This window comes from Arsenicibacter sp. R0_47 (assembly GCF_057652235.1).
In genome coordinates this window covers 292,632-350,302 of sequence record NZ_JBYFCJ010000002.1, presented here as the reverse complement: position 1 = coordinate 350,302, position 57,671 = coordinate 292,632, and the positions used below count along the sequence as shown (strand labels likewise).

49 protein-coding genes (1 of these 49 only partly in view) are annotated in these 57,671 nt (G+C 53.0%); 27 read left to right on the top strand and 22 right to left on the bottom strand.

Features of this window, described 5'->3' with window-relative positions; translation table 11 throughout:
* The 6 genes from uvrA to AC23NW_RS04800 form a co-directional block, all read left to right on the top strand.
* Positions 1–178, top strand: partial view of an excinuclease ABC subunit UvrA gene (gene uvrA / locus AC23NW_RS04825; RefSeq protein ID WP_487448045.1) — the 3' end only. The gene continues 2,759 nt to the left of window position 1, outside the view; the window shows 178 of its 2,937 coding nt (coding positions 2,760–2,937); the start codon falls outside the window, past its left edge; its stop codon occupies positions 176–178.
* Positions 179–272: 94 nt separating this feature from the next.
* Positions 273–1,769: an NHL repeat-containing protein gene (locus AC23NW_RS04820; protein ID WP_487448044.1), complete on the top strand. Its 1,497-nt coding sequence runs from the start codon at positions 273–275 to the stop codon at positions 1,767–1,769.
* 151 nt (positions 1,770–1,920) lie between these two features.
* Positions 1,921–2,901 (top strand): pyruvate dehydrogenase complex E1 component subunit beta, encoded by a 981-nt coding sequence (locus AC23NW_RS04815; protein ID WP_487448043.1) that lies wholly within the window; start codon positions 1,921–1,923, stop codon positions 2,899–2,901.
* A 237-nt stretch (positions 2,902–3,138) separates the two neighbouring features.
* Positions 3,139–3,477 carry a hypothetical protein gene (locus AC23NW_RS04810; protein WP_487448042.1) on the top strand — a complete coding sequence of 113 codons (339 nt, stop codon included), beginning with the start codon at positions 3,139–3,141 and terminating at the stop codon, positions 3,475–3,477.
* A 308-nt stretch (positions 3,478–3,785) separates the two neighbouring features.
* A complete protein-coding gene (locus tag AC23NW_RS04805; protein WP_293835813.1) occupies positions 3,786–4,121 on the top strand; it encodes a PadR family transcriptional regulator in 336 nt (111 codons plus the stop codon).
* Complete coding sequence (locus AC23NW_RS04800) at positions 4,118–6,748, top strand: ABC transporter permease (RefSeq protein ID WP_487448041.1); 2,631 nt, start codon at positions 4,118–4,120, stop codon at positions 6,746–6,748. Before AC23NW_RS04805 ends, AC23NW_RS04800 begins: the two co-directional genes overlap by 4 nt.
* A 207-nt stretch (positions 6,749–6,955) precedes the next feature.
* On the opposite strand, the gene AC23NW_RS04795 is transcribed toward AC23NW_RS04800, so the two are convergent.
* From AC23NW_RS04795 to AC23NW_RS04785, 3 genes are read right to left on the bottom strand one after another with little or no spacing between them, the layout of a single operon-like run.
* On the bottom strand, positions 6,956–8,386 hold the full coding sequence (locus AC23NW_RS04795) for a hypothetical protein (protein WP_487448040.1): 1,431 nt from the start codon (positions 8,384–8,386) through the stop codon (positions 6,956–6,958).
* Between the two features lie 46 nt (positions 8,387–8,432).
* Positions 8,433–9,179: a LytR/AlgR family response regulator transcription factor gene (locus AC23NW_RS04790; RefSeq protein ID WP_487448039.1), complete on the bottom strand. Its 747-nt coding sequence runs from the start codon at positions 9,177–9,179 to the stop codon at positions 8,433–8,435.
* A complete protein-coding gene (locus AC23NW_RS04785) occupies positions 9,176–10,807 on the bottom strand; it encodes a sensor histidine kinase (protein ID WP_487448038.1) in 1,632 nt (543 codons plus the stop codon). Before AC23NW_RS04785 ends, AC23NW_RS04790 begins: the two co-directional genes overlap by 4 nt.
* A 211-nt stretch (positions 10,808–11,018) precedes the next feature.
* On the opposite strand from AC23NW_RS04785, the gene AC23NW_RS04780 reads away from it, so the two are divergent.
* Positions 11,019–12,206, top strand: coding sequence for a hypothetical protein (locus tag AC23NW_RS04780; RefSeq protein WP_487448037.1), 1,188 nt, complete (start codon positions 11,019–11,021; stop codon positions 12,204–12,206).
* An 8-nt stretch (positions 12,207–12,214) separates the two neighbouring features.
* Here the strand turns inward: AC23NW_RS04780 and AC23NW_RS04775 are convergent, their stop codons facing one another.
* Positions 12,215–13,012, bottom strand: coding sequence for a sulfite exporter TauE/SafE family protein (locus tag AC23NW_RS04775; RefSeq protein WP_293835798.1), 798 nt, complete (start codon positions 13,010–13,012; stop codon positions 12,215–12,217).
* 65 nt (positions 13,013–13,077) lie between these two features.
* Between AC23NW_RS04775 and AC23NW_RS04770 the strand changes: the two genes are divergently transcribed.
* The gene (locus tag AC23NW_RS04770; RefSeq protein ID WP_487448338.1) at positions 13,078–13,314 is read left to right on the top strand and encodes a DUF4834 domain-containing protein; all 237 of its coding nucleotides are present in this window, start codon (positions 13,078–13,080) and stop codon (positions 13,312–13,314) included.
* Here AC23NW_RS04770 and AC23NW_RS04765 read toward each other — a convergent pair whose 3' ends face one another.
* The 3 genes from AC23NW_RS04765 to purN all read right to left on the bottom strand — a co-directional run bounded on the left by AC23NW_RS04765 (position 13,315) and on the right by purN (position 15,753).
* Positions 13,315–13,695, bottom strand: coding sequence for a hypothetical protein (locus tag AC23NW_RS04765; protein ID WP_071505634.1), 381 nt, complete (start codon positions 13,693–13,695; stop codon positions 13,315–13,317). It lies immediately after the preceding gene.
* Between the two features lie 64 nt (positions 13,696–13,759).
* Positions 13,760–14,902, bottom strand: a complete 1,143-nt coding sequence (locus AC23NW_RS04760; protein ID WP_487448036.1) for an RNA-guided endonuclease InsQ/TnpB family protein — start codon at positions 14,900–14,902, stop codon at positions 13,760–13,762.
* 287 nt (positions 14,903–15,189) lie between these two features.
* Entirely contained in the window at positions 15,190–15,753 is a 564-nt protein-coding gene (gene purN / locus AC23NW_RS04755; RefSeq protein WP_487448035.1) for a phosphoribosylglycinamide formyltransferase, read from the bottom strand.
* 60 nt (positions 15,754–15,813) lie between these two features.
* On the opposite strand from purN, the gene AC23NW_RS04750 reads away from it, so the two are divergent.
* From AC23NW_RS04750 to AC23NW_RS04740, 3 genes are all read left to right on the top strand, one after another.
* Positions 15,814–16,440 carry an ATP-binding cassette domain-containing protein gene (locus tag AC23NW_RS04750; protein WP_487448034.1) on the top strand — a complete coding sequence of 209 codons (627 nt, stop codon included), beginning with the start codon at positions 15,814–15,816 and terminating at the stop codon, positions 16,438–16,440.
* 1 nt (position 16,441) lies between these two features.
* Entirely contained in the window at positions 16,442–17,152 is a 711-nt protein-coding gene (locus tag AC23NW_RS04745; protein WP_487448033.1) for a peptidylprolyl isomerase, read from the top strand.
* A 70-nt stretch (positions 17,153–17,222) separates the two neighbouring features.
* Positions 17,223–18,131: an SDR family oxidoreductase gene (locus tag AC23NW_RS04740; RefSeq protein ID WP_487448032.1), complete on the top strand. Its 909-nt coding sequence runs from the start codon at positions 17,223–17,225 to the stop codon at positions 18,129–18,131.
* Positions 18,132–18,183: 52 nt separating this feature from the next.
* On the opposite strand, the gene AC23NW_RS04735 is transcribed toward AC23NW_RS04740, so the two are convergent.
* From AC23NW_RS04735 to AC23NW_RS04720, 4 genes are all read right to left on the bottom strand, one after another.
* Positions 18,184–18,969 (bottom strand): polyprenol monophosphomannose synthase, encoded by a 786-nt coding sequence (locus AC23NW_RS04735; protein WP_293835783.1) that lies wholly within the window; start codon positions 18,967–18,969, stop codon positions 18,184–18,186.
* A gap of 89 nt (positions 18,970–19,058) precedes the next feature.
* Positions 19,059–20,105: a methyltransferase gene (locus AC23NW_RS04730; RefSeq protein ID WP_487448030.1), complete on the bottom strand. Its 1,047-nt coding sequence runs from the start codon at positions 20,103–20,105 to the stop codon at positions 19,059–19,061.
* Between the two features lie 141 nt (positions 20,106–20,246).
* Positions 20,247–21,788, bottom strand: a complete 1,542-nt coding sequence (locus AC23NW_RS04725) for a YifB family Mg chelatase-like AAA ATPase (RefSeq protein WP_487448028.1) — start codon at positions 21,786–21,788, stop codon at positions 20,247–20,249.
* 205 nt (positions 21,789–21,993) lie between these two features.
* Positions 21,994–23,502: a M20/M25/M40 family metallo-hydrolase gene (locus tag AC23NW_RS04720; RefSeq protein WP_487448027.1), complete on the bottom strand. Its 1,509-nt coding sequence runs from the start codon at positions 23,500–23,502 to the stop codon at positions 21,994–21,996.
* Between the two features lie 205 nt (positions 23,503–23,707).
* Between AC23NW_RS04720 and AC23NW_RS04715 the strand changes: the two genes are divergently transcribed.
* Positions 23,708–24,316, top strand: a complete 609-nt coding sequence (locus tag AC23NW_RS04715) for an inorganic pyrophosphatase (protein WP_293835774.1) — start codon at positions 23,708–23,710, stop codon at positions 24,314–24,316.
* On the opposite strand, the gene AC23NW_RS04710 is transcribed toward AC23NW_RS04715, so the two are convergent.
* Positions 24,273–25,004: a hypothetical protein gene (locus AC23NW_RS04710; protein WP_293835771.1), complete on the bottom strand. Its 732-nt coding sequence runs from the start codon at positions 25,002–25,004 to the stop codon at positions 24,273–24,275. The two genes, AC23NW_RS04715 and AC23NW_RS04710, sit on opposite strands and share 44 nt — an antisense overlap.
* 215 nt (positions 25,005–25,219) lie before the next feature.
* On the opposite strand from AC23NW_RS04710, the gene sppA reads away from it, so the two are divergent.
* The 4 genes from sppA (at position 25,220) to AC23NW_RS04690 (ending at position 32,711) form a co-directional block, all read left to right on the top strand.
* Complete coding sequence (gene sppA / locus AC23NW_RS04705) at positions 25,220–26,986, top strand: signal peptide peptidase SppA (RefSeq protein WP_487448025.1); 1,767 nt, start codon at positions 25,220–25,222, stop codon at positions 26,984–26,986.
* A 72-nt stretch (positions 26,987–27,058) separates the two neighbouring features.
* A complete protein-coding gene (locus AC23NW_RS04700; protein ID WP_487448023.1) occupies positions 27,059–28,264 on the top strand; it encodes a helix-turn-helix domain-containing protein in 1,206 nt (401 codons plus the stop codon).
* Positions 28,265–28,381: 117 nt separating this feature from the next.
* Positions 28,382–29,575: an acyltransferase family protein gene (locus AC23NW_RS04695; protein ID WP_487448021.1), complete on the top strand. Its 1,194-nt coding sequence runs from the start codon at positions 28,382–28,384 to the stop codon at positions 29,573–29,575.
* Between the two features lie 91 nt (positions 29,576–29,666).
* Positions 29,667–32,711 carry a S9 family peptidase gene (locus AC23NW_RS04690; RefSeq protein WP_487448020.1) on the top strand — a complete coding sequence of 1,015 codons (3,045 nt, stop codon included), beginning with the start codon at positions 29,667–29,669 and terminating at the stop codon, positions 32,709–32,711.
* A gap of 47 nt (positions 32,712–32,758) precedes the next feature.
* Here AC23NW_RS04690 and AC23NW_RS04685 read toward each other — a convergent pair whose 3' ends face one another.
* Both AC23NW_RS04685 and AC23NW_RS04680 read right to left on the bottom strand, forming a co-directional pair.
* A complete protein-coding gene (locus AC23NW_RS04685) occupies positions 32,759–33,106 on the bottom strand; it encodes a cupin domain-containing protein (RefSeq protein ID WP_487448019.1) in 348 nt (115 codons plus the stop codon).
* Entirely contained in the window at positions 33,103–34,011 is a 909-nt protein-coding gene (locus tag AC23NW_RS04680; RefSeq protein WP_487448017.1) for a carbon-nitrogen hydrolase family protein, read from the bottom strand. Before AC23NW_RS04680 ends, AC23NW_RS04685 begins: the two co-directional genes overlap by 4 nt.
* A 290-nt stretch (positions 34,012–34,301) precedes the next feature.
* Here AC23NW_RS04680 and AC23NW_RS04675 point away from each other — a divergent pair, with 290 nt between their 5' ends.
* Both AC23NW_RS04675 and AC23NW_RS04670 read left to right on the top strand, forming a co-directional pair.
* Positions 34,302–34,949, top strand: a complete 648-nt coding sequence (locus AC23NW_RS04675; RefSeq protein ID WP_487448015.1) for a FadR/GntR family transcriptional regulator — start codon at positions 34,302–34,304, stop codon at positions 34,947–34,949.
* 226 nt (positions 34,950–35,175) lie between these two features.
* Positions 35,176–36,867 (top strand): exo-alpha-sialidase, encoded by a 1,692-nt coding sequence (locus AC23NW_RS04670; RefSeq protein ID WP_487448014.1) that lies wholly within the window; start codon positions 35,176–35,178, stop codon positions 36,865–36,867.
* 56 nt (positions 36,868–36,923) lie between these two features.
* Here the strand turns inward: AC23NW_RS04670 and AC23NW_RS04665 are convergent, their stop codons facing one another.
* Genes AC23NW_RS04665 through AC23NW_RS04640 form a run of 6 tightly spaced genes read right to left on the bottom strand, consistent with a single transcriptional unit; the run spans position 36,924 to position 46,331 of the window.
* Entirely contained in the window at positions 36,924–38,039 is a 1,116-nt protein-coding gene (locus AC23NW_RS04665; protein ID WP_487448012.1) for a sialidase family protein, read from the bottom strand.
* 31 nt (positions 38,040–38,070) lie between these two features.
* Entirely contained in the window at positions 38,071–39,306 is a 1,236-nt protein-coding gene (locus AC23NW_RS04660) for an MFS transporter (protein WP_487448011.1), read from the bottom strand.
* A gap of 20 nt (positions 39,307–39,326) precedes the next feature.
* On the bottom strand, positions 39,327–40,430 hold the full coding sequence (locus AC23NW_RS04655; RefSeq protein ID WP_487448010.1) for a Kelch repeat-containing protein: 1,104 nt from the start codon (positions 40,428–40,430) through the stop codon (positions 39,327–39,329).
* Positions 40,411–41,364, bottom strand: a complete 954-nt coding sequence (locus AC23NW_RS04650; protein WP_293840427.1) for a dihydrodipicolinate synthase family protein — start codon at positions 41,362–41,364, stop codon at positions 40,411–40,413. The genes AC23NW_RS04655 and AC23NW_RS04650 overlap by 20 nt, the downstream gene beginning before the upstream one ends.
* A gap of 1 nt (position 41,365) precedes the next feature.
* Positions 41,366–42,844, bottom strand: a complete 1,479-nt coding sequence (locus tag AC23NW_RS04645) for a RagB/SusD family nutrient uptake outer membrane protein (protein WP_487448009.1) — start codon at positions 42,842–42,844, stop codon at positions 41,366–41,368.
* A 25-nt stretch (positions 42,845–42,869) separates the two neighbouring features.
* Entirely contained in the window at positions 42,870–46,331 is a 3,462-nt protein-coding gene (locus tag AC23NW_RS04640) for a SusC/RagA family TonB-linked outer membrane protein (RefSeq protein ID WP_487448007.1), read from the bottom strand.
* Positions 46,332–46,696: 365 nt separating this feature from the next.
* Here AC23NW_RS04640 and AC23NW_RS04635 point away from each other — a divergent pair, with 365 nt between their 5' ends.
* Positions 46,697–47,551, top strand: a complete 855-nt coding sequence (locus AC23NW_RS04635; RefSeq protein WP_293842073.1) for a lytic transglycosylase domain-containing protein — start codon at positions 46,697–46,699, stop codon at positions 47,549–47,551.
* A 53-nt stretch (positions 47,552–47,604) separates the two neighbouring features.
* Here the strand turns inward: AC23NW_RS04635 and AC23NW_RS04630 are convergent, their stop codons facing one another.
* Positions 47,605–48,828, bottom strand: a complete 1,224-nt coding sequence (locus AC23NW_RS04630; protein WP_487448006.1) for a TlpA family protein disulfide reductase — start codon at positions 48,826–48,828, stop codon at positions 47,605–47,607.
* 127 nt (positions 48,829–48,955) lie between these two features.
* On the opposite strand from AC23NW_RS04630, the gene AC23NW_RS04625 reads away from it, so the two are divergent.
* The 3 genes from AC23NW_RS04625 (at position 48,956) to AC23NW_RS04615 (ending at position 50,443) form a co-directional block, all read left to right on the top strand.
* Positions 48,956–49,381: a heavy-metal-associated domain-containing protein gene (locus AC23NW_RS04625; protein WP_293842079.1), complete on the top strand. Its 426-nt coding sequence runs from the start codon at positions 48,956–48,958 to the stop codon at positions 49,379–49,381.
* A 115-nt stretch (positions 49,382–49,496) separates the two neighbouring features.
* Entirely contained in the window at positions 49,497–49,982 is a 486-nt protein-coding gene (locus tag AC23NW_RS04620) for a group I truncated hemoglobin (protein WP_487448004.1), read from the top strand.
* A gap of 134 nt (positions 49,983–50,116) precedes the next feature.
* Positions 50,117–50,443, top strand: a complete 327-nt coding sequence (locus AC23NW_RS04615) for a hypothetical protein (protein WP_487448003.1) — start codon at positions 50,117–50,119, stop codon at positions 50,441–50,443.
* Positions 50,444–50,502: 59 nt separating this feature from the next.
* Here the strand turns inward: AC23NW_RS04615 and AC23NW_RS04610 are convergent, their stop codons facing one another.
* The gene (locus AC23NW_RS04610; protein WP_293842088.1) at positions 50,503–50,910 is read right to left on the bottom strand and encodes a DUF1573 domain-containing protein; all 408 of its coding nucleotides are present in this window, start codon (positions 50,908–50,910) and stop codon (positions 50,503–50,505) included.
* 253 nt (positions 50,911–51,163) lie between these two features.
* On the opposite strand from AC23NW_RS04610, the gene AC23NW_RS04605 reads away from it, so the two are divergent.
* From AC23NW_RS04605 to bioB, 5 genes are all read left to right on the top strand, one after another.
* Positions 51,164–52,474: a sensor histidine kinase gene (locus AC23NW_RS04605; RefSeq protein ID WP_487448001.1), complete on the top strand. Its 1,311-nt coding sequence runs from the start codon at positions 51,164–51,166 to the stop codon at positions 52,472–52,474.
* A 215-nt stretch (positions 52,475–52,689) separates the two neighbouring features.
* Complete coding sequence (locus tag AC23NW_RS04600) at positions 52,690–53,397, top strand: response regulator transcription factor (RefSeq protein ID WP_293842094.1); 708 nt, start codon at positions 52,690–52,692, stop codon at positions 53,395–53,397.
* A 201-nt stretch (positions 53,398–53,598) separates the two neighbouring features.
* Complete coding sequence (locus AC23NW_RS04595) at positions 53,599–54,879, top strand: WD40 repeat domain-containing protein (protein ID WP_487448000.1); 1,281 nt, start codon at positions 53,599–53,601, stop codon at positions 54,877–54,879.
* A gap of 82 nt (positions 54,880–54,961) precedes the next feature.
* Complete coding sequence (locus AC23NW_RS04590; protein WP_487447999.1) at positions 54,962–56,458, top strand: gluconokinase; 1,497 nt, start codon at positions 54,962–54,964, stop codon at positions 56,456–56,458.
* Between the two features lie 88 nt (positions 56,459–56,546).
* Positions 56,547–57,545 carry a biotin synthase BioB gene (bioB, locus tag AC23NW_RS04585; RefSeq protein WP_293842103.1) on the top strand — a complete coding sequence of 333 codons (999 nt, stop codon included), beginning with the start codon at positions 56,547–56,549 and terminating at the stop codon, positions 57,543–57,545.
* The last annotated feature ends 126 nt before the right edge of the window (positions 57,546–57,671 follow it).

Below are 57,671 nucleotides of genomic sequence, written 5' to 3'. Positions count from 1 at the left end.
GGTCATCATCATTGAACACAATACCGAGATCATCAAAAGCGCGGATTACATCATCGATCTCGGCCCCGAAGGCGGCGATGCGGGCGGGTACGTGACCTTTACCGGCACACCCGAACAAATGACCGGCCTACCCGAAGGCGAGAATTTCACCGCCGACTTCTTACGCGGAAAGCTTTAACATTTAATAATGGATAATGTGTAATGGATAATGTGCGTTAACCGCCATTGTCCATTATTCATTGCTCATTTTCCATTGTCCATTATTCATTCCTATGAAGCACATTTTCACCCTTGTACTAACCTTACTTTGCCTGTCGGCCTGTAAAAAGGAACCGGCAGAACCCGCCGAACCGGCGTCTACCTCGAAAGGGCTGGTCGTTGGTCTCAGCAGCCCCGGTCAGACAGCCGGTCAGGCGGTAGCCACCGACGGCAGCGATAACTTTATCGTTGCCAGCGTGTTTGGCGGCGCACTGGCCGGTCATAATCTGACAGCTACCGGCACCGCTGATACTCATCTGGCCAAATACGATAAAAACGGTGTCCTGCTCTGGGAACGCACTGCCGGCGGGGCCGGTGTCAGCACGACACCGATGGGCGTCGAAACCGATGCACAGGGTAACATCTATGTGCTGGGTTACTTTGGCGGTACCGGCAGCAACCTGACAGCTATGTTTGGCAGTAAGAGCGTAACTGCCAAAAGCAGCAACGATGCCTTTCTGGCAAAATATGACCCGACCGGTGCTGTTCAGTGGGTGCTGAGTCTGGGAAACACAACCGGCGCTACCGACGAACGGGCCTGCGACCTCACTATCGACGGAGCGGGCAACCTCTACCTGACCGGTGCCTTCTCCGGCACGGTCAATTTTAACCCGCTGGGCCAGACCGCCCGGACGCTGATGGTATCCGAAACAACGTCAGCCATTTTTCTGGCCCGCTACGATACCAACGGCCAAAATCAGCTTGTGACCTATATCAACGCCGGACTGACCAGTGTACCGAACGAAGCGTTTTCGGCTGTCGATATGGACATTTACGGCAATGTGATCTGGTCGGGCAATTTCCGCGGCATGGCCCAGCTATCGTACGTAACGCTCAACAGCGCCGGCAATACAGACGTATTCGTAGGCTGTTTCCGGACGTGGGATCTGGGCATTAACTGGATCCAGCGGTTTGGCGGCAGCGATCAGGAGCTGGTAGCGCCGGGCGGTATGCGCGTCAATGCCAGAAGTATTGTACTGACGGGACAATATGCCGGTACATCGCAGATCGGCAATACCCAGCTGATGAGCCAGAGCGCCGGAAATATTTTTGTAACGGCTTATTCGCCGGACGGCCCGCATCAGTGGGCAGTCGGTTTGCCGGGCAGTACAGGTATCAGCAGCGGTACGCGCGTTGGCTTTGATCAGAGCGATAATGTGTACGTGGCCGGTTATTTCCGCGGCACGGTCAATTTCAATCCTAAGGCAAGCGCCCCGCTGGTTGCGAAAGGGACGGCAGACGCCGGCGATGCGTTTCTGGCGAAGCTGGGCTACGATGGTGCCTATGTCTGGGCCCGGAGCTTCGGTGTTGCCCAAACCGGTGCCGCCAACCTGACCCGCAGCAGCGGCCTGGCCACCGACCGGTCGGGTAACGCCGTTCTTACCGGCAGTTTTTACGGAAAAAGCGTCGATTTTGATCCGTCGGATCTGGCAGCCTACCTGTCGAGCGCCGGTCAGGACGATGCATTTACCGGAAAATACACCTCCGAAGGAGCGCTCTGGACCAAATAATGCCGGTCGGAATGGTTTTGTTCGGTACCTGTTTGAAAAGGCATTTGATGAATACCCCTGTTTTACCTAATTTTGGCCGATTTTTCAGCCATCGCTTATTCCGCGATCCGTCATACGAATAAGTAGATAAAGCCAGCATAAAGCACATAGCATGAGAGAGATACAATTCCGTGAGGCCCTGCGTGAGGGTATGTCGGAGGAGATGCGCCTGGATCCGAAAGTTTTCCTGATGGGCGAAGAAGTTGCCGAATATAACGGTGCTTACAAAGTTAGTCAGGGTATGTTAGACGAATTCGGGCCTGAGCGTGTCATTGATACCCCGATTGCCGAATTAGGTTTTGGTGGTATTGGTGTAGGCGCGGCCATGAACGGCTTACGCCCTATTGTTGAGTTCATGACGTTCAACTTCTCGCTGGTGGCCATCGACCAGATCATCAACAGCGCTGCCAAAATGATGTCGATGTCGGGCGGCCAGTATTCCGTACCGATCGTATTCCGCGGACCAACAGGTAATGCCGGTATGCTGTCGTCGCAGCACTCACAAAACTTTGAGAACTGGTATGCCAATACGCCGGGTCTGAAAGTGGTGGTGCCGTCGAACCCATACAACGCGAAAGGTCTGCTTAAGTCAGCGATCCGGGACAATGACCCCGTCATTTTCATGGAGTCAGAGCTGATGTACGGCGATAAAGGTCCGGTTCCGGAAGAAGAATACCTGATTCCGATCGGTCAGGCGCAGGTTGTCCGTGAGGGCTCTGACGTCACGCTGGTATCTTTCGGCAAAATGATGAAAGTTGCCAATCAGGCAGCTGACGAACTGGCGAAAAACGGGGTATCGGCCGAAGTGATCGACCTGTTGTCGGTTCGTCCGATCGACTATGCCACGATTCTGAAGTCGGTAAAGAAAACAAACCGGTGTGTAATTGTTGAAGAAGCATGGCCACTGGCGGCTATTTCTGCGGAACTGACTTACAATATCCAGCGCAATGCCTTTGATTATCTGGATGCGCCGGTGATCCGGGTGAACAGCCTTGACCTGCCGCTGCCGTATGCACCGACGCTGATCGAGGTAATTCTGCCAAATGTGAAGAAAACGTTACAGGCCGTTGATGCCGTGATGTACAAAAAATAAGCGTCTTTAAACGCTGAATGAAAGGTTGGGACCATACGGTTTCAACCTTTTTTTATACCCTCTACCCGGACCGGCCAAAAAACACAAAGCCCGCTTTGCGAAAGGCAAAACGGGCTTTGTTGCTGTGTATGATGTTAAAACGCCGGAGTTCATCAAAAAGTTTACGGCCTGAAAAATAGTCTGATTATTTTTCTATTTATTCGCATTATGCATAATTATGCATAAAAGGTAACACGTATGCGCATCAAAACCACCACAAAGGTCATTTATGAGATTACGATTCAGCACATCGGGTCGTTGAATACTATCCGTCAGCGTGAACCGGTGACCATCTTTTTCTCCAATCTCCGGAAGGCCGTGGATGCTATTACTACAGAGCTGACCCTGAATAACTGGCCGCTGAAAATAAACTATACTGCGGTATACCGTGGCGTCAAACAGCGCAGTTTCTATACCTGTGATTTCGATATTGCCGGCACTAAGGTTTTCCGCATCCGGATTGTTCCCCGCGTGCTTAATCCAGCTTTGCCACGGCTGGGGATTGATGAAAACCCCGTTCCGGTAAACCAGAGTTAAGGCATACCTTTTTGGGAGCTTAAACCGCCTGACTGCACATAGTCCTGAAAAACAGAAAGCCCGTTCTGCTGGCAGCAAAACGGGCTTTATTATTGTGTATGATAGGTAAACGCCGGAAACAGGCAAATAGTTTATGTACTGAAAAATAGCCTGATAATTTTTCACATTATTACCTTCTATGCATAATTATGCACAAAAGGTAACACAAGCGCCTGCTGGTGCAGTTTGTTTTAATTTTACATACAAATACAGAATTTATAGTTATAATACATACATTTACTGAAAATATAGCAACTATATAATGATCTATGAAAGGAACCAACCTAGGAGAGTTTGAAGAATTAGTGTTACTCACCATTGCAGCCCTGGGGCAGGAAGCCTACAGCGTAGCGATTTGTGATGAGCTGGAGCGGTACACCGGCCGTGCGGCAAAACTGGGTGTTGTGCATGCTGTCCTGAACAGGCTTGAAGAAAAAAGTCTCGCAAAAAGTTACCTTGGTGAAGCCAGTGCAACACGGGGTGGTAAACGGAAGCGGTTCTATGAAGTCAGTCAGGCCGGTAAGGCGGCGCTGGTCCGGTCAAGGGAAATACGCGATAACATCTGGCAGACTATATCGGGCCTTAACCTGGAGGGTCTCTCATGAAAAATGCCCGGCAAGACGAAACACCCCCGCAGTGGGCTGTCAACTTTCTGAGATGGTACTGCCGCCCCCGCCTCGCCGAGGATTTAGAAGGCGACCTCTACGAATATTTTCAACGCAATGTCACCGAAAAAGGCTTACGGCGTGCCCGATGGATCTATGCCATCGATGTACTTAAGTTTTTGCGGCCATACACCATCCGCCCTGTTCAGCTCCTCACATTTCTTTCCCATTTTATCATGCTCAGCAGTTATCTGAAATCGTCAAGACGCAATCTGGTGCGTAATAAACTGTTTTCGTTCATCAACATTGCCGGTCTGGCCGTCGGCCTGTCGGTTGGCCTGCTGGTGATTGCCATCCTGACTGACCTGCTGGCCTACGATCAGTTTCATGAGAAAAAGGACCGTATTTACCGGATTATAACCCATCACCAGGGCTACGGCAATCCGGAAATGAAACTGGCCTCGACATCGGTAAAGGCTGGCCGGCAAATCAGGGCGGATATTCCGGGTGTCGAAGAGGTCACCGTCCTGCGGAGCGGGTTCGGTGGTGATGCGCAGATCGGGGAGAAAAAAATTCCGGTTGAAGGCAAATGGGCGGATAATTCCTTTTTCAGGGTCTTTTCCTTTCCGCTCGTAGCCGGCGACCCGAAAACAGCCCTTAACGAACCGTATTCGCTGGTGCTCACCGAACAAACGGCGCATAAGCTCTTTGGCGATGACAACGCGCTGGGCCGGACGATTCGTTTTGACAGCCTCGACTATACCGTAACCGGCATTGCCGGAGACGTTCCCCATCAATCGCACCTGCGCTTCGACGTGCTGGTTTCGTTTACCTCTGCTGACGCTACACTCGGAAAAAAGAATCCGGATTTTTACGGCTGGGATAACATCTGGCAGAATTACGTATACCTGACCCTGCCGCCGGCGAGCACACCCGCTGCCGTTCAGCCTGCCCTCGACAGACTATCTGCCGCAGAAAATAAGGCCCTGCACGATCTGAAACTAACGCTTTCCCTGCAACCACTGAGCAGGATTGCCTTCAGCAAAGGCCTCAATAATAACATTGGCCCAACCGTTGATCCGCTCTGGTTGTGGGGACTGGGCGGGCTGGCGCTCATTGTCATTCTGTCGGCCTGCTTTAACTACACCAATCTGTCGGTTGCGCGATCGCTGCGCCGCTCCCGCGAGGTGAGTGTGCGGAAAGTAATCGGCGCGCGGCGCAGCCACATTATGGGGCAGTTCCTCACCGAATCCGTCATTATTGCCTTAGCCAGCCTGCTGATCGCCTTTGGGTTATACATTTTCCTGCGCAAGGAGTTTTTGTCGCTCGCCCCCGACATTACGGAGATGGTAACACTTACCTTATCCCTTCGGACTATCCTGTATTTTGTCGGCCTTGCTGTTGCAGTCGGCCTCGCCGCCGGATTCCTACCCGCCGTTTTCTTCTCCGGCATCAACGCGCTGACAGCCATGAAGAACGCGCCGGTATTCAAACCGGTCAGGCGCATTGGGCTACGCAAAGTACTGATTATTACCCAATACACCTTTTCGCTGATTTTTATCTCAACGACCATTGTGGGCTATAGCCAGTACAAAAATATTCTGAACTTCGACTTAGGGTTCACGACCGACAATATCATCAACCTGAAACTATACGGGGCCGACCCCGCCGTTCTGAAAAAGGACCTTGCCGTTCTTCCGGAAGTCAAAGGCATTTCACAGTCGATGATGGTGACCAGCCTGGGCAGTTTCTTCGGGTTCACGGTGAAATACCTGCCCGGCGATTCGGCGCTGGTCTGGGAAAACAGGGTAGATGAGCATTACCTCCCGCTCCATGGGCATACCCTGCTGGCCGGAACCAACTTCACCCTTCGTCCGGAGAAAGGGCAGGAAAGTGAAGTCATTGTGAACCAGCAGGTGTTAAAGCGGTTCAACATTGGCGGGCAGAATCCACGCAAGGCAATCGGTCAGTTTGTAACGGTTGACGGCCAAAAACTGGCTATCGTCGGGGTGATGAAGGATTTTAACTATGGTACCCTCGAACAAAAAATTGGTCCGGTGATGTTCCGCTATACCCGAAGTGATCCGAACGGCTTTCTGAATCTGAAAGTAGCTACCGGCGATATAGCCGCTACGCTGGTAAAGCTTGATGAGGTCTGGAAAAAATACGACAAGGTGCACCCGCTCAACGCCCGTTTTTACCATGAGCAGATCGAAGCTGCCTATAGCCGCTATGCAATTCTGATGAAAGTTATCGGGTTTATTGCCATACTGGCCATCTGCATTGCTTCATTGGGACTTTTCGGTATGGTGGTCTTCACCATTGAAACCAGAATGAAGGAAGTCAGCATCCGGAAGGTACTGGGCGCCGGTGAAGCAGGGCTGGTATATCTGCTCTGCAAGAGCTTTCTGGTATTGCTGGTGCTGGCAGCCGCCATTGCATTGCCGGTAACGTATCTGCTGTTTGATAAACTCGTATTGCCGCAATTCGTCTACCACCAGCCTATCGGCCTGGCCGAACTGCTCAGCGGTTCCTTGCTGGTGATGTTCTTTGCGTTGCTGATGATCGGTACACAAACGGCCAAAGCGGCACGGGTTAACCCGACGAATATACTGAAAGGCGAATAAACCGGCCGATCCGGTGTAAACAGACAAAGCCCGCTTTGCTATGGCAAAACGGGCTTTGTTGCTGTGTATGGTAGTAAAACGCCGGAGTTCAGCAAAAAGTTTAGGCTATGAAAAATAGTCTGATTATTTTTCACATTATTCGGCATGTGCATAATTATGCATAAAAGGTAACGTCATTACGGTCATTTCCGCTCCGATAGCCGGTTTTTAATCATCCGATACGGTGACGTTAACGCGGGTATACGGCGGCAGGTTAATGCCACGCCGGCTGCTGACCGGAATATTGGTTTTCCACGGATAATTAAACACCAGCTGGTTTACGGCACCTTTAACCAGCTGCACCCGGAATCGCATCACGCTGCCCTTCCGGCTCCAGGTCAGACCGGCGGTTTCCCGGCCAAGGCGAATGCACTGCTGCGTTGTTTTGCCTTGCTTTTCCGCCACCCGGATAAGTTCGGGAGCCGGTAGCCGGTGCATGGGCTCCGAAAACGTGATGACAACCGTAGCCAGGGTGTCGCTAATGGTTTTATCAGCGAGATTACAGGCGGTGATTGCCGGTTTGCGCAGCTTATGGCTGAGCTTACCAAGTTGTCGGATAAACACCGGATAAATATCGCGGAGGGTCTGACCCAGCTTGCGGTGCCGGTAGAGCGTGACGAGCTTTTGCGTAAACAAGGCGCCTGCCCAAAAACCACGGGTTTCATTCTGTAGGGTCCAGTCGCTACAGACCGTTGCCGATACCGACGGAAAACAGTGCGCGATAAACAGGTCGTATACGGCCCAGGTCATGTACTCGTTAAATGTCGCCAGGCTATCCCGCTCATAACCGCTGCCGGCATCCCACAACCGGTTATCGAAACCAGCCCGCACCAGTGACCGGTACTGCTCCGTCAACGGATTGACAAAGGCATGGTCTAACTCCGTGAATAGCATGTGGGTACCCGACGCGATTTCATCCGGCGTTGCCTCCTGCACCGCTTTGCCCGCCAGCAGGAAGCTGGGTAAGGTGATAAAATCCGTACCGACGCCGGCCACGGTACGGTGGCAGTTCATGCGCCCGACCAGCGGCGACATCACAATGGCATAGGTACCATCAGCCGTTTGTTTTCCCAGCTCGGTTTCCAGAAACTGCCGCATTTCCGGGTAATGCTGGGACGTCAGATACGCCGTTGCCAGCTCCTGATAATAAGGCAGGTGCAACCGGTAAAAATCCCGGAAACCCGATACACGGGCAAAGTCTTCGATCAATGCCAGATGTGCGTTAAACGGGTCAAACCCTTTATTCGTCACCAGCGGAAACTGCCGCACCAGACGGCCGGAACTATCAAACGCAAAGGCATAGGCATCAGTCCGGAAGCTGAGGTAGTTTTCCCACTCCTTCCGTGAATAATTTACCGCCGACAGCAGCGGGTGGTTGCTATAGGCGGCAAAGCGGGCACGAACTTCGCGGTAATAGGCCGACTGCTGCGATACCTCCCACGGATCGGTTTTGCCGTAGTCGGTCAGGGCCAGAATGATATTGGCCAGTTCATAGGTCTCAGACAACCGGACGGGCGAATCCGCAACGGACAGCCCCTGCGCCATCGCACCGGAACCGTTCCAGAAGAGCATAAGGATAACAGCTGATAAGTATCTCATCAGAAAAGGGATTAATGAATGAAGAGGAAACGAAAAGGGAACGGCGTTACAGCCGGAGCGCAGCTTTGACGGCCTCCTTTTTGCCGCGCGAAACGGGTACCTGAGCCCCGTCGGTCATTTGCAGGAAGTCGCCGTATTCTTTCTGCCAGCTCCGGATATAATGCTTATTGACCAGATGAGACTGATGACAGCGGACAAATCCGTGCGGGCTCAGCAGGTCGTCGTACTCATAAATAGGCTTGCTGACCAGCAGGCTTGTCCCGTCGCTTAGCCAGAAGGTCGTGTAGTTATTGGCTGACTCGCACCGGATGATTTCCGTCGTTTTCACAAAGCGGGTTTCCTGCATCGTTGACAAGGCAATCCGCAACTCGTCTTTCCGCGATTGTGCTTCCAGCCACGCCATCAGGTGGCCTACCTGCCGGTTCTGCACCTTTAGCTGACGTTGCTTTGCTGCGCGGTCTACCGCAGCCTGCAATTCACTGATGTTAACGGGTTTAAGCAGGTAATCAACCGCCGAAAACCGCATTGCATGAATGGCATACTGATCGTAGGCAGTTACGAAAATGACCTCAAAATCATAGCTACTCAGGCTGCGCAACAGTGAAAAACCGTCCTGGTCCGGCATCTGAATATCCAGAAAAAGCAGGTCCGGCCGATACGTATACAACGCCGCTTTACCCTCGGCGGCCTGCTGCGCCACAGCACATACCTCTACCTGCGGGCAATACGTTTCCAGTAATGCCCGCAGGTTGTGCAGGTTCGGGAGTTCATCGTCAATCAGTATTGCTTTCATATCAGCCAATGAGTAAACGTCAGTATTGCGTCCGTTCCGGCCGGCCGGTTAACAGCAAACGCCAGCGAGATCGGTTGTTCGGGGTTTAGTTCGTTTAAAAGCCGGATGCGGTTGCGGGTCAGCGACAACCCATACCCGCCGGAACCTGCCTGTTCCGGCATGCCGTTGCCATTATCACTGATGGTAAGCACCAGATTATCCTGCTTTTCAGCAACGCAAATAACAATCCGGCCAGCCTGTCGCAACGAAGCAACGCCATGCTTGACGGCATTTTCCAGCAATGGCTGCCAGAGCATCGGCGGCAGGTTATTGCTGAACGCATCCAGCTGTTCATCAACCTGAATCGTATATTGAAAGCCAAACCGGAGCTGCTCCAGTTTCAGGTACGTTTCCATCATGTGCAGCTCTTTCTCCAGCGGAATACCGTCCTTGCTGCCGTTGGTAAGCGACTCCCGCATAAGCCGGGCGAAATCAGATAAATAGTCATTGGCGCCTTTCAGGTCCTGCCGGTTCACCAGCCCCTGAATCGAGCTGAGTGCATTAAAGACAAAATGTGGATTCAGCTGCGCGTAGAGCGCCTGCATTTCCATCTTCGCTTTTTGCTTCCGGACCGCTTCCAGCCGTGTTTTACCCCGCTGCCGGATCAATAAAATCACAAATATAACCAGTGCCACAAGGGCCAGCGCACTACCGGCCAGCGCCAGCCGGAACCAGATGGTCTGATACCAGGCGGGTTCTACCCCAAACCGGCATTCGGTTATGTGCTGCGGCTGGGCGGTATACCGGATCTGAAGCCGGTAACTGCCCGGCGCGGACTTATTCAGCCAGATAAAGCTGTTATCGTACGCATTATCCCCCCATGGCCTGACAACCTGCCCATCGCGCAGTAACTGGTACTGCACCTGCGTTTTCGCATAAATATCAGCATTCAGCACATAAACGAGGTTATCGTTTGTGGCCGGTAGCCGGAGCTTATCGAGGGAATAGGTCAGGTGACTGGTTCTGGTTTTCGCCCAGGGGTACTGTAATTTCTGCAAAAAAATATCGAGGTCGGGAGAGGCATAGATGCTGGTTACGGCGGGCCGGATTGGCTCCCATGCCACCAGGTTGGTCGCTATAATAACGCCGGTTGCCCGCCTGCGCACATCCACAACCAACATGCTGCCCAGGGACGTTTTGTACCCACCCAGATAAGCCATTGGCGGCAAACCCGACTCGTTGTTAAGTGCGGCACTGGTAAACCGGGTAATGGCCTGCCAGGGAACGACCACGTGCCGCGACGGATAATCCAGCACCCGGAACTGGTACTCAGCGGCATTGCGGAGGTTAACACCGTGCAGAAAAAACTGCGCACGGGCCGTATCAAACGTGGTTCGCGCCACGATATTGACAGGACGGATGCCGGTCATAGCTGAATCCTGCGCAAACGCCGTAAAGCGGTCACTGCTTTCTTTTACGGTCCAGAATGAATTGTTTTCCTTTGGAATGGCAAGGATCAGGGCCACGGTCTCCGGTTTATCCAGCGCGCCTTCCGGAAAACTCTGGGAGTAACGCCCCCACGGTATCTGTGCGGGCAGCATGGCCGGTATGCCTATAAAGTACAGCAGAAGAAAGCGTATCCGGTTCATCGTTTTTGTTTCTGATATCCCAAAGGTCTGCGGTTTTTCCGGATCGTTTAACCGACACTGTGAATCCGGCAGGTATAGGTGTGAATCTGTGGCAAAATAACAGAGCGGCAGGTAGCGACAAATTAACTAAGTCTGCACAATTGTAACTCATATGGCACGTTATGCTACAAAATCAATCATTGATCTATGCCCTTTTTCTACGATTTACCTTATGGTCCGGCTTCTTCTATCCATTTGTCTTCTCGCAGGCTGGCTAGCGGCGTGTAGCAGCGGCCAAACCGCATTCAGGCAGGGCAATTATGACCTTGCGGTTCAGCGGGCGGCATTCCGGCTCCAACAAGCTAAGGGGCCTTTTAAACGCGGGCACCGGCTTGCCCATATCATTATCAGGGAAGCCTTTATGCGGGCCTACAACCAGCATCAGACAGCCATCCGGCAATTATCTGCTGCCCCGCCTGATCCGGCCAACCGGTTCCGGTGGGAGCCTGTTTTTCAGCGGTATACACAACTTCAGTTACTGACCGACAACGCACGCAGTGGCTCGCCCCACCAGTGCGACAGCTGCACGGCCTGGCTGGCTACGTATCCGGCCTCGTATGCTGTGCAGCAGAATGATGTCCGTCAGCTGGCAGCGGCGGACCGCTATCAGGCAGCAGAAGAAGCTTTTATGGACCGCATTCAGAACCGGTTAGCGGCTAAAGAAGCCTACCAGAACTATAAAAAAGCAACCGGCTGGGTACCCGGCTACCGCCAGGCACAGGATAAAGCAGCACAGGCCCTGCCGTTTGCCATCCTGCGGGTAGTGGTCGACCCGATTGGCCCGACCCGTGAGATCGATGCATCGGACAACCGCGAACTGGAACAGCTCATTTTCCGGAACATTGAACGGAATCCCACCCCTTCGACTTTTGTACGGCTATACCTGCCACAGCAAGCGGTGGATACGGATTTTAACGTTCATCAGGTCGTTCAGATGAAGGTAACCGATTATTCGCCGTTTAACGAAACCCTCTCCTCATCGTCGACTAAAATTTACAGCAATCAGACCTACAAGGTCGGCGAGAAAAAGATTAATGACTCCACGAAGGTAGACATTATGGAGAAAGTAAGCGGGACCCTTACGACACACCGGCGCGAAATCAAGGCCGGTCTCGATTTGCGGATGCGCGCCCTCAACACCTTTACGGACAAGGTCGTTTGGGAAGAAACCGTTTGGGAGACCCGCACCTGGGTAACGGAATGGGAAACGTTCAGCGGCGACGACCGGGCCCTCAACGGCAATTCACTCAAGACCGCCGACCTGCATCCACCTTCCCGCTGGCACCTCTACAGCAGCATGCGCGACGAACTCGCCGACGACGTTGCCCGCCGCCTGCGATTGCGGTATGCGAAGGATTAGGGGGGCGTTTACAGCAACTCCCGCAACAGAATATACCCCGCCACTACTAGTACAAACCAGCCGAAGCCACGGCGCAGATGGGCCGGATGAATGAACGGGGCCAGCCAGAGCCCGCCGAAAATCCCGATTACCGACAGTCCGGTAAAGGGCAGCAGGAAGTTATAATTCAAATCCGTATGGTGAATATCGCCCAGGAAGCCGACAAATGAGTTGGCTGCAATGATCAGCACGGAGGTTGCGACGGCGCGGTGTACAGGCAGACCCGCCAGCAAGACCAGCATCGGCACAATCAGGAAACCGCCACCGGCTCCGATGGTGCCCGTCAGCAACCCGACCGCCAGACCGTCGAGCGCCAGTGGTACGTAGCGGGGCCTACCATCGGCGGCTTCACCGGCCTCGGGGCGCTGGTTACGGATCATGGCACGGGCAGCCATGATCATCACAAAGGCGAAAAAAAACAGAATGGCTTCGCTCTTGGGTAACGCATAAGTCCCGAACCGGAACAGCGGATCGGGTAAGGCCGGTACCAGCAAGCGGCGCGTCAGGTATACCGACACAAACGATGGCAGCGCAAACGCCGCCGTTACCCGCAAATCGACCCGGCCGGCACGGATATGGGCCACTGAGCCTACCAGTGAAGTAACCCCAACCACAAAAAGCGAATAGGTAGTGGCCAGAATAGGCGGAATGGAAAACAGATACACAAACACCGGAACTGTTAGAATAGACCCGCCCCCGCCTGCCAGACCAATGACAAGACCAACCACGAGCGCTGCGATATATCCGATAATTTCCTGTGTATTCATGCTGGGCAAAACTAAAGGTTTAAACTAAATTTGTGCCCGGCACGTTTTGGATAAAAGAAGAAGAAATTATGTTAAAATACCTTTTTATCGCCTTTTTGATTATCGTTTTTGTCCCGTCGGTACGGCGGTTCCTGTTCTGGTTGCTGGTTGGCCGGCAATTAGTGAAAGAACAAAAACGGCAGAATGAGCAGTTCCGGCCACGTCGGGATGGCGAAACATACGTGCAGCCGCGCACTGCCGACCAGAAGCCGGGCCAGGGCTTCAAGGGCGGCGAGTACGTTGATTACGAAGAGGTTAAATAATTAATTCTCCTGCCGGTAGCGTACGGCCGTTGCCGTCAGGGTATATCCGTTAACCGTAGCGGTGGTGTAGTAGGTATACTTAATATTCACCAGCGCGGTTGCCCCCAGCTTCTTGGCCTCCATCGACATTTTTGCCAGCAGCAGTTCTTTATCCTGCATGTTATTTCCACGGCTGATCATCCGGCCGCTTTCCATCTGACGGCTGGTTACCAAGGTTTCCTGCGTCATCTCCAGCTTTTGCAGCTCCTCAAATGACCGGTCGGGCCGCTGATTTTCGTAAAAGACATCAACGGGGTAATTAGGCTGCGTCGAAATCGGAATGGCCGGCCGGAAACACCCCGTCAACCCCGCCAGCAACCCTGCAATCAGTATTTTTCTCATCAGTCGTGTAAGAATAGTTATGGACCGTAACTATCCCCCAGCTAAAGCAAGGGGGCTTTAATCCTCACCGTTGGCAGGTGTAAGCACAAACCAACGGGGAATTTTCAGGACGAGTTACAACTACGCCCCCGACTGCGGCAATGTTGCGCGCTCCGTTTATGTCAGCGTCGATACAATAACCACAGTTGCTACAGGTAAAATGTTTAGACGAACGCCGGCCAATATGCAGACAGTTAGAACAGGTTTTGGACGTGTAAGCAGGTGCAATAATTACCACCTGAACACCTGCCAGCTGTGCCTTGTAGCTGATAAAGGTCCTGAGCTGGTAGAACGGCCAGCTGTTGTGTTCGCGTTTCTGAGACTTGCGGAGCCGTTGATTCGTACGGGCACGAATTGTCCCGGCGGGGAACCGCTTCAAGTCCTCCAGATCAATTGCCCTATGTGTGTCTTTAGCCTTATCAACCAGACGCTTACTAATCGTATGGTTGATAAGCTTCGAAGTAGCCTGCTCTTTTTTACTCAGCCGCTTCAACAAACGACGAGTATTTTTAATAGTGGTCTTCTTGGCTTCCTTATGTTTTTTTGCTTGAAGACTGGCACGAATAGCGGACCGCTTTTTACGGTACTTACGAATAACACTTCCTGTAAACCGTTCTCCGTCACTATCGGTAGCCAGATCAACTATACCAAGATCAACACCCAGAATACCTTCCGGCGTTTCGGTGTCTTCATCGGGAATATCACAGGTTGCCAGCAGGAACCACTTGCCTTTTGTGTAGAGCAAATCGCTTTCCCCTTTCTGGTATTGCAGAAGCTGTTCATTATGTGTTCCACCTACACAGGAGATTTTTTGCCGGCCGTCAATCGTCCAGATATTGACAACTTTGCTGTCAGTTCTGTATGTAAGAATACGGCTATCATAGGCAATCGCTCCGGTGTCCCGAAAAGTGCGTTTTGTCTTTTTGTCAAGCCTGTAACTATCGGCCACCTTAGCCAGACAGCGGACAATCATCTGAGAGGAAAGGCGACAGGTTGCTTTGGTGGGATAATATCGCTCTTTGTGAAGGTTGAACTGTTTGAAAACCTTATGCTCAAACGCATAGTCCGACAAGGCATTGCAGACGGCATTGGCTTCGGTAAGAGTAGCCAACAGCGACTGAGCTTGTTGCGGAGTCGGATTGAGTTTGATTTTGGCCGTCAATTTCATGCCCGAAGCTACAAAACAGCTCACTCAAACGAAAACATTAACACAGGAATCGAGTCTACCCGCGCACTGGCCTTTGTCCCCTTCGGGCGACAGCCGCGCGGCGGCCCGGCGCGATTCCTCCCCGCCGTGAACGGACGGGGTTTCTTCGCGGGGTTCTCATGAATCATCAGAGGCCATCTTCCCGGAATCCTGTTGCTCAGAGCTCACGGAGGTATAGCACAAAGAACATAGCGTTACAACATTAACGGGTTTCCGGTTTACCCTCATTATTCATCATCCATTTTACATTATTTTAACAATTCATCGACCACGCGGGGGAAGTGCTCGTGTTCGAGTACCTGTACCTTACGCGCTACATCGTCCGGGGTATCGGTCGGTTCTACCACACAGCTGGCCTGGAAAACCGGAGCCCCTTCGTCGTAGTGATTGTTCACAAAATGAATGGTAATCCCCGACTCGGTTTCACCCGCTGCTACAACAGCTTCATGCACGAAGTGGCCGTACATGCCTTTCCCACCATATTTCGGCAACAACGCCGGATGGATATTGACAATTTTGTCCGGAAATGCCGCTACTAACCCCGCCGGCACGAGCCACATAAATCCAGCCAGTACAATCAGATCAATGTGCTGATCTGACAGGAATTGCGTGATGCGGTCAGTCTGGTAAAAAGTCGTCCGGTCGAAGAGCAGCACCGGAATATGGAGCCGCCGCGCACGGTCGATGACGCCTGCTTTGGGGTTATTGGAAAGGATAAGCGAGATCTCTACGTCTGTGCGACCCGCAAAATAGTCGGCAATCTTTTCGGCATTACTGCCTGAGCCCGAAGCAAAAATGGCAATACGTTTCATAATGGGCGAAATTACGAGTTTTGCGTAACTTTGTCCGAACCGTCGCCCCGACAAATCAACATGCTGACCACTCGTCAACTGACATTTTCGTATTCGCCCGCGAAACGATTTGCATTTCCGGACCTGAATTGCGCCGACCGCGAAGCGTTACTTATCCTGGGTCGTTCAGGAACCGGAAAAACTACGTTTCTGCACTTACTGGCGCTGTTGCTCAAGCCCGAAACCGGATCGGTAACCATCAATACCACTGATCTGACGAAGCTAAGCCCAGCCGAAACCGCCGCGTTCCGGGCGCAGCATGTAGGCATTATTTACCAGAAGCCACACTTTGTCAGTTCCCTGTCGGTCATGGACAATTTGCTGCTGGCCAATTATCTGGCAAAAAAGCCGCAGGATAAAACCCGCGCGCGCCAGCTGGCCGAACAGCTTGGCTTTGCCGAGCACCTGTCGAAACAAACCAGTCAGCTGAGTCTGGGCGAGCAGCAACGGGTCAGCATTGCCCGCGCCATGATGAACCAGCCCAACATGATTCTGGCCGACGAACCCACCTCCAGCCTTGATGACACCAATACGGAGAAGGTGATTGCCCTGCTCCGGCAGCAGTCGGAACAGATCGGAGCCAGTCTGGTGGTGGTAACCCATGACCAGCGTCTGAAAGATGCGTTTGCCAACCGTGTTGAATTGTAATATGAAACAGCTGTTATTTATTTTATGTCTGTTGCCGCTGACGCTGGTGGCCCAGAACAAAAAGAAAAAGGATTATCTGGTTAAATTAACCACTGACTACGGGACCATGCACCTGATCCTGTATGACCAGACGCCGAAACATAAGGAAAACTTCATCAAGCTCGTCGATTCGTCCTTTTACAACGGGTTGCTGTTTCACCGGGTCATTCAGAATTTTATGATTCAGGGGGGCGACCCGAACTCAAAAAATGCAGAACCGGGGCAGGCGCTGGGCAGTGGAGGCAAGAACTACCGCGTACCGGCGGAGTTTGTTCCGGAGCTGTTTCATAAGAAAGGAACACTGGCAGCCGCCCGTGACAACAACCCGGAGAAAGCGTCGAGCAGCTGCCAGTTTTACATTGTACAGGGCCGTGTCTGGGACGAAGCCTCGCTGGCGCAACAGCGGGACCGTATCAAAGGCCTGAACGGCCATCTGCCCACTGAAGAACAGGCCAACGTCTATAAAACGCTGGGTGGAACACCCCATCTCGATGGGAATTACACGGTTTTCGGCGAGGTCATTGATGGCCTTGCGGTAGTAGACAGTATTGCAAAACAGCCCCGCGACAACCGCGACCGTCCACAGAAAGACGTCCGGATGAATATGGAGGGGAAATGGATAAAAAAGAAAAAGATCACGAAACAGTTCGGATATAGCTACGCTAAAAAGTAAGTGTGTGATTTGGCAACTCAACCGGTTAGCCCTTACTTGCACAGTACCTTTCTCATGCGTTACCTGATTTATGGCAAAACGAATCTTAATCACCGGCTCCAATGGATTATTGGGCCAAAAACTGGTTGACCTCCTCGTTAACGAATCAACTGTTGACCTTATCGCTACTGCCCGCGGCGACAACCGGTTACCGTATAGCGAAGGGTACGAATACCGGTCAATGGATATTACGAGCAAGGAACAGGTCCTCGACGTGATTACCTCGGTAAAGCCGGATGTGGTGATCCATACCGCGGCCATGACAAATGTCGACCAGTGCGAGTTTGAAAAAGATGCCTGCTGGCAGCAAAACGTGCTGGCGGTTCACTATATCATTGAGGCCTGTAAGGCCACCGGCGCCTTTCTGTGCCACGTATCCACTGACTTTGTGTTTGACGGCACCGCAGGCCCATACACCGAAACTGACGAACCGAATCCGGTCAGTTTCTACGGCTGGAGCAAGTATGCGGCCGAAAAGGCAGTGATGCACTCAGGCATCAAGTGGGCCATTGCGCGCACCATGCTCGTCTACGGCATAGCCCATGACATGAGCCGGTCAAACATCATTCTCTGGGTGAAAAAGTCGCTGGAAGAAGGTAAAAACATCAAGGTTGTTACTGACCAATGGCGCTCACCGACGCTGGCCGAAGACCTGGCGATGGGCTGTTACCTGATTGCGGACAAAGAAGCGGAAGGTATTTTCAATATTTCGGGTAAAGGCGTATTGACGCCCTACGAAATGGCGATTCAAACCGCCGACTATTTTGGGCTGGACAAATCGCTGATCGCTCAGGCGGATTCATCGACCTTTACGCAACCGGCTCAACGGCCACCGCGTACGGGTTTTACGCTCGATAAATCGAACGCCGTGCTGGGTTATGATCCAAAGACGTTTGCAGAAGGCATCGCCATTCTGGCAGGGCAGATTAACGCGAAGTGAGTCTACAACCTTCCAGGAAGTGTTAAACTTCCTGGAAGGTAACGATAGTTATTTATTCCGCCTCAGCAGACGCCTCAACCACTTTCGGATACGGCTCCTGCGATTTAGGCCGGATATAGTGCCGGAAAAAGCTGCTGATCTTCATCTGTACCACGCCGAAGACCGCTTCCTTGAAAATACGGGTTGACATCTTCGACACGCCTCTGGTCCGGTCGGTGAAAATAATCGGTACTTCAACAATCTGAAAACCATATTTCCAGCAGGTAAATTTCATCTCAATCTGGAAGGCATACCCGACGAAGTGAATCCGGTCCTGCAATAAAACCTCCAGCACCCGCCGGCGGTAACAAACAAAACCAGCCGTCGGATCCATGACCGATAAGCCGGTAATAAACCGCACATACACCCCGGCAAAATACGACATCAACACACGACCCATCGGCCAGTTTACCACGTTGACGCCTTTGATATACCGCGACCCAACGGCCACGTCGGCTTCCTGATCACGGCAGGTATAGTATAACCGTACCAGATCTTCCGGATTGTGCGAAAAATCGGCGTCCATCTCAAAAAAGTACTCGTAGCCATACGGCATTGCCCACCGGAAACCATCCAGATAGGCTGTTCCCAGCCCCAGTTTGCCTTTGCGTTCCAGCAAATGCAGCCGGCCGGAAAACTCAACCTGAAGCCGGCGTACTACCTGAGCCGTACCATCCGGCGATCCATCGTCGACAATCAGCACATCAAATGGCTCCGAAAGACTGAATACTTTCCGGATAATGGCCTCAATATTTTCTATCTCGTTATAGGTCGGAATAACTACCAGGCAATTCTTCACAATCAGGTTCGCGCGCGTTAACGGTGCCGCTAATTTTAGAACAACATTTTTGCAAAGTTCGTACAAATCCGTTGTTAAAAAATCTAAATCTACGGTTTCCTGCCCACAATCATGGCCCGGCCGGGTATGGTCCGGTACCAGATAACCCGGTGTTTTTTCAGGCCGGCGGCTTGCTGCCAGCCATTTATCTCTGCCAGACTGTAGTTACCGGCGGCACTCGTAAGCCCGTAAAACAAATCGGTACTGCTGCCGACCAGCTCCGGTTTAGCACCCGTTTCGGGGCGGATAAATTCATTGATGATGTAGACGCCGCCGGGTTTCAGCGCCGCCGCCACCCGCTGCGCCACCGCCTGATTCTGCTCCGGAGTAAAGTGATGGGCCAGGCTCGACATCAGGATAATGTCGTAGGCCTCCCGGCCAAAATCGTCTGTCAGGGCATTGCCCGGCTTATGACAAACACGGGCGCCCATGTTTGATTTTGCCAGATACGGTGCCGCTTTGTCAATCGCTTCGGGCAGATCGAGAATGGTAGCCGTGAGTTCGGGAAGCCGCTTGCATAAGGCGACGGAATGCTGCCCGTGTGCCCCGCCGATGTCCAGCATGCGTGTGGCCGTTTTAGGTACCGGTGCGCGCCGGCCGAACTCTTTAGCTTCGGTCCCGGTAGCCGAACTCATGGCGTGCTGGTAGTAGCCCCACTCCTCAGAATTCAGTTTGCCATGGTAATCGATTCCTTCACCGGTTTGCAGATAGTTTCCTAACTGATCCAGCCAGGGCCATACCACGCGGTTATTATACAGCATCATACCAACCACCGACTCCGGACTGTCTTTCAGCACCCAGCGCCTGGCCGAATCCGCGAGGGTAAAGCGCTCCTGCCGGAAGGTAAAATAACCCAGTGCGGTAAGTAATCCCATCAACTCCCGGGTCGGTTTAGGGTGTAGCCCACAGGTTGTGGCAATGGCCTCCACCGTCTGATGTCCCTGGTCCACCGCTTCGAACACTCCCCTGTCTGCCGCTTCCAGCACGGCCTTGCTGATGACCGGCATAATCTGGGCGTGTAACAACGGCCACGGCACCATATTGATTTTCAGGGCCAGCCATTCAAGCGGGTTATCGGGTGTAATGCTTAGTTGCATGCGATTTTCAGAGGAACGTTTATAGGTCGTAAGTGCATTCCGGCGGAAATTGTTTGCGCGACCTTCTGTAGAACGGACTGGTATTCCGCTCCACGGCAGGTTCGTCGTTTATTCAGAACGGAATAGTATTCCGTTCTACCGTTACCCTGCCCAGTTCTCGCGGTCCAGGCTCCGGTACTGAATGGCTTCCGCCAGGTGCTCGATCCGGATTTCGTCTGTCCCGGCAAGATCGGCGATGGTACGGGCTACTTTCAGAATGCGGTCATAGGCACGGGCCGATAGTCCGAGCCGCTCCATGGCTGTTTTGAGCAATATCTTTCCGGCCTGATTGATTTCACAGACTTCTTTCACCATCTGCGACGGCATCATGGCGTTGGAATAGATACCGTCATTCCCCTCGAACCGCTTTGTCTGGATTTCCCGCGCGTTAATTACCCGCTCACGGATCGTTTCGGAACTTTCGGCCGGCCGGTTAGCGGTCATCTGGTCAAACGATACAGGCGTAACTTCCACGTGCAGGTCGATCCGGTCGAGCAGCGGTCCGCTGACTTTGTTCAGGTAGCGCTGCACCACGCCGGGGCCACAGACGCATTCTTTTTCGGGATGGTTGTAGTAGCCGCACGGACACGGGTTCATGCTGGCAATCAGCATAAAGTTGGCCGGAAACTCAACGGCCCACTTTGCGCGCGAAATACTTACCTTGCGTTCTTCCAGCGGCTGCCGCATCACTTCCAGCGCCGACCGTTTAAATTCCGGCAGCTCATCCAGAAACAATACCCCGTTATGGGCCAGTGAGATTTCACCGGGCTGCGGAAAGCTACCCCCACCTACCAGCGCCGCATCCGAAATGGTGTGGTGCGGGCTGCGGTAAGGACGTTTTGACAGCAGTTGTGCCTGTTTCCCCAGCTTCCCGGCTACCGAGTGAATCTTGGTTGTTTCCAGCGCCTCTGCCAGCGTCAGCGGCGGCAAAATAGAGGGTAGGCGTTTGGCCAGCATCGTTTTACCGGCACCCGGAGGCCCGATCATAATCACGTTATGTCCGCCGGCAGCGGCAATCTCCATCGCCCGCTTGATGTTCTCCTGACCCTGCACATGCGAAAAATCCGCCTCATAGTCATTCTGACTGTTGAAAAACAGGTCGCGTGTATCCACCACGAGCGGTTCAATGTCTTTTTTGTCTTCAAAAAAGGCGACGGCATCCTGAATGGTCCGTACCGGAATCACATCGAGGTTATTGACAATAGCCGCCTCACCGGCATTTTCGACCGGCAGCACAAAGCCTTTAAACTTCTGCTTACGGGCCTCAATCGCAATCGGCAATACGCCCTTGATCGGACGCAGCTGACCGTCTAGCGAGAGCTCGCCCATAATCACGTAGTCGCTCAGATTGCGCTGAAAGGTAGTCTGTTCTGAGGCTTCCAGCACACCCAGGGCAATCGGCAGGTCATAGGCAGATCCCTCCTTGCGGATGTCGGCCGGAGCCAGGTTAACCACTACTTTTTGCCGGGGCATCCGGTAGCCGGTATATTTCAGCGATGCCTCAACCCGCTGCTCACTTTCCTTCACGGCACTGTCGGGCAGACCTACCATAAAGAAATGAAGGCCCTGCCCTGCCGAGACCTCCACCGTAATAATTGTTGCATTGACGCCGTAAACGGCTGCTCCAAACGTTTTTGCAAACATACAAGCTACTTTTTGTACCATCTCTTGCCGGCAGAGACACATCAGCTTCATCATCTAACGCATCCTTAAACAACCAGAGACCTATATGACCAGAAAGGCGCTCCCTCGAGCGCCTTTTTAAAACAGAATACCTGGTGGTGGCACGAGCGGAAGGCTACACCGTCCAAATCGTGCCACCACCAGTAAAAATCCGGCATCCGGAGTCCTACTCCTTCCACCGCCATTCGTTCGCGATCTGCAACGGCGTACGCAGGCCCTGTGCGATCAGGTAATCACGGGTTTTGGTATCATCCAGCCGTTTAGTCGGGATGTCATCGGCATCCGCCAAGCCATAGAGCACCATAGACGTGTACCGAACGGTATTGGTCATGTGGTCTTTGTTAACCAGATTGATGCGGTCGCAGTTGGCGTGGTAGCAGTCCAATACCTCTTTAGTCAGGCTGCCGCTCATACCAACCACCGGCACCCCTTCAATCATAAACGGCTGATGATCAGAATGCAGCCCCGCCTGATTCGCCGATGTATTGGCAAAAGCCGGGTCGATCTTCTGAATCACGTCGCCGATTGATTTAAAAAACGATACCATTTCTTCGCGGCCAAACGCATTAATTCCGCCCGGATTGTTCGTCATGTCGAGGTTCATCATGTACCGCACCTTATCCATCTGACCGTTGTTTTTCAGGGCCGCAGCCATTGCTTTAGAGCCCAGCAGCCCTTGTTCTTCGCCCATAAACATCACAAACTCAATCGTGCGCTTAGGTTTCAGTTTCAGCGCCTTAAACGTCCGGGCAATGTCCAGTACCGAGAATGAGCCGATCCCGTTGTCGATGGCGCCCGTTGCCAGATCCCACGAATCGAGGTGACCGCCGATGATGATTTTTTCGTTTGGATAATCGCTGCCGGTCAGGGTTGCGACCACGTTACGGGCACGAATTTTCCGGCTCTTATTGGTCATATCGATTACGGCATGCAGCTTATCTTCCTTTTCTTCCTCGATCCATTTCCGGAGTGCAACACCGCTTTCGTAGGAAATACAAACCGCCGGAACCGGAATCAGCTTACCCGTTACAGAAGCCGTACCGGTCAGCAGTACATCGCCCGGCACCAGATTCACCATAATTACGCCGACAGCACCGTGCTGGATGGCCAGGGCCGTTTTCTCGGAACGGTGCAGGTTCCGTGCGCCTTTGGGGCCGGCCAGCCCAATATTTACCAGGGCTATTTTACCCTTGATTTTGTCTTTGACAGCCGCAAAGTCGCCTTCCAGACCATTGCCAACGTCGATGATCTCGCCGCGCACGTGGGCTGATACCGGCGAATGGGCCAGAGAAACCACTTTCAGGTCACGGAAATTATCGCTTTTGTTGGGAACCACGCTCAGTGTGACCGTATCCCGCATCCAGGATTCAACCTCAAACGGTTCGTAACGGACGTCTTTAAAGCCATACGACCGGAGCAACTCATAGGCATAGGTCTCCGCTTTGGTTCCGTTGGGGCTTCCCGTCAGCCGGTGGCCGATCTGCTGCGATGCATCAGCCAGGGTTGTATACGCCTTACCGTTTTTCAGCACCTCTTCGTTGATTTTGCCGAAAACTTTTTCAAGAGACGCCCGGCGGTCGGCAGAGCCGGTGAAGGTAAAGGCAGTAAGCAGGCCTACCGCACTGATTAATAAAACAGTGGTCAACCGCGATTTACGGTAAAAGTACAGGTTCATAGAGTAGTAAAGCGTGAAATTCTCTTAAAAGTACAAAAAAACCATTTTTTCCGCTAAGACATTTTTCGCCTGGAAATTGTTACATACCGTATATACTCCGTTCATACGATAGGTATATCCCGCGATATTGACTAAAAAACGAATTACTCCTATAATTTAAACATTTTCATTTTACTGTCCGGCGACTGTTCGCTTATTTTACAGTATGAAACATTCATTTAAAGCACATCCGTGGCATGGAATCCCTATCGGAGACCAGGCTCCCGCCCTCGTAACAGCATTTATTGAAATCGTTCCCACAGATACGGTTAAGTACGAAATCGATAAAACAACCGGTTATCTGAAAATTGACCGTCCGCAACAGTTTTCAAACATCATTCCTGCCCTTTACGGTTTCATTCCGCAGACATATTGCGGCGATAATATTGCCAGATTTGCCAGTGAACAAGCCGGTTTTACCGTTGAAAAAGGCGACGGTGACCCAATCGATATCTGTGTCCTGACGGAACGCGAAATTACACACGGCAACATCATGCTGCAGGCTATTCCGATCGGTGGTTTCCGGATGATCGACAAAGGCGAAGCCGACGATAAAATCATTGCTGTATTAAAAGGCGATGCGATGTATGGCCAGTACCGCGAGCTGAGCGACATGCCGGAAGCCGTTCTGAAACGCCTTCAGCACTACTTCCTGACGTATAAAAACCTGCCGGGCGAGAAGTCAATGACACAGATCGCTAATGTATATGGACGCGAAGAAGCGCAGGAAGTCATCCGGATGTCGATGGAAGATTACGCGGTTCTTTACGCTTAAACACTTTATCCCGGACCCAGCGAAAGACTTCCGGGTAGATGGTCGTTCCGTATGAATAGTACGTACCATCATAATTCTGCTTAATATCGGTTTGTACGAGGGTGTAGCGGTAGCCGAACTGGCCACTCAGACCAATGTAACGGGTTGCCCGCCACTCAACGTACAGACCGAGTTGAACAGGCAGAAAAATATCTCTCCCCAGCCCGCCGGTGCGCTCGCCGGTCAGTACTTTCTTCCGGAAAATATTTGATACACCCCCTCCGATCTCACTGGGCACTGCTACCAGAAAACGCCGGTTATTCACAATATTATACTGGTACATGAAGCTCCCGAAGTAAATCTGATTACCGGTATACTGCGGTTGCTTGCCGATAATGGCCGTGATTCTGGATTTTTCCAGCAGCTGCCGGTAAGATTCCGGCTGCAGGAAATAGCAGCCGAACGTAATGCGGTGGTGCTTTCCGTAGGCAAAGCCAAGATTACCGCCCCAGATGTTCACCGGCTTATCGGCAATAAAGGAATTGCGGGTATCCAGACTGATGACGAACCGGGGGCGTACCCTGCCGGACGCGCGCAGACTGTCCACCCCTTGCCGGCGGGGTGCCTGAATTTCCACACTCGGAACCTGTGCATAGGCTGTTTCTACGCTGCCCAGACTTATGCATATGATCCAAATCCAATAACGCATCCGGTACTGATTATGACTAACGCTTATTTTGTTACTCTTTTTGCAACAGTGTTCTGCAACACTCTGTTCAGCCCTAACGTAAAAATTACTGGTTTCCTTATTTAACCACTTATCCTTTAAAGCAAACACTTAACACTTTTCTAAGTATACTGTGCCTTTTTACGTTTTATTTTTGTTATTGCTTAAGACTAACTTCTTAGTGTTCTAAATCATACATGCGACAGTTTCTGAAATATGTGCTGGCAACCATCGTCGGCCTTTTCCTTTTTTCATTTGTCGGCTTCCTGCTCCTGATCGGTATCAGCGCGGCCTTCTCTTCATCAGCAGACAAGCAAACAGAGGTGGCCGACAACTCGGTGCTGAAAGTAAACCTTAACGGCAACATTGCCGAACAGGGCGTTGACAACCCGTTCAGCGGTGTTGGCCCGTTCAATGCCGAGTCTGATGTTATTGGTGTTATTGATCTGAAAGATGCGCTGAAAAACGCGAAGGCAGATCCGAATATTAAAGGGATTTACCTGCAGTCCGAATATCCGCAGGGTGGCTGGGCATCGCTCGAAGAAATCCGCAACGCGCTGATCGACTTCAAAAAATCAAAGAAATTTGTTTATGCCTACGGCGAGGTAATGACCGAGAAAGGATATTACCTGGCTTCGGTTGCCGATAAAATTTACGTAAATCCGGCCGGTGGTATCGAATGGAACGGTCTGAATGCCGAATTAACCTTCTTCAAAGGCACCTTCGACAAACTCGGTATCAAGCCGGAAATCTTCCGTGTCGGTGAATTTAAGAGCGCGGTTGAACCGTTTATTCTCGACAAAATGAGCGCGCCGAACCGCTTACAGGTATCGTCGTTTCTGAATTCGGTGAATAACCATTTTGTCGGAAATGTGGCCGCAAGCCGTGGCCTGACCGTGGCAACGCTGAAAAACCTGGCCGACAGCCTGAAAGTGGAGACACCAACGGATGCGCTGAAAGCAAAAATGATTACCGATGTAGCCTACCATGACCAAGTGGAGACCGATATCCGGAAGCAACTGGGTATCAACGAGAAAAAGAAAATCGGTTATGTGACGCTGAGCAAATACAGCAAAGCCGAAAAACACGTAAAAGAAGGTGATATCAACCAGCGAATTGCGGTCATTGTTGCCTCGGGTGACATCGTCAGCGGTAAAGCCGAGGATAACAACATTGGTTCGGAAAGCTTCAACGCCGAGCTCCGCAAAGCCCGTCTTGATGACAAGGTGAAAGCCGTTGTGATCCGGATTAACTCTCCGGGCGGCAGCGCCCTCGCTTCGGATGTTATGTGGCGGGAAATCCAGCTGACCAAAAAAGTGAAACCGGTGATCGCGTCGATGTCTGACTATGCAGCGTCAGGCGGATACTACATGGCCATGGGCTGCGACAAAATCGTGGCAGAACCAAACACCATCACCGGATCAATCGGCGTGTTCTCGCTGTTATTTAACACCGAAACGTTCTTTAAGGATAAACTGGGTATTACCTACGACCGCGTTAATACCAACGCTAACTCCGACTTTCCGGCGGTGACCCACGAAATGTCGCCGTTCCAGAAAAAAACCATGCAGCAAAGCACGGAACGCATCTATGCCGCCTTTACCGGCAAAGTAGCCGAAGGCCGTAAACTGCCGGTAGACAGCGTGCGGAAAATCGCATCCGGCCGCGTATGGACCGGTATCCAGGCAAAAGCCAACGGTCTGGTCGATCAGCTGGGCGGTCTGGACGATGCCATTAAACTGGCGGCTAGATCGGCAAAACTGGGCGAGGGTGACTACCGCGTGAAGTATCTGCCACGGAAAAAAGACTTTTTCGAGCAGTTGTTCAGTTCATTCAGCGACGACGAAGAGACCAAGCTCCGGGCGCAACTCGGCGACTTAGCCCCTTACGTGACTTACCTGAAAAAGCTGAAAACCATGCAGGGCATTCAGACCCGCATGCCGTTCGAGCTGAAAATAGACTAATTTTCATACACTACTCGTGGTAATACAAAATGGCCGGTTTACGAACTGGCCATTTTTGTTTACTTTTCCGGTATGATGCCGTCTCAGCCCGTCCGTTTTGATGTTTTTGCACTGATTATTCTCCTTGGAATTGTGCAGGGCATTTTACTGGGAATTTTCTTTCTGACAGGGAGCCGCCGGTTAGATCCCGGTAACCGCTGTCTGGGCTGGATGATGCTGGCTGTAACCAGCATGACGACGGAAATCTTTCTGAATTATACCAATTACATGTTCCGGATGCTGGAGATTGTCGACTTTTCGGAGCCCGCCAATTTTCTGCCCGGCCCTTTATTTTTCCTTTTTGTCTATACCCGCACGCACCTGACCCTGCCCAAACGCTGGTGGCTGCACCTGATTCCCTTCGGGATCTGGACCCTCAACGCCGTCACCTGGCTTTATCAGCCGGTTCGTTTTAAATATAATTCCTACATCGACTCCCACCATCCTGAGCTACCTTTTATTGAGCCCAGCCCGCACTATTTACCGGAAGACGTTACCGGTCTACGGCCGTTCGTTACCGAAATGACTTTGGTAAGTCTGCTGATCTACGTGACCTGGTCGTTTATCAGTATCGGACAAACCTTCCGCAAGCAAGGCGCAGGCTTTTTCAGCAGCCAGCCGCCTTATCTGGCCCGTATCCGCAACCTGACGATTGGCATCAGCCTCTTACCGGTTCTTATCCTCATTGTTAAACCCAACTTTCATAATGATCTCGGCGACTACATGCTGGCCTGTTACATTACGGTAACGGTTTATCTCACTACGATTACGGTCATGAGCGGTTCCAGCTTTTTCCGGTCCGCCCCCCTGCCCGTTCCGGAGCCGCACCAGGATATGCCGGAGGAACCAAAGAAAAAATATGAGAAGTCGGCGTTATCGGAAGAGATCGAAGACACGTTACTCAACCGGCTGACCCGATTGCTGGCGACTGAACAGCCTTACCTCGACAGTGACCTGACCCTGTCGAAACTGGCGCAACGGCTGAATACCTCGCCCCACCACCTGTCGCAGGTACTCAACAACCGGCTTCAGCAGAGTTTTTTTGATATGCTGGCACAATACCGCGTGCAGGCAGCACAGCAGCTTTTGCAGGACCCCGCCAACAGCCACCTCAAAATCGACGAAATTGCCGAACGCGTCGGTTATAATTCTACCTCGGCGTTTCACACCGCGTTTAAGCGGTTGGCCGGGCAGACACCCGCCCAATACCGGGCGTCGCAGGCAACGTCAGGCAGCTGATGCCCGCCTCCGGACTTCGTACCAATCGGGATGAACTTCTTAATCCCCGGAAAATAGCCGTTCCCGGCCATTAGCAAGGCAATTTTGGGGCATCAAACTAATTTGACAACAAAAGCTATGATGCCCGGTCAGACTGCCAACTCAACCACGACAACAACCGCACAACCACTTGCTACCCGCCGGTACGACCTCGACCGGCTCCGTGTATTTGCCATCCTTGTCTTGCTTTTTTACCATACCGGTATGATGTATGTCAGCTGGGGCTGGCACATTCAGAGCCGGGAAACCAGTGTCGTTTTTGAAACAGTCATGCGGTGGCTGCATCGCTGGCGGATGCCGCTGCTGTTTTTCATATCGGGTGCCGGTACGTTTTTCGCATTACGAAAACGCAGCTACGGAGCCTACGCCTCAGAACGGTTCAAACGCCTGTTTGTGCCGCTGGTATTCGGGATGTTTGTAATTGTACCACCGCAGATCTACCTCGAATGGCTCTTCCGGGGCCGTTTCTCGGGCTCCTATGCGGAGTTTTATCCCAACGTATTCGGCTTTCAGCCGTATCACGACGGCGGTACCGGCGGAGCCTTCAGCTGGCATCACCTGTGGTTTATCTGCTACCTCTTCCTGTATTCGCTGATCAGCATTCCGGTGTTTATGTTTCTTAAGTCGGCCGACGGTCAGCGGTTTGTTGACCGTATCGAACGGCTGACGGTGCGCAAAGGCGGTGCATTGTGGCTGGGTCTGGTCATCTTTATCAGCCAGCTGATGACCCGTCCCTTTTATCCCGACGAGACCCATGCACTGCTCAACGACTGGGCCTACTTTGTTGAAAACCTGCTGCTGTTCTGGCTGGGCTATATACTGGTAAGCCGCCCTGTATGCTGGCAACAACTGGCAGACCAGCGCCGGATTTTTCTGGGAGCTACCCTTCTGTTTACCGTTGTCATGTACGCCATGCCGATCATCTTCGGCTTCGACCGGATCGATACCGAATTACCGCTTGACGTTACCTACTTTTTTAATAACCTGCTGCTGATGTGGGCCTCAGTGCTTATGTCGGTCGGGTACAGTTACCGGTACATAAACCGGAATCACCGGCTGCTGCCTTACCTGAACGAAGCCGTTTATCCGTTTTACATCCTGCACCAGACCGTGATTGTCATCATCGGCTATTGGGTGTTGAAACAAAATTTCGGCGTGTATGGCGGTTTCCTGTTTACCAGCCTGGCCACGCTGCTGGTATGCGCAGGGCTGTACTGGTTTATCATTCGTCCGTTCCGGCTAACCCGCTTTTTGTTCGGTTTAAAATCCTGATTTCTCAAAAAAGTACAGGTAACCTGAACGTGAGATTATGTATCGTAAAATAAATATTTCGTAAATTGTCCGTTCATTATGAACGCTCTGTATGATTCGTTTACTTCATCTCACAATTTTATTCTGTATTCCGCTTTCCCTTTTTGCACAAATCAACAAACGTCCGCTAACGCATGCCGACTACGATGGCTGGCAGAGCGCACGTTCCGAAAAAATTGCAGCCAACGGCCAATGGATCAGCTATCAGGTCGATGTTCAGGAAGGCGACGGGACGCTTTATGTCCGGCAAAGCAATCGCAGTACGGCGGCTAATGTACCGCAGGAATTCCGGTTCCCGCGCGGGTATCAGGCTCAGTTTACCGCCGACAGCAAGTTTCTGGTAGCCAAGCTCAAAGCCCCTTACGGCGATACGCGCAAGGCGAAACTGAAAAAGAAAAAGCCGGACGAAATGCCGAAAGACAGTTTGCTGGTACTGAACCTGTCGACCGGTCAGGTAACGCGTTTCCCGAATGCCAAATCGTTTGTGATCGGTAAAAACGGCGGCAACTGGCTGGCCTTTTTGCAGGAACGCAAAGAAGCCGGTGCTACCGGGCTGACCGCCGAGGCCCGCCCTACGCCCGGACGTCGCCGGAATGACACTGATACCGATCTGACAGCAGAAGCCGACACAACGGCTCCGGCGCCGAAAACCGCCGCCCCTCGCTCGCAGTCGGCGGGTGCCCGCGCCGCTGCCGTCAAAAAGCCGAAAGGTGATGACCTGATTATTGTTAACATGGCCGACGGCTCGAAACAGATGATCCGGTATGTCAGCAGTGTAATCGCTTCCGACAACGGCAAATCGATTTTCTTCAGCCGCGAATCGCACGTTGACTCCCTGAAGGCCGGTCAGAATCCGGTGCCGGGCGTGTATCTGTTCGATACCCGCAGCCAGCAGATCGCGACGATTGACACCAGCTCGAAACGCAAAATTTATAAAGGTCTGGCCATTGATACCACCGGAACGAATCTGGCATGGATCGCCTCGGCCGACTCTGCCAACGCCGAAGTAAAAGCCTTTACGCTGTATTACAAAAACATGCAGCCGCTTACGGGAGCCGTTGCCAGCGGTAAAAAAACCAAAACGACAACCGTAGCGCCGGCCGTGTGGACCATTGCCGACACGACCACCAAAGCCCTGCCGAAAGGCTGGTCGATCAACGAATTTACGACACCACGCTTCTCGAAAGACGGTAAGCGCCTGTACTTTGCCACAGCACCGATTCCGCAGAAGTCCATCAAGGATACCCTGACGCCGGACGAAGAAAAGGTGAAAATGGACATCTGGAGCTGGACCGACAGCCGGTTGCAGCCTATGCAGCAGAAACGGTTGCGGGAAGAAAAAGAGCGTGGTTTCCTGACGGTCTGCGACCTGACGACCAACTTACCGGCCACGGCTACAGCCCGCCCTGGCAATGTGGTGATGCTGGCCAGCCGCGAGGTACCGAACGTCCGCCCTGACTACAGCAAAAACCCGCGCTATCTGCTGGGTTCCAGCGACCTGCCGTATCAGGTAATCAGCTCATGGGATCCGGGCCACACCGACCTGTACCTGATTGATACGCAGACCGGCGACAAAAAGAAAATCAGCAACGACCTGATGGCGTCGGAAGTACAGCTCTCGCCGGGCAACAAGTATGCTTACTGGTTCGACGAGCGGGATTCGCTGTGGCGTGCCTACTCGATTGCCGACAGCAAACTGATCGACCTGACGAAAGGTCTGCCGAGCAAGTTTTTCGACGAAGAGCACGATACGCCGAACCTGCCGGGCAGTTATGGTACTGCGGGCTGGACAGCCAACGACAAATACCTCTGGCTGTATGACCGTTACGACATCTGGCAGATTGACCCGACCGGCCGCGAAAAGCCGCTGAACCTGACTATGGGCTGGGGTCGTCAGAATAAGGTACGGTTACGCCGCGCCGATCTGGAAGAAAGCGAAGAGCGTTTTGACAACGAACCGATCAATGCCGCCGAATCGCTGTACCTGACCGGTATCTGGGAAAGCGACAAGCATACCGGTATTCTGAAAGCCATGCCGGCAAAGAATAACGAACGGCAAATCAGCATCCTGACGCAGAGTAATCACCGGTACTTCGGTCTGTCAAAAGCCAAAAATGCACCGGTTGTTACGTATTATAAAGGCAACTTCCAGGAGCCGATCAACCTCTACCAAACCGATACGACACTGGCTTCTCCAGTGAAACTGACCAAAGTCAACCCACAGCAGGACAGCATTCGCTGGGGTAGCGTGGAGCTGGTAAACTGGATGGGCACCAACGGCGTGAAGCTGGAAGGCCTGCTCTACAAACCGGAAGGCTTTGATCCGAAGAAGAAATATCCGATGCTGGTGTATTTCTACGAACGAAACAGCGAAACCCTGAACGACTACAAGGCACCGTCGCCGAGCCGCTCGACGATCAACATCGCTTATTGTGTATCAAACGGGTATCTGGTATTCGTACCGGACATCGTGTACACAACCGGTCAGCCGGGTCCAAATGCCTACGACTGTATCGTACCGGGTGTCCTGAGCCTGATCGACAAAGGCTTCGTAAACCGCGACCGCATTGGTATTCAGGGACAAAGCTGGGGTGGGTACCAGACGGCTTACCTCATCACCCGCACAAACCTGTTCCGCGCAGCGGGAGCCGGTGCACCGGTGGCCAACATGACCAGTGCTTACGGCGGTATCCGCTGGGGTACGGGTATGAGCCGGATGTTCCAGTACGAAAAAACGCAGAGCCGGATTGGTGGTACCCTGTGGGATAAGCCGCTGAACTACATTGAGAACTCGCCGCTTTTCTTCGCCAACCGCGTGGAAACGCCGTTGTTTATGACGCACAACGACGCTGACGGTGCCGTACCGTGGTACCAGGGCATCGAGTTCTTTTCAGCCCTGCGCCGGTTAAACAAGCCGGTCTGGCTGCTGGTGTATAATGGTGAAGATCACAACCTCGTGCAGCGCCATAATGCCAAAGACCTGAGCGTCCGGATGTATCAGTTCTTTGACTACTATCTGAAAGACGCGCCGATGCCCCGCTGGATGAGCGAAGGCCGCTCGGCCGCCGAGAAGGATCGAGGCGATATGAAGTACTAAACGCCCTGTCATAAAAAAGCCCCGCCGGAGATTCCGGCGGGGCTTTTTTATGGATCAACCAGCACCCGGTCTCCATGGCTGGGCGGCACGGAAATAACCAGAAAGACGGCCTCCTGATCCGACTCATTCCGGACCTGGTGGGCCTCCCCCGCCAGCACCTGCATGCCCTCCCGGGCACTGAGCCGGTGTAGCTGCCCGCCCGTTTCGATGGTCAGCCTGCCGTCGAGTACGTAGAAGAACTGAATCGTCCGTTCGTGGTAATGCCAGACCTCGGCCCGCCCGGGCGGCACCCGCTCCTGAATAATACTCACGGCCGGATGGCTCATCAGATGCCAGCCATCACAATCACCGCCCCAGACGTAATGCGGGGCATTTTCTATCGATACAGGCTTCATGATGGTGTCGTTATCGTAAGCTGAAACAGATCGTCACGGGTGTAATGCCCGATCACATCGAAATCGAGTTTGCTTTTGATGACCTCGTCCAGGTCAAGGTCGGCCACCAGCACCCCCTCCTGATCCCAGAGCGGACCGGCCAGAATTTCGCCCTGCGGCGATACAATTACGCTGCCGCCCCGGCAACTAATATCCTCCGTGGGATCGGCAAGGGCAGCCCGACAGGCTTCCGGATAGTCTTCCATCCGGAAAAACTGGTTGCAGCCCAGTACGTAACACCGGCCTTCGCAGGCAATGTGCTGCATAGTGGCGATCCAGGTCGGACGGGCATCGGCGGTCGGGGCAATGTAGATATCTACCCCTTGCCGGTACATCGCCATCCGGGCCAGCGGCATGTAGTTTTCCCAGCAGATCAGCCCGCCGAGCTTACCGATTTCCGTATCAAACGCCAGCAGGCTATCGGCTCCGCCTTCGGCCCAGACCAGCCGTTCGACGCCGGTTGGCTTTATTTTCCGGTGTTTACCCAACAGCCCTTTTGTCGGTGAAATATAAACGGACGTGCAGTACAGGCTACCGTTGACGGCATCGCGCTCGGTAATGCCCGCAACCAGCCATACCCCGTACTGACCGGCGATCCGTTCCAGCCTCGCCAGATCGTCGCCACTGACGTCTACACTCTGCTGCCAGTAGGTTTTATACAACTCACGGCCCGCATCCGTCCGCCGGCCAATGGTTGCGCCAAAGGTAAATCCGCGCGGGTAGCCGGGAATAAACGATTCCGGAAACACCACCAGCTGCACACCCTGTTCTGCCTGAGCAGCCACCAGTGTCTCAAGTTTCTGTAGTGTTTTCTCCTTATCAAAAAAGACCGGAGTAGCCTGAACAACAGCAGCTTTTATCGTCATACGACAGTTTATCACAAATCTTAACCAACAATTAATGTGTTACCAGGTCCGGAACGGATTGGTGCGGACAAGGTCTGCTTCCCCGATACGGCTACCGGATGCAACAACACAGCCTGCAAAAATCAGTATTTTCATAACGTCTGCCAACAGGAGAATTTTTGTATACATGTACCACATATAAATTTTCATTACCTTAGCAGCCGGGAATGCATCATGAACGCTGAGGGAAACGTACTATGAGTGAAAAAACAGAATTGCCGCTAGATCTAATGCCCATTGTGTCAACCACAATGGCCGACCAGGTTGAAGAGCGGCTACGCGAATATATTACCAATAAAGCGTTTAAACCAGGCGATGCCATACCGAAGGAGATAGAACTGGCGGAAGCTCTGGGTGTGAGCCGGAATGTTGTCCGTGAAGCGCTGAGCCGGTTGCGGATGCTGGGCATGATCGAAACCAAAAAACGCCGGGGTATGGTGCTGGCCCAACCGGATATTCTGAGCGGTATGGAACGCATGCTGCACCCGCATATTCTGGGCATCGATACGCGTAAACAAATCTTTGAGTTCCGGTTAGTGCTTGAAGTGGGTCAGGCATCATTACTTTTTGCCCGCAAAACGGAAGAAGGCATTCAGAAACTGGAGGGAATTGTACAGCGTGAAGCCCTGGTACAAACGACAGAAGAAAAAGTAGAATGCGAAATTGCCTTTCACTCCGCCCTTTACGAAATGGCTGGCAATGAAACCATTAAGCGTTTCCAGGCGATGTTGATGCCTGTTTTTGAGTATGTAGTGGAATATGAAACCGAGCATCAGTTCCATGCCGTCGGATCGGTCACACATCAGGACTTAGTAGATATTCTGAAGCACGGTACGGCTGCCGACTTTGCCAGCGGTATGCTGAAGCACCTCGAACCTCATACTATTTTATTGACCTGAAGCATACGTGCATCAGGCCCTCTTCTTTAACTATTCAGCAAAAAACTTGTCATAAATTAGGAAATACTTGTATCAGGCATTTCCTTTGTTTTTATATGTAGTACATAAGCTCATTACTGTTTTATTTATCCGGAACAGAGAATTCCATTCGTATACCCTGAATCCTGCAAGCTGACTTAGTCCGCCTGCCTGTTTAAACAACATACCTTAACCCTCTTTACAGCTTATGAAACAAGCCGTTCTTACGTACAATTGGCGTTCCGGGGCATCGGCACTCATCGGTCTGGTGGCTATAACCGCCATCATCGCCATGCGGTCCCTGAGCGACAGCACCCTGATCATCAGCCAGAAGCAATTCACCACGCCGGTATTGAAAGGAAAAGCCGACAATCCGGTGTTACGGATTCACCTGCGTGTTACAGAACCAAACCGGACGATCGCCGGATTTACGTTCTCGACTACCGGTACGACAAATCTCAAGGACCTGAAACACGCGCGGGTCTTTTATTGCGGCCGCGACTCGGTTCTGGAAAAAGGGACCGGCACACGCACCGGCAGCCTGTTCGGCGTGGCAGAACGCATCAGCAACACCTTTACCATAGCGGGGAATCAGTTACTGGAACCGGGCGATCATTACTTCTGGCTATCTTACGAACTGGCGGATCAGGCCGATTTACTACACGTTGTGGATGCCGCCTGTACCGGTGTCAAAACAGAACAGACCGCCCTTGCTGTCCGTGCACCCGCACCAGGCATTACGCAACGGATTGGTCTGGCCCTCCGAAAGCATATGGACGATCAGGTGCACACATTCAGGATTCCCGGCATGGCAACCACGAATCAGGGCACGTTGCTGGCGATTTATGATGTGCGCCGCGAAAGTGCCCGCGACCTGCAGGGCGATATTGACATCGGCTTAAGCCGGAGCACCGACGGCGGAAATACCTGGGAGCCTATGCGGATTGTCCTGGATAAAGGGACATGGGGTGGCCTGCCGCAAAAATTCAACGGGGTATCGGATGCGTGCATTCTCGTTGACCGGCAATCAAATACCATATACGTGGCCGGCCTATGGATGTACGGCGTTAAAAACGACCAGGGCCAGTGGGTTGAAGGGCTACAGGAAACCAGTAAAGACTGGAATCACCAGTGGCGCACAAAAGGTTCGCAACCGGGCTTCGACGTAAAACAAACGGCGCAGTTTCTGCTGACTAAAAGCACCGACGATGGCAAAACATGGAGCGAGCCGGTTAACCTGACGCAGATGTGCAAACAGGAAGACTGGTGGCTTTGGGCGCCGGCCCCCGGGCATGGAATTACCCTGACCGACGGCACACTCGTTTTCCCGACTCAGGGACGGGACAATACCGGTGAACCCTTTTCGAACATTACGTATAGCCGCGACAAGGGCAAGACCTGGAAAACAAGTCCGAAGGCTTACAACGCCAGCACAACCGAAAATATGGCCGTAGAACTGTCTGACGGGTCGGTAATGCTCAATATGCGGGCAAACAAAAACCGGACTGATCCCGGCGAAACCAACGGACGGGCCATTGCCGTAACCCGTAACCTGGGCGAAACCTGGCAAGTGCATCCGACGTCGTTCGGGGCCTTACCTGAGCCAACCTGTATGGCCAGTATTCACCGGCACGACTATACGGCGGGCAGACGCAGGAAAAGCCTGCTCGTTTTCGCTAATCCGGCTTCCCGAACCGCCCGCGATCATATTACGGTTAAAGTCAGTTTTGATGATGGCATGACCTGGCCGGCGAAAAATCATATACTGCTGGACGAACTGAAAGGGCGTGGCTACTCCTGCCTGACATCCGTCGATGAAAAAACCGTGGGCATTATTTACGAAAGCAGTCAGGCCGATATGGTTTTCCAGAAAATTCCGCTGGCTGAGCTGCTGAAATAATAACCAAAATGAGCCGGTTTTCCGGGGCCGAAACCAACCCCGGAAAACCGGCAGTACTACTTAAAGCCGTCAACCGGCAGTTCTTTAAAGAAAATTCCTTCGTAAGGGCTTTTCTGCCCTGCTTCATACAGACAAGCCAGATTACCGGCCGGCGTTACGACGAGGTTCGAATACGCCGAAGGGCCTTCGTAAACCACCTGTCGGGCAGCCCAGGTTTTCCCCTGATCATACGACAGCCGGACGGTCATATTGACCCTTGCCTTCTGACTGGCCGGATTGGAGAATGCCAGAAACGGTTTTCTGCCTTTGTGCTTATACCACAGCAAACTCCCCTGACACACCGGCTCGATCAAGGTAGTATCGCCCTGTAGCGGTGCCCAGGATTGGCCCCCGTCCGTACTGGTCGATACCTGACGCACCCGGACACTGGTGTAGTTCCGCATGTTCAGCATCAAAACGCCTTTGGGCAGTTCGGCAACGCTGCATTCGTTGACTTTGTCGGTTGGCGTCGTGCCACCCAGCTGCCAGGTTTTCCCGCCGTCGTCGGAAAAGATGCTGTGCGAGAAATACTTCTTTGTTCCGGCGTCAATATGGTCGCACGGAATCACTAACCGGCCCCGGTATTTTTTGTGCTCCAGCTGGATACCGTTGCAGGGACCGGTAGCATACCAGGTCCAGTCGGGGCGTTTGACCGCTGAGGTTATCTCACGGGCCGTTGACCAGCTGACACCCTCGTCGGTTGATGACAGAACAAACACCCGGCGGGTGTCTTTGCTGCTGCCGTCGATGATCTGCTTTTCATGATCGCTGCCCAGATTCCAGGTTGCTACCAGCACAATGTTGCCGGTCTTTGCATCGACCACCGGAGCCGGGTTGCCACAGGTGTTGCCGGCATCGTCCCAGACCATGCTCATGCCGGACCACGATTTTCCGCCGTCCGCCGAGCGCTTTACAAGAATATCAATGTCACCGGCATCACCGCAACCCGTCCGGCGGGCTTCGGCAAAGGCCAGCAGCGTTCCTTTCGTCGTTTTGATGATGGCGGGTATGCGGAAACATGCATACCCGTTATCGCCTGCCCTGAACAAGGCATTTCCTTCCTGCGCAAAGCCGGTGCCGGCTACCAGAAAAGCGGCGATGAAACTGAGGGTTTGCCAAATGCGGTAATTCATACGTCGGTTTGGTTGAGGTATTTGTTGCCTGTTAGTTATCCGTGAAATCATCGGTGCGGGGTTTCAGGAAAGCCAGTTGTAGCGCAACGGCAATGATGACCAGCACCACCAGCATGGCAAAAGCCTCGCCTAACCGGTTATTGTCAGAAAACTTCCCTAACACCGTCGTGGCCAGCGCCCCGGCAAATACGCTTAACATATTCATCAGGCCGTAGGCCGTTGCGCGGTACCGGCCCGACACAAACTGGCAGACAATCGGCATGTTGTTGGCATCAAACATACCGAAGCCAAAACCAAAGCAAACCGCTGCCAGCACCGACTGCACCAGCGAATGGCCATAGCCCACCAGCAGCAGCGCCGGAATGGTCAGCGATACGCCGATGGCCCCCGTATACAGGCGTGCCCGCAGATTTTTCCGGCTCCACCGGTCCGATAGCCTGCCCCCGAAGAGGACGCCGATCAGGGCCGAAACCGAAATGGCAATCGTAGCGATCGGGCCTGCTTTAGCCATACCAATGCCCAGGTTTTCGGAGAACAGGGTTGGCAGCCAGTTTTTAACCGCCCACCCTGGAATTCCCGGTAAGGTAAAATAAAGCAGGATGATCCAGAACGAGGGATTTTTTACCAGCAGCATGAGGCCCTTAAATAACGGCGGCTTCGTCATACCGGCCTGATCATCAGCAGCAGCCTGTTGTTTGTCTTTCAGGAACACCAGCAGGACAAGCGAATAGCCCATGCCTACGAACCCGAAAAGGCTGAAGGTAAACTGCCACGAAAACTGCTGCGCAATGGTAGCCCCGAAGCCGCCAAGCGCCTGCCCGATATAAATGCCGGTAACGTGTATGGCGATTGCCAGCGACCGGGTGCCGGAAGGATGAAAGTCGGCGATCATGGCCAGACTCGCCGGAATATACAACGCCTCGCTGACACCCATCAGCGCCCGCAGGGCATACAGTTCATTAAACGTTGTCGCGTGGCTCATGGCGTAGGTCACCAGCGACCACACAAACAAACTGCCCACAATCAGCCACTTCCGGCTGAATTTGTCGGCCACCATACCGGCCACCGGACTCATGATGCCATAAATCCAGAGAAAAACGGCCATGAGCCGGCCAAAGTTGGTGGCCGATTCCAGCTCATGGATATCCAGCTGCATGCCTTCGCGCATCGTCGACAGCATTTGCCGGTCGAGGTAGTTCAGCATGGCAACCACCCAAAGTAATCCTACTAGTATCCAACGATAGGTCTTATCTGTCTGGCTCTTCATCGCTCATTCGGTTACATTAGTCAGTTGAGCCAAAGTACGTTGGGTGTACGCGTACCCGGACGGGCTTCTCCCCCGGGTATCACATATCCGCCTCTCCACGGAACCAGCGGTGTTGTAACGGGCAGGTACGTGCTCGCATTAGGGTTTGACACCGCATCCGGCCGGATAGCGACCGGAAATTGTTGCTGCACAGTCCATTTACCGCCCGATAGCGGCAGCGTAAGGATGTCCGTACTAAAGCCGGGATGGTTATCTTTCAGGGTGAGGGTCTGGCTGGCATACTCGCCGGTATCTCCCCCGACAAGCACTATCCGCCCATCCCTGACCACTGCCGGCCCGGCAGCGGCAACCGTCGGGTGCGGCAGATCGGGCAGGCGGCTCCACTGCTTTGTCCTGATGTCAAAAACATGGGCATCGGTGAGATACACACGGCTCGCAGCACCGGTGGTTTTATCCGGTACCAGATCGGTTCCTGAGAACAAATAGAACCGGTTGTCAGATCCGGCGGCCACACTCAGCATACGCCCTGCCCCCTCCCAGACCGGCAGTTGCTGCCACATACGGTTGGGTGCCGCTAGGTCTAACGCATAAAATTGCCGGAGCGTCTGCGTGGCATCCGGTTTTTCCAGACCACCGGCCACATACAACACATCACCGATCAGAGCACCGCAGGCATTCGCCACGGGACGCGGAAAAGCCGGCAATGGTTCAACGTCGATGCGCTGCTTTTTCCAGCGCATCAGAAAAGCATCTGCTACGTGGCCTTTTTCGTTGCTGCCGCCCACACAGACCACCGCATCTTTCCAGGAAACAGTCACCGAATAACCCAGCGGAACCGGCAGTTTTCCTGCTTCTTTCCATTGCCCGGCCGGTGATTCCAGCACAAAAATCCGGTCATACCATTTTTTGATACTACCCTGCCAAGGTCTGCCACCGTTCGGGAAGTTGCTCCCCCCCGCGACCACAAGTGCCCCGTTCGATACACCCGCCAGGGATCCCGCAAACCCATCTCCATCGGGAATGGGCGGCAGTTTTTTTACCGAAAACGTACGCTGCGCAACTAAGGAAACCGGGATCATCAGCAACACCAGATAAAGAATAACCTTAAGCCTCCGTAACTGCATCCGACCAGGTAACCGGTTTAAATGGTTTCAGGGCCTCCCAGAAGCCGGTCTGCTCCAGCTCGCTTTTCAGCGCATCATAATTGGCGGGCGAGAGGGTCACGAGCGGCAGACGACACCCGCCTACGTCAAGCCCCAGCATGTGCATAATGGCTTTCTGGGCCGGAATCGGCGGGTATTTCACAAACGCCCTGACCATATCGATCAGTAGATTCATGGTTTTACGCGCCTCCTCCATCCGGCCAGCTTCGTAATTTCTGATGACCTCCAGGTACAACGGCGCCGCGAAGTTGTAGGTACTTCCGATAGCGGCAGTAGCCCCGGCACCCAGCGCCGGCAGCAGCATTTCATCAAACCCGTACAGAATGTTGAACCGGTCGCCGAAATGGTTGAGACAGGCCTGATATTCCCAGATGGTGTTTGCGGTATACTTGATCCCGTGCAGGTTCGGAATCTGCCGGCCGGCCAGCTCCAGGAACCGGATCATGTCCATTCCGACGCCGGTCAGCATCGGGATATGGTAGTAATAAAACGGTAGTTGCGGAGCGGCCGACGCAATCTGCGCCATGCAATCGACCAGGTTATCGACCGACGACGGTTTAAAATAAAACGCCGCTACGGCCGAGGCCGCATCGGCCCCGATCTCATACGCGTGCTGCATCAGCGCCCGTGATTCGGCAATACTCGAATGCCCGACATGGACCCAGATCTGTAACCGCCCGCCGGCCGCTTTCACAAACGCTTCGGCCACCGCCATGCGCTCGCTGATGGTCAGGTTCGGGCCTTCGCCGTTGGAACCACAGATAAAGGCACCGGTCAGGCCATCGGCAATCAGGTTGTCAACCAGAACCGGGATCATCTCCGGATTCACGCTTCCATCGGGGTGCAGAGGAGTAAAAGGGGCCGCAAACAGCCCCTTAATTGGTGTATGTTGCATATTAATAACCTTCGGTTTGTACGAGTTTTGCGTTTTTACCCAGATTGGTAATCGTTATCGGCCAATAAAGCGGAGTGGTCTTACCAACCAGGTTAGGAACAAATTTATAGATATCAATGGTACCGCCTTTATGAAACCGCACCAGATCATACCACCGCTTGTTTTCGGCATACAGCTCACGGCCGCGCTCGGTCAGGATTTCCAGCTCGAGGGTGGTTTTATCCGTTGCACCGGTGTAGTCGCCGGTACCGGCCCGCTTCCGGATTTTGTTTAATTCCGCCACGGCGCTCTGTGTATTTCCCAGGGCGGCATACGCTTCAGCTTTCAGCAGGATAATATCCGCAAGGCGGTACACCGGCAGGTCATTGTCGGCCACGCGGTCGTCGGCATATTTTGTTCCCGGGTGTTTTACCACCCACACCGACGTGGCCGGACCGGTTGCCCGCCGCTCAGCCACATACGTAAACGGGATGCGTTTGTCGGCCCCGTTCGAGAACCATGACCTTGCCCGGGGACTCATCAGATACCCCGACTGCGCATAGGACGGCGACACCGCCGAAACAATGCTGTCGGCATTGATCACGCCGGTAATCGTACTGGTGAGGGCCATCAGGTTAATGGCAAAATTGGTCGCGCCTTCGTCTCTCAGGAAAAAAGCGGTCAGGATATGCTCCGGATTAGACGCCCCTCTGAGGCCAATGACATTTTTAAAGTCTGCATTGAGCGAGACACCGCTCGCTTCCACTTCGGCCGCTGCTGCCAGGGCCGCATTAAAGTCCGCAGCCCCTCCGCCCAGTACTTTGGCGCTCCACATCCGTGAATCCATTTTAAGCGCCTGTACGCCCGCATAGCTAAACCGGTATTTCGTTGACGGAAATACATTTTTGGCAAAGTTCGTCATCGACGTAAAGTTCTGCACCGACGCATCAATATCGCTCTGGATCTGCTTCATCACGTCGGGTTCGGCAGACCGTTCGAGCAGCGGCACGTTATCGTCCGTTACGGCCTGTAACATCAGCGGAACCTTGCCGAAAATACGGGTGAGTGAAAAATAGAAATAGGCCCTCAGCGCGTAGGTTTCCCCTAAAATACGTTTTTTGGTATTAGGACTGCCCGAAAACTCAAACCCCTGAATTTTGTCGAGCAGCAGGTTACAGTTGCCGATAGCGGTATACCATGCCTGCCAGTCGGCCGCGCCGTTGCTGGGGCTTAACTGGTGCAGCGAGACCGCCGCATTAAGCCGGGCATTAATCCCGTTCACGTATTCGTCGCCGCGCTGCGATCCGTACAGATCGGAATTCGCAAAACTGCGCATGGCGCCGTAGATACCGGTCAGATAAGGCTCAAAATCGGCTTCACTCGTAAAATAGGTCTGTTCGGTAATCGACGAGTCGGGTTTTACCTCCAGCAGCTTATCGCAGCCTTGCAGCAATGGCATCGCTATCAGCGCGACCGCCATGATATATAGTGTCTTTTTCATGTTGTAGCTTGTAAGGATGAGTCAGTTAAAACCGCAGGTTGGCACCCAGCGAAATCTGGCGCGGCCGTGGATACCCGCCCGGATCATAGCCGGTATAGACCTCCGGATTCAGGCCCTTATAGGCCGACAGATAGCCCAGGTTATAGATGCTCGCAAATACGTTAATGTTCGCTGCCCCGATCTTCTTCGCCGCAGGCTTCGGCAGGTCATAGGCCAGTGTCAGCTCACGAAGCGCCAGAAAATCGCCTTTGTCAAACAGGGCCGACACGTCGGAGGCATACGAGTTATTGACCCCGACCGAAGAGCCACGGATGTAGTTTTTCTGCCCGACATCGGCATCACCCAGCGAGAACCGGGCGTAACGCTTGCCGGTATCGCCTTCTTTCTGCCAGATATCACTGCCGAGCGCTTCCGATGGTGCCCCTTCGTTAAAGGCACGTCCGGTGCCGAGCGCGCGGGCCAGCGCCCCGTTCGAAATCATGTGCCCCAGCGCATAATCGGCGTTAAACCGCAGCGACAGTCCTTTGTAGGTGAAGGTATTCTGGATACCGCCTAACATGTTCGGGGTGCGGTAGCCGATCAAAACGACATCTTTCTGGTCGATAATGTTGTCGCCGTTCAGGTCGCGGAAGATGTAATCACCGGCGTGTTTTTTCACCGTCAGGCCGTTGGTCGTCACCATGCGGTCGGTATACTGCGCATTCCATTTCTGGGCGGCTTCTTCGGTGGCAAACACCCCGTCGGTCTGGAAAACATAGAGCGCATACGGCCGTTCGCCTTCGGCAAACCCGCCGACTTCAATGTCTTTTCCGGTTACCGGATCGGCAATGATCGTTCCGCCCTGACGGTTTTTAGCGCGGCCATTGTCGGGCAGTTTCAGGATTTTCTGGTTGTTTCTGGCAAACGTAGCGTTGATGCGCCACGAAAAATCATTGATTCGGACGGCCTCGGCCCCTAATTCGATTTCAATACCCTTGTTTTGCAGAATTCCGTTATTGAAAACGATTGAGCTGAACGGCGACTCAGCCGGCAGCGGCTTTGAATCAAGCCGGTCTTTGGTCAGTTTGTTGTACCAGTCGACCGTCAGGTTCACGCGGTTGTTGAACAGGCCCAGGTCAAGGGCGATGTCCGTCACTTCGGTCTTCTCCCATTTCAGGTTCGGGTTCGCCAGATTGGCCCGCAAAATTCCCGGCGACTGGGCATACTGGTTGGCATTATAACCACCATAAGTGTCGGTATAACTCAGCCCGCTCGTGCCCGAGATACCCCAGCTGGCCCGAAGCTTTAAGTTGCTGACAGGTTTCACGTTGGTCAGGAAGCTTTCCCGGTGGATGTTCCACCCCCCCGAAACCGACGGGAATGTGGCGTATTTGTTGCCGGGGGCGAAATTAGAGAACCCGTCATACCGCATCGACGCCGCTAACAGGTACCGCGCATCATAGTCGTACTGAAGCTGACCAAAAAACGAAGCCGATTTAGTGACCCCGATACCGGTCCCGAAGGCGGTAACGTTGGTGGTCGGTACCCCGTTGATCGACGTAATCGAGGGTTCGTTAATGGTAAAAATGTAATCGTTCGTCGCCCGCTGCGAGCCAATCGTTATTGTGTTGTTGTAGTTGCGGGTGTAGTTAAAACCGGCAAGCGCCGTAATGTTGTGCAGGCGGTTGAAGGTATGGTCGTATTGCAGAATCTGGTCAACCATCAGCTGCCGGTAGAAATCGACGTTTTCCCGTTTCTCACGGATGGTCGACGGCTTGGCAAAGTCTGAATCCGGAACGCCTTTGCGCATAAACAGAAACCGGTAGTCGCTCATCACATACGACAGCGAAGGCCGGTATGATAAGCCCGGTATGATGTTGTAGGTCAGGCCGACCCGCGACGTAATCCGCTCGGTATTAACCCGGTATTCGTCGTATTTGAGCGTATGAAACCAGTTCCGGACCGAATAGCTCTCGCCGGATTGCGGGTTGCTATCTTCCTTGAACGTACGGATCAGCGGCGAAATCCGCATGCCGCGAATGGTAGCATTCAGGTAGTTATCCTCAACATTGTTCGGAATAACGTTCTGGTAATTGACCATTGCGTCGAGCGTCACGGCTTTGCTCAGCTTAAAACCGAAATTCCCCAGCGCATTGTACCGTTTGTACTGCGTGCCCTCCAGCGTACCATCCTGAAGGGTATACCCCGCCGACAGGTTATAATTGGCAACATCACCGCCGCCGCTGATACTCACGTTATTATCCTGCGTTACGCCCGTCTTCCAGAGCATATCCTGGTACCGGTTATCGTAGAAAAGCAGCTTCGCCCCCGGATTGACCGGATCATCCATGGTCTGATAGCCCTTTGCCAGCAGTGCGTCCACGTATGCCTGTCCCTCAACGGCCACAATGTTGTTATAGAGTGCCGTCGTGTAGAGGCCATTGCCGTAGTCGCCTTTGTTCGTATACAGGCGGGTGCCGGCCGAGAAGCCTCCGTTGTTCAGAAACGTAGTTTTCTGGGTAGCACTGAGGTCATAGGTTGTATTGGCCGTGGTTCGGGCCAGCCTGAGATAGTCGGCTGCATTCAGGTATTTATAGCTCCGGCCGGGCTGCTCAAACGTAGTCCGGTGCGAGACATTAACACTCGTTTTGGCGTTGAATTTGCCCGTCCGTGTTTTCACCACAATCACCCCGTTTGCGCCCCGTGCGCCATAGATGGCAATGGAAGCGGCGTCTTTCATCACCTGTACACTTTCGATGTCATTCGGGTTAATGTCGTTGAACTCAGAACGGGAACGGAATACGCCATCAATGACAATCAGCGGGTTAACATCCGACGCGTTGGAGCCCAGCGCATTATTACCGTCGGTTCCATATACATTACTTTTCGTCCCGCCCCGGATAATGATATTGGCCGACGCCAGGCCCGGCTGCCCGGTAGTTACCGGAATCGAGACGCCCGCCATTTTGCCCTGGAGCGACTGTACAGGGTTAGCACTCGGCGTATTTTTCAGTTCGGTTGCGCTCATTCTGGACACCGCCGAGGTAACTTTTGCCTTCGATTGGGTGGTATACCCCACCACAACGACCTCTGCCAGCGACGCCGCATCGGCTTCCAGCCGGATATCAATGGTCGTCCGGTTATCAACGGCTGCTTCCTGACTCAGGTAGCCGATATAACTGAACACCAGGGTTGCACTGCCGGATGCCTGTATACTGTAACGTCCGTTTTCATCTGTGACCACGCCGGTTGTTGTGCCTTTTATCAACACGCTTGCGCCGGGCAGCGTGGCGCCTGTGGCATCGGCCACTGTACCCCTCACCTGTCGGTTCTGCGCAAAGGTTAATGTTGCCGTAAGCCCGACCCAAAACATGGCGGTCAGCAGTAGCCGGATGACCTGGCTTTTTCTGCCAGGAGCCGGTATTGCCTGCGGTGCTGAATATACGGCCGGTTGTCTACGCAGTAAATGCTGTCTGATTGCCAATCTGTTTCTATAGAAAATGTTCATAGTTACTGTAGACTTAAAAAATGATTGTCAATAATTATGTAGAACATAATGGCAAATGTATATTTCCGGAAGCGTAAAATCCAACCGTTTTAGAAAAAAAGTGCAAAATTTTTAGAGTACAATGCAGTTATAGCAGAGCGGCGATAGAACTGAAGCGAAATGCGGTTGCTGGCAGGACTACATGAACCCCGCATCCGGCAAGGATTAAAAGCAGAAAAACAGGCACTGGCAGGCGCTGCCATGAGGGATTAACGGGGCAGACTTACTTTATAGATTGTCAGAGCAATATCCAGACAACCACATCGTTATACTTATATTATCAATTTACTAGAGTTTTGTTAAAACAAGTTGGATTCTCTTTGCTTATGGCCGCTGTTAAGCCGGCCCTGGCAGTAGCCCCTAAAATTGTCAATGTATCAACCGCTCTCGCAGACGCAACCAGTGCCGGTAAAGTCACAAAGACATTTCATGAGACCCGCGAACGCAGCGAAGTCGAATTTCCGGTGTTAGACGTAAACTTCTGTGGTGAATGTGTGCCGTTTGAACAAGTCAGTGTCCTCGACCGCTGGAAACAGGTCATGACAACCTACGGCCGCCACAACAATGACCTCGAACGCCTTCGGGAACGTTCGGACAAGGTATTCCCGCTGATTGAACCGATCCTCGAACGGCACGGTATCCCGAACGATTTTTTGTATGTGCCGGTGGCTGAAAGCAGCCTGAACGGCCGCGCGGTATCGCGGGTTGGTGCTGCCGGCTATTGGCAGCTGATGCCCGGTACGGCCCGTGACCTCGGCCTCAAGGTCGGTAAGCGGGTTGATGAGCGGTTTAATCTGGAGAAAGCGACCGATGCCGCCTGCCGCTACATCCGGCAGTTATACGATAAATTCGGCTCCTGGTCGCTGGTCGCAGCGGCCTACAACGCAGGGCCGGGCTACGTCAATAATCAGCTGGTCCGTCATAACCAGCGCGACTATTATCAGATGAACCTGCCGAAAGAAACGCGCCTGTATCTGTACCGGATTCTGTTTTACAAAGAGATTCTGACCCGTCCTGAGTCGTACGTACCCATCTTTGCCGCCCGGACGGTTGGTTATATGTTGCGTACATTGTCGGCTCCCTTACAGGGTGATGGCCTTGCCGGCCTGCCTTTCCGCGCCCTGACCGGCACGGCCGATGCCTGGGTGCAGCGGTTTTCGTGGCAGCTGCGGGCCGCGTAGTGAATACACTTTTTTAACTTCCCGGAAGTTTTGACCTTCCGGGAAGTTAATGGTTACCCTTCTGCCAGTTTCAGCATATCGGCCAGAATCGCGTCGCCGCTGCTCGGGCGCTTGGCATTGCCATCGATAATCTGCCCTTTCTTATCAATCAGCATATACCGCGGAATGCTCGGAATACCGAAATACTGGGCTGCGCCCGGATTCCAGCCCTGTTCGCCGATAAGCTGCAGCGCGTTCAATGCGTTTTTCCAGGTCGGCTCCTTATCATCAATCGAAATGTAGAGGAACACGATTTTCTCTTTCTGCTTGTCGGTCAGGCGTTCATGCAGCTGCTTTGAGAACGGGAATTCGGCGCGACACGGCCCGCACCAGCTGGCCCAGAAATCAACGTACACGACTTTGCCCTTGAAATCTTCGAGAATAACCTTTTCGCCTTTCAGGTTGGTATAAGAGAATGTATTCGGCGGAATGTTGCGCTGTTTCGGCGCCGTTGCCGCCACGACCGGTTCGTCTTTTTTAGTCAGTACGTCCCCGATTTTTGCCTTTACCGCCTCAGCATATCCCGCCGAATTCGGCGTGGCAATCAGCATGTTGAATACGTTCCGCACCGACGACGGCACGACTTTGTCGTAGTTTTCGAGCAGCAGCCGCGCCAGTGCATACTGATACGGAGCGCCGGTAAGGTGCTGTTTGGCGTAGCCGGCCTTATCGCCCAGCGACTTGTTGATATCCTCCTGCGTATATTTTTGAAAACCACGTGCCCGGGAATTAAAATAGGTCACGTAGTAAAACAGGAAATTCCGGTAAGGCTCGGCAACCAGTGCATCAGCATCGTTGGCTTTTGCTTCGTCGAAGCCATCGAGCATGACCTCCGGCAAAGACATCAGCCGCGTCTGGGTTGTCTGGGCATTACCCCGCAGAATCGGATAGGCAAAGATCAGATGCCAGTAATTCCAGCGGATCGATGATTCCACGTATTTCTTAAAGGCATCCGAAAACTCGCCGGCCTGCGGATATTCCTTGTAAAAACCGGCCTGCGCTTTCCGGGCATTAAACAGGCCCATCTCCCACTCATCGACATTGGTAGCGCGGGCCTTTTCATATTGCGCCTTCGTGTCAAAATCGGCCTTGAATTTGTCCGAAAAAGCCTGCATAAAGCTTTTTTCGGCCGGTTTTGTAAATAAATTTTCAGCCTTAGGGCCCTGATAGATATCCTGTGCAACGCTGCCGGTAAGTACGAGTAAACCAAGCAGAAAGGTAAAGATGGTCGTCTTCATAGTAGGGTGAATTTAGGCAAAAACGATACCAGTCGTATCATTGATCTGACAACTTTTTTCATCCGGAGAAATCCAAGCCCGCATCCGGTGCGTATATCTCCCCGACTATTAGCTATTTCATTACCTTATGAATGTCTTACGCAAAACAGCAACTATTGCGGGCTGGACGGTTGTGGCCTGTCTGACCGGCCTGCTGACATGGGCTAACTGGGAAGCCCCGCCGCTCCATGCTCAGGCCAAACCCGTTGGTGTGGCATTGCTGAAAGTAGACGGGTTGACCGACGAAGCCAAAGCCGCCGGCATCCGCCGCGAAATCGATGAATTGCCGGGGGTAACAGCCTGTTCGGCAAATCCGGCCAGCCGGTTAGTAGGGGTTACTTATGATACCGACATCATTACGGAAAAAGAATTAACCGCCTTTGTGAAAAAGCAGTTTAATGAGGTCAGCCTGCCGTCAGTAGAGGAACCAGCCGTTAAGGGGCCGCAATGCCCTGTTCCGATGGAATATATTCTTAAAATGGAGCGGCTGAAATACGCCCTTTGCTTCCGTTAGTCAGATACCTATTCGTACCAGCTTAACTATTTCATATTGGCTATGTTGCGCATAGCCGCCGGAGACGTTTTGTCTTCACATTAGATTTTTGTTCACCTATAACTATTTCATTCCGATGATCAGAAAAACATGGGTAGCAACATTGTTGCTGGCCGGTACCCTCGCGTTTACAGGTTGTAAAAAAGATGAACCTGCTGCCCCGAAGTCACTGTATGACCGTTTAGGGGGTGTTAATGCCATTTCCGCCGTCGTTGATCAGTTCATGCTCAATGTGGCGGCTGACCCGAAAATGGCCCGTACGTTTGCACCGCTTGTGCAGGATGTGGTGAAGAATGGCGGTGATCCGGCCAAATCAACCCGGTTCCAGTCGCTGCGCAATAACCTGATCGACCAGATCGGTCAGGCCAGTGGCGGTCCGCAGACGTACAAAGGTAAAGACATGGTAACTGCCCACAAAGGCATGGCCATCACCGACGACGAGTTCAACTCGCTGGTGAATGACCTGGTGGCAGCCCTCAATAAATTCAATGTTCCGTCGACTGAGCAAACTGAATTATTGACGGTTCTGGGTGGCCTGAAACCACAGATTGTTGGTAAATAACCCGTTTGTTCCCGGCACACAACTGTGCCGGGAACGTTAACGTATATTATCGGCGTTAGCGCCGGAACAATCGCCTTATACCTGTTTTCCCGACGGCCAACCTTATGATCGCCATGATCGCCTTTACAAATCCTATGCCTGCTGCGTCTGAAGTAGTTTATCAAACGGCTGGCATTCAGTCGCAGACGCTTTCTGCTCCCGATAGTCAATCGCCTTTAATGCTGCTTCTGAAGCGGTTCCGCGAAACATTACTGCACATTCAGCAATCGGAACTGTCGCGCTACCGGAAAAAATTATCGGATGCTGAATACGCGTTGCTTGAGGTTATGGCCGAACAAATGATGCAGCGGATAGCCGTACATCCGGCGAGTCAGCTTCTGGCCGCCGGTGAGCAGGGCGATGCCGGCATGACTGCCGAGACCTTTGCCTGCCTGTTCCGGCTCACACAGGATGAAAAATAAAAGCCAGGCCCCCTACTAAGCCCGGCTTCTTATTTGTGTGTTTACTGTTCTGATGCCGGTTAGTTTCCGCTCGTACCAGTTGCGTTGTTGACCACTTCTCCCTTAAACATCAGGGTTACCATACCACCTTCTGCATTTGATTCTACCGTAACGGTTTTGCTGAACGCTCCCATGGCAGCGGCGTTATAGGTAGCCTTCACCTCACCGGTTTTGCCCGGCATTACCGGATCTTTCGGATAATCAACCCCTGTACAGCCACACGATCCGCGTGCATTGCTGATGATCAGTGGTGCCTCACCTTTGTTGGTAAATTTGAAGACCGCCGTTACCGGCTTGTTTTGTGCAATCTTCCCGAAGTCGTGTGTGGTGCTTGTCCAGCCGAAAGCGGCCATAAAGTTTGTATTTGCCAGAACCAGGGTTGCGGCCATCAGCATCAGGCCGAAAGAGAAAAGGATAGTGCGTTTCATACTTTTTTGTTGTTGTTAAAATGACCCGCTGACGCGGAAAAGCCTGTCGAACATGTTCAATGCAAAGGTATTCCGGCTTACCGGGTTAGCTTGTTAACGGCTTGCTAACGTTTGTTAACGACTTGTTAATGCCTGATCCTGAATCCATAGCCCGATTGTGAATGACCGGTACTTTGGGTTATTTTGTATTACCCGTTCCTGAACGCTACCTTAGTTACATGAATAGTAATCATCGATAATCAGTCATTTATACATGTCCCGGTCTGTCATACGCGTCCTCGTGGTCCTTTCTGTCGTATCCATTATCGGTATCCTGACCATACAGGCGGTCTGGGTGCGGAAAGCATACGCGCTCCGGGAACGCCAGTTCCGGCAAACCGCCTTTATTGCCCTGCAGGAAGTGGCCATGCAGGTCGCCCGCTTCAACCATGTCATGCTCAACCGCTACGCCGTTAAGCAGCTGTCCTCTGACTACTTTATTGTCAACACCGATTCGCCGATTGATCCGGTCACGCTGGAGAACTTTATTCAGACCTCGCTCCGTAAACACAACCTGATTACCGATTTTGAATACGGGATTTACGACTGTTCGTCGGATCAGATGGTGTACGGCGATTATGTAGCGACGGGTACGCCCGGCAAGCCGATGTGTCACATGCCTAAATTTTCGGGCTTTACGTATTACTTCGGCATCCGGTTTCCGAAGCAGACCGGCTATGTCGTCGAACAGCTCGACGGCTGGATCTGGTCAACGGCGGCAGTGCTGCTCCTGGTCGTCATTTTCGGCTATACGCTTAACATCGTTCTGAAGCAGCGGCGGCTGACGGAAGTACAGCGTGACTTTATCAACAACATCACCCATGAGCTTCAGACACCGGTTTCTACCATCCGGATTGCAGCCGATGTGTTGCAGCAGGACGCCATAAGGCACCAGCCGGAGCGGTTCGGGCAGTATGTCCGGATTCTGAAAGAAGAAAGCCAGCGGTTGCAGAAGCAGGTAAATAATGTCCTGCAACTCGCCCGCTCAGAGCACAACAGCCAGTTGAAGGGACAGTTCAGCCTGGCGTGCAGTGAACAGAACCTGCATACCGTACTCACGGAAGCCCGCAACTCCTACACAGCCGGTATTACCCTCGACTTGCAGGCCGACGTACCGTTTATCTATGCCGACCGTTATCACCTCGATAATGTTATTCACAACCTCATTGATAACGCGATCAAGTATACGAACGGCACCCCCGATATTCTGATCCGGACCCAAAACGTTGACGGTAAGCTTGTCTGGTCGGTACAGGATCATGGCATCGGTATCGCCCCTGAGCATCACAAAGCCATTTTCCGCCAGTTTTTCCGTGTTCCGACCGGTAATGTGCACAATGCCAAAGGGTTCGGCCTTGGCCTCTACTACGTCCGCAAAATCATTAAAGCGCACCGCTGGCAGATCAAACTTAACAGTACCGTCGGCCGTGGCAGCTGCTTCACCATTACCTGCCCGGTAATGGTCGGGGAGCAAAGAGTGAATGAGCGAAACAATGAGAGAATGAGTGAAAGAGCGATTGAGTGAACAAGTAAATGAGTGAATGAGCGATTGTTTGAAAGAGCGACCGTTGCCGATAACTCTAAAAAGTGGTGGCACGAGCGGAGGCCGCCCCCTCTAACAGGGCCACTTGGCGGTCGGGGACACCTAGTCGTGCCGCCACTAACACAACCAGAACCATCAGCTACAACCAGTAACCACCAGAACAACCAGAACCATCAGCAACATCCAGTATCAAACCTATGCCGAAAGCCCATATCCTTTACGTTGAAGATGATGTGAACCTGAGCTTTGTGACCAGGGACAACCTCGAAATGGCGGAATACGCCGTTACACACTGCACGACCGGTGATGAAGCCAAAGCCATGTATAAACCAGGGCAGTTTGATGTTTGTCTGCTCGACGTAATGCTGCCACAGTGTGACGGTTTTTCCGTCGCCCGACACATCCGGCAACAGGATATGCAGGTGCCGATTCTGTTTCTGAGCGCCCTCGCCGACCGCGACAACCGCCTGCACGGACTCCGGCTCGGCGCCGATGATTACCTGGGCAAGCCCTTCAGTGTCGAAGAATTATTACTAAAAATAAGCGTATTTCTGCGGCGGAGTGCTGGTCAGCAGGCCGCTCCTAAGCCGGCGCCGGTCAGCAGGACACAACGGCAGGTCGGTGCGTTCGGATACAATTTAGCCGAGGGTAGCCTGACCTTTCAGGGGCATACCCAGACGCTGACCCAGCGCGAGGCCGAAGTGCTGACCTTTCTGATTGACCGGCCTAATGAGCTGATCCGGCGCGATGATATTCTGAAAGCCATCTGGGGTGATGATGATTATTTTATGGGCCGTAGTCTGGACGTCTTTATTTCCCGTCTCCGCAAACGGCTGGCACCGGATGCTTCCATCAAAATCGAAAACCTGCACGGGGTTGGTTTCCGGTTAAGGCTCAATGGGTAACCGCGGGCAATGGGCAATGGGCGACCACATGGGGTCGCCCGTACAAATCATTGTAAAACCAAATACGATTTTGTGTTCCTTTTAGGTTGCGCAAGATTTTCGCTATTTAATACCCTGCTACAGTAGGAAAATTACGCATCTGGCTTATTTTTGCAAGAATACCAAAACCATCGGTACCCAAAAATCTATAGCCAAAGACGCATGAAAAACCAAAAATTAACGATTGCTTTATCAATGCTGGCGGGAGCTGCATTTGCCCAGCAAGCCCCGATCCAGTTTGCTGCCAAAGGTATTGTAGCGGTGTCGGATGCCGATATGGCTGCTTCTGCCCTGATCGACGGTAACCTGTACAAAGATAAAGGCACTCGTGATGCCTTAACGCTCATCCAGTTCCCCCTCAACCGGAACGGTCAGAACATGAACACGGCACTCGTTTCAAATTCCATGACGCTTTCCGACAAAACCATTGCCATCACCAATAATGGCAAACTGGCGTTTGTTCTGGAAGGCCGCGGACAGGTATCCGACAGCTTACCTGCACTCAAAAACGGTATTGCTGATTTTCCGGCGACCAACGCTATGTTTGTGGTTGACCTGAGCGGTGCTAAACCAGCGGTTAAATTTAAATTCCCGACCGGCCCGTCACTGTCAGCCGTTACGCTGAACCCACAGGGCAGTACCATGCTGGTTGCTTCTGCCGATGCCGGTAAAGAAATTAAAATCATTGATATTGACGCGACCGGTAAACCTACACGCGTACTCGTAGCAGCTTCTCCTACCCAGGGCCAGCAAATTACAGACCTTGTTTTCCACCCGGGTGGTCAGTTTGCCGCTTACACCATCGGCGCAACCGGTGAAGTTGGTCTGTTGAAATATGCTATCGACGAAAAAACTAAAAAGCCATACGTTGTCGCTCACGGTAAGCCGGTGAAAGTAGGTGCTATGCCAGGCTCAGGCAAGTTTACCCCAGACGGCAGCTTCTTCATTATTCCGGACGGCAAAAAAGCATTAGGTGCCGGCGGAACAGGTGCCGGTGAGGTGTTTGTCGTACAATTCAGCACCGAAGATACGGCGGGCGAGCACAAAATCTTGGCGCAGACAGCCACACCGGAAGCACCGGAAGCCGTAGCCGTCAGCCCCGACGGATCCATGGTAGCCATCGTATCAGCCGGTCAGTCGTATGCGCCGTTCGGAACAGCAGGAGCCGGTAAAAGTACGGTAGGCATTTACTCGCTGGCAAAGGACGGCAAACTGACACTGGGCAATGAATATCCGTTTGAGGGTATCCTGCCGCAAAGCGTTGAATTTGACCGCGATGGCAGCGCTATTGCCGTTGCCGTAAGCGAATACCTCGACTATGGTAACCGCAACGGTGGTATTGAATTCTGGACCGTTACCAAAGGCGATAAGCCTGCGCTGGCTAAACAGCCCGGCCGCATTAGTCTGACACGCGGTGCTCATGCACTCCGTGTGATTTACTAGTTTTTTTTTCAAACTTACCGGACTTCCTGTAACTTCCCGACGTTTATCCGTTCGGGAAGTTTTTTTTATACCCTGTCCTTACATGGCCTATATCCTCGGTGCCGACATTGGCACGACTAACGTCAAAATACTGGCCTATGATCCTGCCACTGATCAGCTTGTCGGTTCAGCGTCAACGCCAATTACGACTTATTACCCGGAACCAAACCAGTGCGAACAGTCCCCGACCGAAATCTGGGATGCCTTCGTGACCGTATTCAAGGAGCTGGTCGGCCAGCTGGAAAACCGGCAGCCCATTCAGACCATTGCGTTCAGCACGGCCATGCACAGCATCATGGCGGTTGATGGCGAGGGCAAGCCGATCACCAATGCCGTTATCTGGTCAGACAACCGGGCCGAAGAAGAGGCACATACGCTCAAGACAGAACAGGCGGCGCTGGGTCAGGCCATTTATCACCAGACCGGTGTGCCGGTTCACCCGATGGTTCCACTGTGTAAACTGGCCTACTGGCGGCACCACGAGCCTGACCTGCTGCATCAGGCCGCCCGTTTCATCTCGATCAAGGAATATATCTGGTTCCGGCTCACCGGTGAGTATGAAATTGATTACTCCATCGCCAACGCTACCGGCCTGTTCGATCCGGAGCACAAGCAATGGAGCGACCTGGCTCTGTCTGTAGCCGGTGTTCACGTCAGCCAGCTGTCAGCGCTGGTGCCAACCACCCATCAGCGCCCGTTTGTCCCCTCGGCCATTGACAGTGAATTGCCGCTTACCGGCGATGTCTCACTGCTGATCGGAGCCTCTGACGGGTGTCTGGCCAACCTTGGAGCCGGTGCCATTCCGGCCGGAACCACTACCCTGACGATCGGTACGAGCGGTGCCGTCCGCCAGACGGTCCGCCATCCGCTGCGGGATAAACAAGGCCGGTTATTCTGCTACTACCTCGACGAAGGCTACTACGTCGTCGGCGGCCCGACCAACAACGGGGCCAATGTGCTGCAATGGCTGGCTGAGCGGTTTACCCGAACTGAAACCGAAGCCGTTCTGGCCCGGGCCGCCAGCGTTGACGCCGGTGCCGAAGGACTGTTGTTTTATCCCTACCTGCACGGTGAACGCGCACCGCTGTGGGACGCAGCCGTACGGGGAGCCTACCTGCACGTCGACTGGAACCATACGCAGGCACACTTTCTGCGGGCGTCGCTGGAAGGCATTTTATTTAACTTATGGAGCATTAACCAGCTGCTTACCCCGCACACCCACCCGACGAAGGTGATCCATGCCAACGGCGGATTTGCGCAGTCAGCATTCTGGGTGCAGATGCTGGCCGATATAGCCGGTGTGCCTGTGCGGCTCAACGCCAGTAACGAAAGCGGAGCCATCGGCGCTATTTTGCTGGCGATCAAAGCCAACGGTACGGTTTCTACACTCGACGAAGCCGCAGATTTAGTTACATTCGGCGAAACCTATCAGCCTGATGCCGAACGACATACAAAATACCGGCAGATTTTTGAGGAATGGAGTCAGCGGCTAACCCTGTCGGCACATGCGGAAATATTCCGCAATCAGTCCTATATTTGACAGTTAAAGTTGACCAGAAAACAGAGCTCCGACGTTGTGAATGACTTATCTCCTCCTGCAACGCCTGGCTCGCATAACCACTGATAGTATGATTCGTACCGATTGGACCCGCAAGGAGATTACGGACATTTACAATACGCCGGTTCTGGAACTGATTTATCAGGCAGCCACCGTACACCGGCAGCATCATGATCCGCAGGAAGTACAGGTTTGTACCCTGTTGTCGGTTAAAACAGGAGGATGCCCCGAGGACTGTGCCTACTGTCCGCAGGCCGCCCGTTATCATACCAATGTCAAGGTGCAGAAGCTGATGGAAGTTGACGAGGTGCTTGATGCCGCGCAACGGGCCAAAGAATCCGGCAGTACCCGTTTCTGCATGGGTGCCGCCTGGCGCGAAGTCCGTGATAACCGCGACTTCGACAAGGTACTCGACATGGTAAAAGGGGTAAACGGTATGGGCATGGAAGTGTGCTGTACCCTCGGCATGCTTACCGATTCGCAGGCTCAGAAACTGAAAGAAGCCGGATTGTATGCCTACAACCACAATCTTGACACAAGCGAAGAATTTTACGACGATATCATCACAACCCGCACGTACGACGACCGGCTGGAAACGCTGGGTAGTGTCCGCAAGGCAGGTATTTCGGTTTGTTCAGGCGGTATTATCGGTATGGGCGAACAACAGGAAGACCGGATCGGTATGCTGCTGACCCTGGCGACCCTACCGGAGCACCCTGAGTCGGTACCGGTGAACGCCCTTGTGCCGGTCGAAGGTACGCCATTGGAAGATCAGGAGCGCGTATCGGTCTGGGAAATGATCCGGATGATTGCTACGGCGCGGATTATTATGCCGAAAGCCATGGTCCGTCTGTCGGCCGGCCGCGTACGGATGAACACCGAAGAGCAGGCGCTTTGCTTCCTCGCCGGTGCCAACTCCATCTTCGCCGGCGACAAGCTGCTGACGACGCCGAATCCGGAAGAAGATGCCGACAAACAACTGTTCCAGACGCTGAACATCCGGCCACGCCCGTCGTTCAAAAACGGCGAAGCACCCGTCAAGTTCGAACAAATTCCAGTACACATGTAACACGGAATGACATTCCGTGCTACAGATAACGGGTACTACAGATATAACAGTGGTGGGGGGGGGGTGGTTTGTGGAACCCCAGAGTATAACACACACCCCCCCCCCAAGAACCGCCGGGGGAATTGA

Coding starts and splice junctions, on each gene's coding strand:
- AC23NW_RS04665 (WP_487448012.1), bottom strand. CDS start 38,039: ATGAATTACCGCATTTGGCAAACCCTCAGTTTCATCGCCGCTTTTCTG.
- AC23NW_RS04720 (WP_487448027.1), bottom strand. CDS start 23,502: ATGAACCTGTACTTTTACCGTAAATCGCGGTTGACCACTGTTTTATTA.
- AC23NW_RS04610 (WP_293842088.1), bottom strand. CDS start 50,910: ATGAAACGCACTATCCTTTTCTCTTTCGGCCTGATGCTGATGGCCGCA.
- AC23NW_RS04740 (WP_487448032.1), top strand. CDS start 17,223: ATGGCAAAACGAATCTTAATCACCGGCTCCAATGGATTATTGGGCCAA.
- AC23NW_RS04670 (WP_487448014.1), top strand. CDS start 35,176: ATGAAACAAGCCGTTCTTACGTACAATTGGCGTTCCGGGGCATCGGCA.
- AC23NW_RS04760 (WP_487448036.1), bottom strand. CDS start 14,902: ATGAAATTGACGGCCAAAATCAAACTCAATCCGACTCCGCAACAAGCT.
- AC23NW_RS04615 (WP_487448003.1), top strand. CDS start 50,117: ATGCCTGCTGCGTCTGAAGTAGTTTATCAAACGGCTGGCATTCAGTCG.
- AC23NW_RS04780 (WP_487448037.1), top strand. CDS start 11,019: ATGGTCCGGCTTCTTCTATCCATTTGTCTTCTCGCAGGCTGGCTAGCG.
- AC23NW_RS04650 (WP_293840427.1), bottom strand. CDS start 41,364: ATGCAACATACACCAATTAAGGGGCTGTTTGCGGCCCCTTTTACTCCT.
- AC23NW_RS04750 (WP_487448034.1), top strand. CDS start 15,814: ATGCTGACCACTCGTCAACTGACATTTTCGTATTCGCCCGCGAAACGA.
- AC23NW_RS04710 (WP_293835771.1), bottom strand. CDS start 25,004: ATGCGTTATTGGATTTGGATCATATGCATAAGTCTGGGCAGCGTAGAA.
- AC23NW_RS04815 (WP_487448043.1), top strand. CDS start 1,921: ATGAGAGAGATACAATTCCGTGAGGCCCTGCGTGAGGGTATGTCGGAG.
- AC23NW_RS04680 (WP_487448017.1), bottom strand. CDS start 34,011: ATGACGATAAAAGCTGCTGTTGTTCAGGCTACTCCGGTCTTTTTTGAT.
- AC23NW_RS04785 (WP_487448038.1), bottom strand. CDS start 10,807: ATGAACCGGATACGCTTTCTTCTGCTGTACTTTATAGGCATACCGGCC.
- AC23NW_RS04805 (WP_293835813.1), top strand. CDS start 3,786: ATGAAAGGAACCAACCTAGGAGAGTTTGAAGAATTAGTGTTACTCACC.
- sppA (WP_487448025.1), top strand. CDS start 25,220: ATGCGACAGTTTCTGAAATATGTGCTGGCAACCATCGTCGGCCTTTTC.
- AC23NW_RS04590 (WP_487447999.1), top strand. CDS start 54,962: ATGGCCTATATCCTCGGTGCCGACATTGGCACGACTAACGTCAAAATA.
- AC23NW_RS04725 (WP_487448028.1), bottom strand. CDS start 21,788: ATGTTTGCAAAAACGTTTGGAGCAGCCGTTTACGGCGTCAATGCAACA.
- AC23NW_RS04635 (WP_293842073.1), top strand. CDS start 46,697: ATGGCCGCTGTTAAGCCGGCCCTGGCAGTAGCCCCTAAAATTGTCAAT.
- AC23NW_RS04605 (WP_487448001.1), top strand. CDS start 51,164: ATGTCCCGGTCTGTCATACGCGTCCTCGTGGTCCTTTCTGTCGTATCC.
- AC23NW_RS04700 (WP_487448023.1), top strand. CDS start 27,059: ATGATGCCGTCTCAGCCCGTCCGTTTTGATGTTTTTGCACTGATTATT.
- purN (WP_487448035.1), bottom strand. CDS start 15,753: ATGAAACGTATTGCCATTTTTGCTTCGGGCTCAGGCAGTAATGCCGAA.
- AC23NW_RS04690 (WP_487448020.1), top strand. CDS start 29,667: ATGATTCGTTTACTTCATCTCACAATTTTATTCTGTATTCCGCTTTCC.
- AC23NW_RS04715 (WP_293835774.1), top strand. CDS start 23,708: ATGAAACATTCATTTAAAGCACATCCGTGGCATGGAATCCCTATCGGA.
- AC23NW_RS04625 (WP_293842079.1), top strand. CDS start 48,956: ATGAATGTCTTACGCAAAACAGCAACTATTGCGGGCTGGACGGTTGTG.
- AC23NW_RS04745 (WP_487448033.1), top strand. CDS start 16,442: ATGAAACAGCTGTTATTTATTTTATGTCTGTTGCCGCTGACGCTGGTG.
- AC23NW_RS04765 (WP_071505634.1), bottom strand. CDS start 13,695: ATGAGAAAAATACTGATTGCAGGGTTGCTGGCGGGGTTGACGGGGTGT.
- AC23NW_RS04600 (WP_293842094.1), top strand. CDS start 52,690: ATGCCGAAAGCCCATATCCTTTACGTTGAAGATGATGTGAACCTGAGC.
- AC23NW_RS04820 (WP_487448044.1), top strand. CDS start 273: ATGAAGCACATTTTCACCCTTGTACTAACCTTACTTTGCCTGTCGGCC.
- AC23NW_RS04595 (WP_487448000.1), top strand. CDS start 53,599: ATGAAAAACCAAAAATTAACGATTGCTTTATCAATGCTGGCGGGAGCT.
- AC23NW_RS04695 (WP_487448021.1), top strand. CDS start 28,382: ATGATGCCCGGTCAGACTGCCAACTCAACCACGACAACAACCGCACAA.
- AC23NW_RS04640 (WP_487448007.1), bottom strand. CDS start 46,331: ATGAACATTTTCTATAGAAACAGATTGGCAATCAGACAGCATTTACTG.
- AC23NW_RS04775 (WP_293835798.1), bottom strand. CDS start 13,012: ATGAATACACAGGAAATTATCGGATATATCGCAGCGCTCGTGGTTGGT.
- AC23NW_RS04675 (WP_487448015.1), top strand. CDS start 34,302: ATGGCCGACCAGGTTGAAGAGCGGCTACGCGAATATATTACCAATAAA.
- AC23NW_RS04685 (WP_487448019.1), bottom strand. CDS start 33,106: ATGAAGCCTGTATCGATAGAAAATGCCCCGCATTACGTCTGGGGCGGT.
- AC23NW_RS04800 (WP_487448041.1), top strand. CDS start 4,118: ATGAAAAATGCCCGGCAAGACGAAACACCCCCGCAGTGGGCTGTCAAC.
- AC23NW_RS04645 (WP_487448009.1), bottom strand. CDS start 42,844: ATGAAAAAGACACTATATATCATGGCGGTCGCGCTGATAGCGATGCCA.
- AC23NW_RS04660 (WP_487448011.1), bottom strand. CDS start 39,306: ATGAAGAGCCAGACAGATAAGACCTATCGTTGGATACTAGTAGGATTA.
- AC23NW_RS04630 (WP_487448006.1), bottom strand. CDS start 48,828: ATGAAGACGACCATCTTTACCTTTCTGCTTGGTTTACTCGTACTTACC.
- AC23NW_RS04620 (WP_487448004.1), top strand. CDS start 49,497: ATGATCAGAAAAACATGGGTAGCAACATTGTTGCTGGCCGGTACCCTC.
- AC23NW_RS04810 (WP_487448042.1), top strand. CDS start 3,139: ATGCGCATCAAAACCACCACAAAGGTCATTTATGAGATTACGATTCAG.
- bioB (WP_293842103.1), top strand. CDS start 56,547: ATGATTCGTACCGATTGGACCCGCAAGGAGATTACGGACATTTACAAT.
- AC23NW_RS04795 (WP_487448040.1), bottom strand. CDS start 8,386: ATGAGATACTTATCAGCTGTTATCCTTATGCTCTTCTGGAACGGTTCC.
- AC23NW_RS04790 (WP_487448039.1), bottom strand. CDS start 9,179: ATGAAAGCAATACTGATTGACGATGAACTCCCGAACCTGCACAACCTG.
- AC23NW_RS04655 (WP_487448010.1), bottom strand. CDS start 40,430: ATGCAGTTACGGAGGCTTAAGGTTATTCTTTATCTGGTGTTGCTGATG.
- AC23NW_RS04730 (WP_487448030.1), bottom strand. CDS start 20,105: ATGCAACTAAGCATTACACCCGATAACCCGCTTGAATGGCTGGCCCTG.